Genomic DNA, 43,198 nt, shown 5'->3' with positions numbered 1-43,198 from the left:
TTAGGAAAAGGCAGGGGGAAAGAGATAAGCGCAGTCAGATCGTCGAGGCTTCCTGGAACGTAGCCCCATTGAAGGACTATTCCACCTAACCAGGATGGAAACGATACGTAGCCATTAGTGGTGAGACTTACAGAAAACCCGAGCCGCAATTTTTTGGGCGTGGCGATAGTGGTGTCATCAATGCCTGCATCCATTTGCGCAGAGGTGGCAACTTTGGCAGTGCCTTGGCTGGTCTCTGTGGCCTGGGATGCAAGAGAGGCAATTGCAGCGATATCGATGTTTCCCTGATTAATAGGGCTGTTCCATGCCTTGATACACCACATCACCGCCAAGTTACGGCCGCGAGTCTCAGTCGATGTTCGCACCGAACGCGAAGCATCAAAGTTAAGGCTTGCGCCCATCTGCACGGTCGAAGCGTCGTTAATTCCGGAAGCGGTTCTGTACGTGACGCCGAATGCGCCTGTTGCTGTCAGATTTCCCTCGCCTAGAAATTGATACGCTGCGGCGGGGTCTGCTGCAACATTGCCGACAATGTTCTGCAGGGTATCGCTCTGATAGCTACCAACCCCTCGCCCGGCATCCACCCCACGCCCATGATCCCACCCACGCAAAAACTCCCCACGAGTCTCCGGCAGCCGGAAGCTCCCAGCCCCCTCATCGCCCTTGTTAAAAGCCCCACCCAGAAACGCAGCTAAATCTGGGTAAACGGTCGCGCTTTTAACGCTGCCATCAATCTCCAGAAAACCAGGTGGAATTTCATTCACTGGAAACGCAAGTATTGCGCCCACTGGCAACGCCGAAGCCTTGGCAATCAACCCCTCAATCTCAGTTTTCGAATACGTCCCCTGCTTCAGGTAATCCATCACCCAAGCCCGAGTCGCCTTCACCACCGTGTCATCGATCAACAACGTCACAATCGACGCATTACTTGTCTCGAAAATCGAGCGGATATAAAACTCTTTCCCCGAGCCCGACGTTGCCAACACCGGCTTATACGATTCCGGGTACTTCACGATGGCATACAAGATCCCGGTGTCCGTCCATAGCCCGGCCTCCCGCACATACCAGCCACCCACATCCGAAGGAATGGTGACTTCGGCCATCAACCAACTGGCATTCTTCTCATCTTGAAACAGCGCATTCAGCGGCCCACGCCAGACTTCGCGCTTGAGTGCCTTGGCGCTGGCGTCCGGGTTGTACACCGCGCCATTGCCGTCACCGACGGAAATGTGTGCGAGTTTGATCGGTACGCCTGCGGCCTTGCAGGCGGTTTCGTAGGCGATCCCCGCGTCGGTGAGCAGGGTGTAATAGTCAGCCATTTAGTGCTCCTGTGGATAAAGGGTGGTGGTTTCGACGCTGTAGAGAGCAGCCGCCAAAAACGCGCGGCCCGTGGCTTCAACGCCGGCCAGCACGTTGGGGTAGATCGTGGTGAATTCGCCGCACAACGTGGCGGCGCCGATGCTGTGGCGGCCGGTGGCGCTAAGCCCTACGGAAATCGACAGGATGTCGCGCTCGCTTTTGGCGTCGGCCAGGCGGTGGTCGAGTCGGGCATCAACCGTTTCGCTGTAGGGCAATTCGGTCCAGGCCCGCACGGCAAAGCTATAGGGCACGCCCGGCGGTGTTTGCTCGTACCAGGCCCGCACGTCGGGGCTCAGTTGCAGGCCCTTGGCGGCGTTTTCCAAGGCCTGGCGCGTACCGGCCTGGCGCGCGGTGGGCCAGGCGAGTTTGACCGTCAGGCGTTTTTCGGCCTCGGGGGCGCTAGTGCTCCATTCGCTGACGGCGCGGTCCGCCGCGAGGTAGGGCAAGAACGCCGCAGGTGTGCGGTCTGGGTCCATCAACTCGGGAAACGGCGGCATGACGCGTTCAAGCAAGTGGCCGAAGCCCAGGTCCAGGGCCTTTTCCAGCGGTGAGCTGTTGGCGGGTAACAGACTTGTCTTGGGCTCACTCATAGCGTGCGCACCTCCACCTCGACACCCGTGCAGTACGGGGCCTGGAACGCCGAGCAGATAATCGGCGCCAGCGGTTCAAGGATTTGCAATTGCGCAGCGCCGGCACTGTGGATGGCGTAGTCGATCCAGCTCGGGTCCACCCGGCCCTCCAGGCGATGGCAGGAGTCCGCGTAGGTTTGCAGCAGCTGCTGCGCGGCCACTTGGGTCAGGCCCGAATCCGGACCTGCGTTGATCTTGGCCACCACGCGGATTTTGTAGTGCTGGATCTGCGCACTCTGGACGCTGACCAGATCGGTTTCGGGTCGTACATCGGGGCGTGCGAAATGTCGCCGCACACCGTCAAGCAAATCGGCAGATGCACGGCCGTCACCGTCCCTCGCAAGCACCGTGACCATCACCTCGCCAGGGGCGGAGCGGCGTCCGTTGCCATCCTTGACCTGGGCCGCGTAGCCGTCCGGAGCAAAGGTATAGCTGACGCTGACCACGCCAGGCGTTGCGCTTTGCACCTTGACCGACGGCCGCTCGCCCAGGGTGAACACCTCGCGGCGGTACTGCATGCGCGACCCCGCAGCCGGGGCGTGGGGGGCCAGGTAATAACGCAGGCGGGCGTCTTCGTCGCGCTCCAGAATCGGCGGTACCGGCGGGAAGGCGGCCGGGTCGCCGGGGTCAAGTACCTGGCGCTCCAGGCCCATATCCGCCAGGCGTGCATCCAGGTTGCTACCGGTGGCCCACCACGCCAGCATCTGCTTGATGCGCGCATTGTATTTGCGCTCGTGGGTTTGCAGGCGCACACAAAACGCCTCAAGGGCCAGGGTCAGCAGCTCACTTTCATTCTCCAGGCTGACCTTGAGTTTGGCCGCGCTGTGCGGCGCACGGGTGGCGACGTAATCGACGACAAATGCCTTGAACTCCGCCAGTAAAGGCTCGAACGCATCCACCGCGATAATCGCCGGCTCCGCCAGTTGGTTCTGGCCTGGGATCAGCATGCTCATGTCGCGACCTCGAAGGATTGTTGGCGGTTTTTCCAGGTGCCGGCAAAACGCAGCAACACACCGGCACCCTGGCGGGTGGCGACGATGACCTGGGGCTGAAAGTCGGTGATGCCGTTCTGCGCGTTGTAGAACGCTTGGGCGGCGTGGCTTTGGGCGAGGATCAAAAGGTCGTCGCCCAGGTTTTGACCGAGCAGTTGTGGGATCAGCGAGCCGTATAACGGACGCTTCTGGCGAGTACCCACGGGGGTGGTCAGCGCTCGGGTGGCACGCTGTACAAACTGCAGCCAGTCATCGACGGCTGCCCCGGTATTCCTATCGATTCCGATCATGGCAAATCCTTATGCGCTGCTGATCACACGGCCTTGGTGGTCCACCACCGGGCCGCTCAAATGCACCCCGGCGGCATCCAGCACAATGCCGGTGGCGCCAAGTTGCAGGGTGATGCTGTCTGCCGTGAGCACCAGCGTGGCCGTGCCGACAGTGACGTTTATCTGCTCACGAGAGCCGCAGGCGCTGGTCGGCCCGTTGCTCCAGTTGAGCGTGTGACTGACATCGTCATAGTCACTTTGAGTGCCGTCCTGATAGCGACGCCGGGTCAGCGAAGCCACGTTGGAAACCGACGGAAACTGACTGCTGTTGAGGCCGAACAAGGCAACGGACTGCGCGCCCCCTTCCCCGCCGCCATAGTTGAGCAGCAGGCATTGCTCGCCCACCGAGGGAATGCGGGTTTCAGTCTGTGCACCCGCACTGGGGTTGAAGAAACGGATGGCCGGGCTTAGCAAGTCGCCATGCCTGACCTTGCAGGTGGCGCTGGCAGCGTCGACCTCCTGGCATACACCGATCCGACAGAAACTCTCTGCACGTCGATACAGGTCTTCGAGCTGGGCTTCCATTTCTGCCAGGCGCTCGACAATCGGCCCCAGTTGCAGGCGTAGTAATGCGTCGAACATGGACTACTCCTGTAAAGGACGATATTGGTCCGGGTCGTTGATGTCCGAGACCTCCCAGGTGCGCGCAAACAGCGGCTGGCCTGTGGGGTCTTCGAGTAGTGGCGGGCCGATATAGAGGTTTTGGATGAAGGATACGGTCCAGGTGTCGTAGTCCGTTTCTGCGCTGGTCAGTACGCCAGGCGCCGCGACGATCGCGGTGGGCACGTCGCACTGATCCGGCGGCAAGCCCCAACGGTTGTCCACGGCCAGGTCCATCAGTTGGCTGGCAAGGTCGCAGGCGTCAAACGGCGCTGCCCCGCTGGCGACCAGGGCCTTGAGCGAGACTGACAAGGCATGTGCCTTGCGCCCTTCAAAGGACCGAGCGCCGGGGCCATTGCGCTCGATGCTGATAAGCACGCCGCTTTGAGCGCCAGCACCGGTAACGTCCTGGTAATTGCCTACATGCAATTGTGGGAAAGCACTCTTGAGCGCCTCCCCGATCGCAAAGGGCAGTTGGGAGGGTTTTTCGATAGGTGTCATGTTGTTGCGTCCTTGCAGCGGTTACTGCTGATCCGGGCGGTTGACGCCAATGCGCTTGGCCGCCCAACGTTCATAAAGGCCGATGGCGACATCCGCGCCGGCCATGGCCGTGAGGCAACCAATGGCGCCCGCGGTCCAGATCGACATGCCGGCGGCGTAGCACAGCATCAAGGCCGAGACCCCGCAGACCATGCACGCTCCGGACCGCAATGCCAGGCGCCGTATCAACGACCAACCGCGGGCACCTTCCTTGTCGGCGCGCCACATTTCGCCGCTGACCCCGCCGATCAAGGCCAATACGATCACCAGCCAGATAGGCATTTCCGCTAACGCTTGCTGCTCGTTTGTCATGTCACGCCTCCTGGCTGAGCAATGCCGGCAACGCGCCGGGGTTTAGGTACTTCCATGTGTAGGTAGGCATTCCAAAAAGCCCGGTTGTCCGGGCTTTTCAGTAATGATGTCCTCGATCTTTCGGCGCTACTGGCGCGGTACGGATCTTTCCTCGATGTTTTTCCGACCACGATCCCTGTCTGCCGGATAACTGCTTCTGGTGTTTTACGCTGCACACCCGGGTCAGTTGCCAACCCTCTGAACCGTTGAGGCCGGTTCATCGCTGCCTGTTTTTGTAACGCGGTAAAATTAAAGAGCGTCGGCATCCTTGCCGGTGTTACTTGGCGTCCTTGCCATCGCTCTGATGGCGTCCTTGCCAATGTTGCGTGCCTTCCCTGTCTTCCTTGGCAGCATCCTTGCCGCCTCCACCAGGCCTTGTTGGCTGGCTTGAGATGGAGAATATGCATGTATGCATATACAGTCAATGCACAAATGCATTTATTTTTACATACAAATGCGCAAGTGCATTTAAAGCCTTGAAGGTAAAGGGATTGCCAGTTTTTCACAGGCGAAAAAAAGCCCGCTCATTAGCGGGCTTTGTCTTACACAAGGAGGTTAACGGGCGTACATGCCCCACCAGAACACATGGCCAAGGATGCTGATCTGCTCATCCTGTATGTCCTGGAAGCTGTAGTCCTCGTCCGGATGCTCATCGCGATTAAAACTGCGCAGGCGAATCCCGGAAGGCAGGCGATAGAGCTGTTTGACCCGCAATTGGCCGTTGTGATTGATCGCATACAAATCGCCATCCACGATATCGCCAATGCCGCTCTTGCCCGCGTTCACCCCGACCGTCGCCCCATCACGCAGCACGGGCAACATGCTGTTACCCCGCACCGTCACGCACTTGGCCTGGTCGAACTGCACACCGTTATGCCGCAGGCTGCGTTTGCCGAACCGCAGGCTGGCCTTCTCGCTTTCCTCGATGACGAATCTTCCTGATCCAGCAGCCAATTCAACCTCGCGCAGAAAGGGGATCGACACCTCGTCATCATTCACGGGGGTGTCGTCGTCCCACAGGCTTATGTCCTTGAGTTCCGAATGCATCGGATCACGCGCATCTTCCCGCGAAACGCCCAGGGCCACGCGTCCGCGCAGCTGGTCGGTGCCGATGCCAAAGTACTCGGCGATGCGGGAGATGTGTTTATCCGACGGGTCAACGATCTTGCCGCTGAGGATCCGGGAGAGGGTGGATTGAGGCACGCCGGTACGCCGGTGAAGCTCCGTGGGGGAGATCCGGTCGCGGTCCAGTAGCTCTCTTAAGACGATAGAAACGTTGCGTTTTTGCATAACGCGGATAGTGCCGGGGGTTTAGAGCATTGGCAAATGCTATTTTGCATGGAATATGCATTATTAATGCATTTGCCATGCCCGTTACCGGGCCTGCGAACGTCCGACCTTGCGTGTTAACCTTGCCGCCATCGCAAAATCGCTGGGCCGAATGCCCCACCTTTGCCCCACTCCTTTCAACGAATTTGCTAACTATCTGATGAGTAAGAACACTTCCGACCTGTCCTCCCACACCCCGATTGTGTAGGGGTATGTGGTGGTTTTTTGGGGAAAGGCCCGTGGTTGTGGGCCTTAGCCCCTATATGCATCGAGTTGCAAAAATGCATAAATGGCATTGGATGGCATAGATTGGCGTATGGTTTGCCCCATTTTTGCCCCAATGATCGACGCTCGTAGCACCACAGTAACGATCCGCCCGATGATGGATTGACGTAGCCCGCCCCCCCCCGCAAGCTCTGCCTGCAATGCGCTGTGCGACAGCTTCAGTAGCAATTGGCAAGCAATCACCTCTTGATCAGCTCGCCTCTACGCCAGAGTTTACGGTCGCGTTAGGCAAGCCGCACGATGAACAATATAATTTTCCTTCAATCCGCTATCGCTAATAGCAAACTGTTCAGTAGAGGCCTTACAAGAGGTCCACGCTGAGACTTGGAGTTTTCTTCTAAACCCGTAGCGCGTCAAAAGACTGCATTGACTCTCAGCGAATAGGCATAGGTGCTGTACCGCTTTTAACGTCCTTTCAAGGGCGACCACAGACCTGAATGAACTGCAATAGCCTGCCTGCAAAAAGGCCTTTAGACTGGAAATCGCCAAACCAAAGTGGAGTCAAGGAACGATGGCAAAACCAACAGAAATACCTTTCCACAGCGCTCGCCATTTGCTGGACTATTTGTCCCCTCTAAACCCTACTTGGGATGCTGGAAGATTCATATTTAGAGGTCAGCCAAGTGATAAATACAAGCTGACACCATCGGTGTGCAGGCGTGGAACAGGTTCATTCGCCTATGGCTCACCAAGGAGGGTGTTTGATGCATCAACCGCTGGGCAAGTGGCCTTTGAGCTGGAGATATTGAGGCGATTTCTGATTGGCTGTGATCGCTCAGGGCTAAATGTTCCGGGTTACACCGAACAATTGAGCGGAACTCTTGCCGATGGTTGGGGTTCGTTCCAAAGCCCGCACATTCCTTGGCCATCTACTCAACTTTACGAAATCATGGCCGTAGCTCAACACTACGATGTGCCCACACGCCTCCTAGACTGGACTGAAAGAAGCTTTGTCGCCTGTTATTTCGCTGCCTCATCGGCAAACCTTGAGATTGATTGCAGGGAGATGCCGAGGCTGGCTATTTGGGCTCTTGACACTACTTCTGCAATACACTGGAAAACAGTGAAGGTGATTAGGACTCCAGGGGGAACGAGCAAAAATCAGGCGGCTCAGTCTGGTTTATTCACCACGCATGAGGTTAAAGGCTATAACCCAGACGACTTGTATCAGGTTGAAGCGCTAGAGGATGTTGAAGAGATTTACAGCACGACAGGAAGCCACACACCAATTGTCAAAATGACCTTGCCGGTTGAGGAAGCTCCCGCTTTACTAGATCTTTGCTCACGACTTGGCGTTGATGGATCAACACTCTTTCCCGGCTTCCATGGTGTGGCAAAAAGCGTAAAAGATTGGGCTAACATTGAGGTTGGCGTGAGGCCGTCTCAGTCACTCATTCAGGAGTACAATGAAGACGGCTATGATCCAGACTTCCATTAAACAGCAGTCGCCCGGTGTTCTTTCAAGGCATTCGTAGCAAAAAACTATTCGAGAACAACCATGGACAACAATAGCTACTGTGCTCTCTGCGAAAAACTAATTGACAGCTCCAACAATTCTCGCGAGCACATCATCCCCCACTCAATCGGTGGCCGACGCAAAATTCGATCGTTCATTTGTATCGATTGCAATAGCCGTTCGGGCGATAGCTGGGACGCAGAGATTTGGCAGCAGTTTTCACACATTGCAATGATGCATGGTGTTGATCGAGAACGAGGAGTTCCGCCCAATATCAAGATTCAGACTATCGACGGAGAAAGTTATCTCCTGCTTCCAGACGGCACCATGACAATCCCAAACTCCACTTACCGAACCGAGCCCGGTGAGAATGGCCAGAGAATAAAGATATCGGCAAGAGATAAACCAACCGCATACAAAATGGTCAAGCAGGTAGCTAGAAAGAATTCAAAGTTGGATGTGAATTCATTTTTGAGCGAAATGACAGCAACGGAGACACCCCTTGAGTCACCAGTGACCTTTTCTGTTCAATTTGGTGGAGAGCTAGCCGGCCGTTCAATGGTCAAAACTGCGGTTGCACTGGCAGCTGCTGCTGGAGTGAGTCCTACGTCCTGCGATATGGCGAATCAGTACTTGAAGGGCGCTGCCATAACGCCACCCTACGCTCATTTTTATTTGCGCGACTTAGTATCCAATCGACCTTCGACCCATGCTTTTAATTGTGTAAGCGTAGTCGGCCTTCCCGAGAGGAAAAAATTAATAGGCTACGTTGAATATTTTTCAATGTCACGGATCGTCATTATCCTGAGTGAGCACTATGATGGGCCCGATTTAAATATCACTTACGCGTTCAATCCCGCAAGCGCTACTGAACTCGAACTTAATGTAAACCTAAATCTATCCGACAATGAGCTAGAGCTAATACGGTCAAATGAAGCACTGACAGATGAAACTTATGCTGCTGCTCTCAATAAAGGATTCGATCTAATATATAAACGTAGTCAATTTCGATTGATAGAGCGAGAAGCTAGCAACGCTTTCGATCATGCATGTCAGTCAATGGGCATCACGAGTGACAGCATAATTCCGCCCGAACGCGCTCAAGAATTTTCCAACCTCGTTATCAATCAATTCATATCAAAAATCGCGCATTTAATCCGTCAATAGTTGCACCACACTCATCACCCGTCCAAGTTCACAACAAGGGTTCGGGCCCCGTCACTCACACCACTAGTTTCAATATCCTCCATCCTGTCCTGGCTCACCTACAATTGAAATAAATACTATCGCACCGGAGAAACTTGGCCCACTACAGCCTCCATTCGCTCATCCCAACCGCTATTTACAAGCTACCGCCCATAATTGATCAAGTTTAGTTGTATAGCTGTGACTCATCATCTCGCGGCGCATTGCCCAAGCTGGATTGTTAGGCACGCTGGCTGAACGCAGCGTTCCCATACCCCAACGACTATTGATCTCGTCTAGCACGGTCATCACTTGGGTTGACTCGGCAGGCTGAGAAGTAGCGAAAAGATCATCGGTGTACTCGCCAGGCTGACACAGGCTGAGCAGCATCACTTCGGCCTTACTGTATTTGAAGCCTGGCCGATAAATACGGTCGACCGCATCAACAGCCGCTTTTATCAGCAGTCGCACGTCGTCGGTGGGGTAGGGCATATCAACCACCACCCCATTGGCATACTTCGCCTCCTCTGGGTTGAACATGCCAGTGCGGATGCACACCCGCACCTTCTTGCACAGCGATCCCTGGGCGCGCAGCTTCTCAGAGGCACGCATCATGTAGGTGGCCACCGCCTCTTTGATAGGCGGCAGCTCCGTCAGCCGCTTGCCAAACATGCGGCTGCAGCAGATCTCCTGCTTTGGCGGATCCGGCTCATCCAGCTCCAGGCAAGGCGTGCCGCCCAACTCCCTGGCCGTCTTCTCGATCACAATGCTGAACTTCTTACGGAGTGTCCACGGGTCGGCCTTAGCCAGGTCCATGGCCGACTTGATACCCATGGCATCGAGGTGGAGTTTCATCTTGCGGCCTACGCCCCAAACTTCCGCCACGTCCGTATTGCGCAGCACCCAGTCACGCTTAACCGGATCAGTGATGTTGACCACCCCACCGGTTTGGGACTGCAGGCGCTTCGCGGTGTGGTTTGCAAGCTTCGCCAAGGTCTTTGTGTGAGCGATACCAACACCGACCGGGATGCCTGTGCAGCGAACCACCTGGGCGCGAATCTGCCGACCCAATGCATCCAACCCAGCGATACCAGTCAAGTCGGCAAACGCCTCATCGATGCTGTACACCTCGACTGCTGGCACCATCGCCTCGATCAGGCTCATCACGCGCTCGCTCATGTCGCCGTACAGCGCATAGTTGGAGGAGAACGGGACAATGCCGTGCTGCTTGAGCTTGTGCTTAATCTGGAAATACGGCTCACCCATTTTGATGAAGGGCTTCGCGTCGTAGCTACGGGCGATGACACAACCATCGTTGTTGCTCAGCACCACGATGGGCACCTTCGCCAGATCGGGCCGGAATACGCGCTCGCAGCTAGCGTAGAAGCTGTTGCAGTCGATCAGTGCGAAGGTCGGCTCTTGCTTAGACATGGCTGCGCACTGTGCTAGTGATCACACCCCAGATCGAAAGCTCGTCACCTTCAAGAACGTAGCGTGCCGGGAACTTGGGGTTTTCGGAAAGCAGCACCACCTCCTGGCCGCGCTTACATAGGCGCTTGCATACAGGCTCATTGTTCAGGAGTGCCACCACTACATGTCCATGTATAGCCTCAATGGCACGATCCACCACGGCGAGGTCTCCATCGAAGATCCCGACGCCTTGCATGCTTTCTCCGGTGATAGCTACCAGGTACACATGCGGCGCGCGGATGTTCAAAACTTCATCCAGCGAGATGTGCTGTTCGATGTGATCCGCTGCCGGCGACGGAAAGCCGGCGGGCACCTGGAACGAGCACAACGGCAGCTTCGCGCCGACTTCAGCGATAGGACCTAAAATGGTAAAGCTCATGACGGCGCCTTTTACATATACTGTACGAATGTACAGTTAACTTTGTAGGACGCTTGCGGTCAATTTTTCTGTGGGAAATTTCGACAAATGGAGGGCCGCGCATGTGCGGGCGATTTGTACAGTACGAAGGGATGGCGATCTTCATCGAAGAGCTAAACCCACAAATAGAACTATTCAGTGGGTACGACGCCGTGCCGATCAATCGCTACAACGTCGCTCCAACGACACGGGTGCAAGTGCTGCACACCGCAGAGAATGGCCTGCATATCGATGCAGTCAGATGGGGATGGGCGCCGTTCTGGGCCAAGGGCAAACGCCCTGACCCAATCAACGCCCGTGTGGAGACGGTCACCACCGGCAAATTCTTCAAGCAACTGTGGCCGAATGGCCGAGCCGTGGTGCCGAGCGAGGGGTGGTATGAGTGGGTCAAAAACCCCGACAATCCGAAGAAGAAACAGCCTTACTTCATTCGCCTGAAAAGCCAGAAACCTATGTTTTTCGGGGCACTCGCCCAAGTGAGCCCTGGCCTGGAGCCCCACGAAGGAGACGGTTTCGTGATAATCACCGCCGCCAGCGACCAAGGAATGGTGGATATCCATGATCGCAAGCCATTGGTGCTGACGCCTGAGCATGCCAGGGAGTGGCTGGATCCACGCCTTGCGCCAGAGCGCGCTCAAGAGATAGCGGCTGAGTGCTGCCAGCCAACCGAGGATTTTGAATGGTATGCCGTTGGTAGAGCGGTAGGGAGCGTGAAGCATCAGGGAGCCGAGCTACTGCTCCCGTTATCTTCAAAGGATGATTAGCCCTGCAAGTACTCCTCGAGCAGTTGAGCGGCCGCCGGGAAGCCTACCCAGGTTGCATTGTGATCAAGCCCACGGCCAGCCAGCACAACAGCCGCCAACTCGTTAAGGTCAATCTCTCCTCGCGAGGCTGCTGCAAGAAGCTGAGAGGGGAGGACATTCAAGTGGTGGGCAGCAGTTTCCATGGGGTTCATCCTTCGTTTGCGTGACCACAGTAACGCTCTACCATAAACACATAGCAAGCCATCAGATCGAATATAGCCACCATCAAAACAGCCCCCCTAGCGCGGCTGGCTCCCAGTTCATGATCACCAATTCCCCGCTGACATCGGCCCTTCCCTGCCGTTGGTTTGTAGTGCTGTAGCGAATATCGACCGTTTCAAAATGGAAGCCCTTAAAGACCTGCCGAATGTCCGGGTGATCATTGATGCTGACCATGACCTTGCCTTTGCAGCGACGCATAAAGTCGGCCATGCGCTCGTAATTCTCAAAGGGAAAATCCACACCATAACCAGCGGTCTGCCAGTAAGGCGGGTCCATGTAGTGGAACGTGTGCTCACGGTCATAGCGTTCGGCACACTCAAGCCAGCTCAGGTTTTCGACGTAGGTACCGGACAACCGCTGCCACGCAGCAGACAGGTTCTCCTCAATCCGCAGCAGGTTGATGGCCGGGCCAGTAGTCGCAGTACCAAACGTCTGCCCCGTAACCTTGCCGGCAAACGCATGGTGCTGCAGATAGAAAAAACGGGCTGCACGCTGAATATCGGTGAGGGTTTCCGGGCGGGTCATCTTCTGCCACTCGAACACCTGCCGAGAACTGAGCGCCCACTTGAACTGGCGCACGAATTCTTCCAGGTGGTTCTGTACTACGCGGTATAGCGTCACCAAGTCGCCGTTGATGTCGTTGAGGACTTCAACCGGCGCGGCCTGGGGACGCATGAAGTACAGCGCAGCTCCGCCGGCAAACACTTCGACGTAGCATTCGTGAGGTGGGAAGAGCGGGATAAGGCGGTCGGCCAGGCGGCGTTTGCCGCCCATCCAAGGGATGATGGGTGTGGACATATAAAAGCAAGACCTTTGCTGTATGAATAAACAGTGCTAGGCTCGCTCCGCTTTGTGCACGAAGCAGGAGCCTTGGCTGGACTTGCAGGGACGTTCTGCGGGGAAGGTGGCCGGGCTGGATGTTGACGCATCCTGCCCGGCCGCTCCTTTTACTTCGGTGTAGAGACTTCTTTTGCGTAGGCCTGACAGGCCCGCAGGGCGATCAATCCGTGGTCGCCGGCATCGGTGATTCCGATAATTCGTTGAGCATGCGCTGGGTCAAGTTGGGCTCTCGCGGGGCCATGAACCACGCGGCCGGTGGCGGTGGTGGTTGGCACTGAACAGCCGCTGGTGGTTTCGGTGGTGGCGAGAACGACTGACAGCCGCAGATCAGCAGTAGCCAGGCGATCACGCAGACGAGCCTGCTTGGTTTGCTCATCGGTCAATTCCTTGTGGTGGGTTTCATCGTTGCTCTGCAGACGCTGCTCCAGGGCCAGGCGTTTGTCCTGTTCGGCACGCTGCAGCGCAGCAGAGGCTTGGGATAGCTCGTTGAGCGTGTCCGCATGCACCCTGCCCTGGCGCTCCAGCTGTTGGCCGCAACGCCAGCCTTGAACGGTCCAGGCCAATGCGGCAGAGCCGAAGGCCAATATCACCAGCAGCAAAGCGACGGCAGCGATACGGAACTGCGCGGGGATCAGGTGGAGGAGACGCATAACACCGCCCTCGCCCTGGCCCACAGCTGCAGCCGATCTTCCAGGCCGTTGAGCCCGCCATTGATCCGGCGGGTGATGGTGTTGAACTGTTCCTGGTCCGCGAGCGCGTTCAACCCGTTCACGGACCAGAACCACGCCGCCGACTCTGCCGCCCATTGCGGCAGTTCCAGCAGCTCCGGCGTGCGCAGCAATCGTTCATCACCAAACAACGCCAAGCTGCAGCGCAGGTAGTTGTCATGCCCGGTGACCTGGATCAGCCCACGGCCGCGATAGCGTTGGCCGTCACCATCGGCGGCAGGCGTGTTCCCCAGTTTGGCAGCCAGCGGTCCGGTGTCGTACTTGCTGAGGTATTGATCGCCCCCCAGTTCACGCACGTACTGCAACTGGCCGGACTCGTGGCCGACCTGGGCAAGGAAGGCCGCCTGGCGCTTCGGTGTGTCGATCTTGCGCTTGGTCATGGCGGCGTTTAGCGCGGATACAAAAACGCCCGCTTGGCGGCGGGCGTTGGGCATGATGCGTTGGAGTTGTTGCTCGGTGATGGACATCGCTTTTTCCCAGGCAAAAAAAGACCGCTCAATGGCGGCGGGTGGTGAAGCAGGTACGGCCCGTTACAGCTCCAGGACTTTGACCTCTTTGGACTTCTTCTTTTTCTTTCCGGCCGCCTTGGCCTTACCCTTCTTCCCTGCGTTGCATTCCACGGTGGTGCTCCAGCCAGACTGGGTGAACACCTGTTCAACCGAGTCGACCAGGAACTCGCCGTCCAAGCCGTCCTTGAAGCCCTGCGCATTGATCTGCCGCTCGGTAAACAGATCTGTACGCCCGACCATCTCCAGCCGAACCTCAGCAGTCGAGCGGTTAAACGCGGCGAGGCGGGCCTTGGCGGCCTGCTCGGCGGCGGATTTGTTCGGGTGGATATGCCGGTCGGTATGAACGGGCGGCAGCCCTGCAGGCGCATCGTCGTTGTCCAGGGTCAGGTTAACCAGCTCGCCGGTTTTCTTGTCCTGGTACTTGGCCTTGACGGCTTTCTGTGTGGTGCGGTCAGTGAAACGGAATTGCCAGCGGCTGACGTCACTGCGGCGGATGGTGATCGCTGGCAGATTCTTGCCACTGGCGGTCTGCCCGCTTTGGCGTGGCAGCACCAACAGTTTTCCGTCGGCGACCTTGGCCGTGCAGTCGTGATCCTTGGCGAGCCGGGTGATGAAGTTGAAGTCCGATTCGCTTAACTGATCCGCCCGAGGCACCACCGTGGCGACGGGGCATTCAGGCTTCCAGCCGTTGCGAGCGGCAATGTCGCTGACGATCTTGGACAGCGGCACATTCTCCCAACTGCCACTGCGGGTCGTTTTGCCGCTGCCGCGCATGTCGCTGGCTTTGCCACGAATGACCAGGGTGTCCGGCGGGCCAGAGACTTCGATGTCATCGACCGTATAGCGGCCCAGGCGGGCCAGCGCTTTGCTGTCGTAGCCCAGGTAGATCTGTATCGCTGCCCCTTTTTTGGGGAGGGATACGGCACCGTCACGGTCGTCGATGCGCAGTTCGAACTCGTCCGATTCCATGCCGGGCTTGTCGAGGGTGCGCAGCAACAGCAAACGGTCATTGATCAGCGCTGTGATGTCAGCGCCATCAGCGACGATCCGAAAGATTGGCTTCAAAAGTAAACCTCCAAAAACAACAAAGCCCCGCACGATGGCAGGGCTTGAAGGGGTGTTGCGAGTGAGGATGTCAGTCCTCGACGATTAAACGATTGTCACTGATCTCAACGTAACTTTGGCAAACAGGGCAGTCGATCCCTTCAACCTTGGGCTCAATCAACAGCGTCTGGGTACACACAGGGCAATCCCCAACCCTCTGCTTTTCCCTGAGGCCGAAGGTTTTCCACACCATCGCCAGGAACACGCCGGCAGCCATGACCCAACCGACAATCGGAATGAATGCCAAAAGAATGCAAGCGATCAGACCGAAGATAAACCAGTTTGACCGATAGCTAAGCTCGCCCCAAAAACTCCGTTTGACCAGCCGAATTTCGCTGACTCTTTCCATAGAAGACTCCACGCATGCAAATAAGCAAGGGAGTCTATCAGCGCGCCGATTTTATGGGCAACGAGCTATCAGTCCCACAGCTGCACCTGCTCATCTAAAGGCTCAGGCAGATCAGGAAAGGTGATCAGCAACCCCGTGCGCAACGGTTGCGGTTCATCCGCTAGCAAGCGATTGGCCGCCAACACAGCCTCGACCGTGCCATTCAAATGCCCGTAATGCTGGTAACACAAGGTATCCAGCAGGTCGCCATCAGACGTTCTGCATATCATCACCATAACGCGTGAACTCCAAACTAAAGGATTGCTTACGCGGAATTCCGCCAGCCAGCAACGCGCCCTGCTCCTCCTCCAGGTTGCGTAAGCACCAGGTGCCCAAGACAAAACCGTAGCCGGTGGTCAGGTTCAGCGGCAGCAACTGCCCACCGATGGAACGCAGCGTATCCAGTTGCTTGAGCCCGCCTTTGAACGTGGGAAAGATCGCACCCTTGAGGCTGAGTTTTTCCTCCCCCATCCCCACAGCCTGCTGTGCTGGCCGACGACTGAGGCGCTCTTGCGAGGCCCAGCGAAACTCCGTCTGCCGGCGCAGCTCGTCGAACGCCGCAGTGTCCAGGTTGAAGTAGAACGGCTGGGCATTGGTTTGCAGCGGTCGCAGGATCAGCAAGTGCGGGAACGGCTTGACCGCTTCCGCCAGGGGGGTTGCATTCGGCGCCAGGGCGCTAGTGGGCAAGATATTCGCCAGGCTTGGGCTGACCTTGCCAGCCATTTGGTTAATGGCGGTGCTGGCCCGGACGGCCTGTTCCTTCAAGGTGCCCAGGCGCTCATCAATCGCCGTGATCGCACGCGTTGCTTTGCTGTAAGTCGACAGTACTTCACCGACCTTAGACTGCGCCGCGCTAATCCCGCGCATCACCCGCTGCAGCTTTTCGCCGACACCTGGTGGCACACCGGGGATGCTGGACAGCTCATCAGCCGCCCCGGTGATTTCGCCAATGGCGCCGTTCACCGGCCCGATCATGCCGTCGATGCTGTGCCGGCCCGCCTCCCCGGCCTGGACCAGGGATTTGAAGCCGGATTGCAGTTGCTCCATGTAAGCCATGACAACTCCTTAAACGTGTGGGGCATCGAACAGATTGCGCCGCCCTTGCTCCCGGCTGAATTCCTCAAATAGCTGACGCATGTGCGGCATCATTTCCTGCGCCAGTTGCCGTGGATCCTTGACGTCGCCCTGCACCGTTACATCCACAGTCGGGGAAAACTGCCATTGTTGGTCAATTCGCGGGGGATCTGCCTTCGCAGCGGCGCCGGCACTGAGCAATGCAGGTACTGTCGCCGCTGATGGAGCCGTCGCCAGCGAACGAGCGACATCTCCCATCAGTGGGCCAGTCGCCGGTGTCGGCGCATATTTCGCAAGCATTGACGTGCCTGGCCCGCTGGGCTTCTGCAGCAGCAACGGCGAGGGCTGAGCCAAGCGTTCTACCGGTGTTTCCGGCCCACCAAACGCAGCCTTGCCCACCGCACTGCCCAGCTCACCGCCGCCCCAACTACCGAGGAAGCCGCCGATCAGCCCACCGACAACGGTGCCGATCACAGGTACCACCGAACCAATCGCGGCACCAGCTGCAGCACCGGCCAGCGTACCGGCCAAGGTTCCGGCTGCGTTGCCGTAGCCTTCGGCTTTTTCATCGCGGGTCGTGGCATTCTGGTAAGTATCAGCCGCTATCAGGCCAGCCTCGATCAACGCCAACGGCGCTGTACCTTTGGCAAACCCAACACCCTTACCAGCCATGGTTTGCGGGGAGAATTTGCTGGCGACCACTTCGACTGGAGGAGCAGACACAGGACTGGAAGTCGGGGCCTTCGAGCCCCGACCACGCTTACCCTTGCCACGCCGTCGCTTACCATCACCACCGTCGAGCCCGCCGGCACCGCTTGACGGGTTGGTGACAAACACCCGCTGGATCACATTCGGGTTGCCCATCAGCGAGCCACGGGCAACGTTCATCAGTCCCTTGCCGATCTTGATCGCATTGATAGCAGCGCCCAGGCCGACCACACCAGCTGCCAACACCGTGGCCCCGCTGATCACCGTTGGAAACCTTCCAGCCAACTCCCCAAGCCCGTATGCCAACTTCGCTAGTCCATCTGCCGCAATGTCCGTCAGCGGCCGCACGGCATCACCGATACGCGTCATCGACGATTCAATGCCGGCAGTTGCGGTCGCCCACTTGCTGTTGGACGTCTCCCGCGCCTTCGCCGCGTCCGCCTCGATCTTGGCCTTGCCATCCGTGGCTTCAATGGTCGACATGTCGGCCTTGATCTTGTCGCCGTATTTGATCTGCGCGAGCAGGCCGGCACTGGCGCTCTGGTCGCTGACGATGTTCGCCAGCCCTGCCGCTTCGGTCAGGGCGATCATGGCCTGCGCTTCCTCTGCGCTGCCGTCCACCGAACCTTTGATCTTGGCCTTGAGTGCCTCGATTTTCTTGGCCTTGGCCGGGTCCTGTCGTTTGATCAACTGCTCGCTGAGCATGATGAACGCATCGACCGGGTTGGCCGCCTTGCCGCTTTTTGTCGCGGCGAGGATTGAGCCGGCCAGGTCGTACCCTTCCTTGGCAAACCGTTCCTGGCTGGTGTTGCTGATCACCGCGTTGAGCAAGTTGTTCATGTTGGTGGCCGCAGCAGCCGCATCCTGGGTTTGCGAGAACTGGGACTGCAGGCTGGCACCGAGGAAGCGCACCGCCTCGGGGCCTTCCATGCCCAGGCGCTTGATGTTGCCAAGCATGGCCGGTAAGTACTTGGCCATCTCTTTGGGCCCGAACGCGCCGATGTCGCCAGCCGCTGCCACTTGTCCCAGCATCGCCGCCATGTCGCCCTGCTTTACCCCCGCTTCCTTGAAGGAATTGATCAGGGTCGCGATGGTGTCGGGCTCCATGCCCTGGCCGTCGATCAGGTCGGCAATCTGCCCGGCGTAGGACGTTGCCACATCCCAATCAACACCCTTTTCGATTAGGGCGCCGACCGACTGCGCGAGCAGTTGCTGGCTCATGCCCTTCTCTGCCGCGACCTTGCTGATGCTCGCCGCCAGTTCGGCCTCATCGCCGGTACCGGCGGTGTGTGCCCACAGCGACATCTGGCGGATCTGCGCCTGGTAATCGCCGGAGACTTTGGTCGGAATCGCCAGCGATGCGGTGAGCGCCGCTGCTTTGCCGAGGGAGCTTTTCATTCCCTCTTTGCCCTGCTGGATCTGGGTGTGGCCCAGCGCCTTGAGTTCAGCGCCCCGCGCTACCTGGCCGAGGGCCTGGTATTCCTTGCGCAGTTTGCCGACCTCAATGCCCTGCTCTTTCAAGCTTTTGAGATTACCTTCCAGCTTTTTCAGCAGGTCACCGGCCGAGGCGGCGCCGGTGTCGTGGGCCTTTTTCCATTCGTCACGCAGGCGGATGGTGTCGCCGATGGTGCTCTGCAGCACGCGGGCCTTGGTGCCGGTTTCGCCAAGCTTCTTGATGCGGCCTTCAACATCCTTGAAGGCGGCGCCGACCGTGGAGCTGACGACGCCGCCGATGACCAGGCCGAGCGCCAGGTTATTTGCCATGGGATTACTCCGGGCCGGGATGCGGGGCTCAGTCCGTGAGCCACCAGATCATCGTGGAAAAGGGCATGGTCTCGATTTCGCCCGCTGCAAAAGAGAACTCCGCAGCCAAGCGTTTCGCGACCTTCTTCTGCAGTTCGGCGCTAAACCCCGTCGTCCTGCACCAGGCGAAAATAAGCGGCCTGCAACCGCTGGTAGTCCGTCAGTTTGAGCCCCTCCAGATCCTTGGTGCCGGCTTCCGAGAGGGAGGCGAACAGGTGCATCTCGCGCAGTTCGTCATCGCCGCCGCTGGTGGCATTGGCGGCACGCACTTCGCGTACGGTGGGAGAGCGAAGTGTCAGACGGTCAACCATGACGCCGTTGATCTCGCTCGACCGAGACAGCGTAATAGCGGCGCTCTCGGCGGTGACGGTCAGCCAGGTAGGCAGTTTTTTCAGTGTGCTCATGATGAACGGCTTCCTTACATACCCAGGTCGCGGCGGACGCTGGCGAGTTGATCGACACCGTTGATAACCCGGACGCAGTTGATTGGATCGATTTCGAACATTACCCGGCCCGCGACCTCTAGCTTGTAGTAGCTGCAGGCCACGGCGTACTTGAACTCGGCAGCTTCACCGGCCTTCCAATCGCCAGGATCTACCTCTTTGAGCATGCCTCGGACAGTGGCGACAACACCCGTGGTCGCGCCTTTCTGGCCCTTGAAGGAACCACGGAACACTGCGTTGAACGCAGTCTGATCGGCCAGGCCGTAAAACTTCATGGCCTCAGGGCGCACACCTTTACCGGCGAAACTGGCCTCAAGTTTCTCCATGCCCTGATCCATCTCCACCGGGGCATCCATGCCCCCTGCGCGATGCACCTCGGTTTTCAGGGTCATCTTAGGCAGCGTGAAGCTGGTGATATCCCCGGCAAAACTGACGCCGTCGATATGGGCGTTCATGTTGTAAAGCGTTTGCGGAACCATCAGGCGTTCTCCTTAGGTGTTGGTGTCGAGCACTTCGGTCAGCCACTGGTTGGTGACCTCGACCCGGAAGTTGGGGTTTTCTGCCGGCGGCACATCGGTAAAGCGGATGTTCCAGTAAACCTTGCCCTGTTCCAGTTGGCTGGCCGTGTTCAACGTGGGGTCGGCGAACACTTCGAAGTTGATCACCGCACCCTGGTTTTTCAGGTCACGCATGAACGCGCCGAGCCCCTCGGTCACGTCGCTCACGTAGGTCTTGGTGATCGAGCGGTCGACCGCCCATTTGTGGCCGTAGAGGATCGCGTCCATGACGATGTCCATGGTCCGCACGCGGGTGACAAACGCCCACTTCGGATCGCTGGAACAGGTGCGGTTGCCCCACAGGCGGTAGCCGTCATCACGAATGATGGTGGTGATCTGCGCGTTGTTGAGCAGGTTGGCCCGGCAGGTTTCATCACCGTCCAAAAACTCGATGGGGCGACCGGTACCGGTGACACCCACGAACTCCTTGTTCGATGGTGAGGCCCAGAAGCCGTACTCCGAATCGGTCCAGGCGAAGAGCCCGGCGACCCAGGCCGAACACGGCGCATCGACGGTGGCACTTTTCCCGGTGTCCCAGTACTGCACGCCAGGGTCGACCAGAAACACGCGCTTGCTGCCGAAGTTTTCGCGGTACTCCATCACCGCTTCGTCGGTGGTGTTGGGGCCGTCGATGATTGCCATGGCGCGCAGTTTGTCGCTCAGGGCCACCAGTGCCGTGGCAGCCGGCAAAGTCGCGGTGTGTTTGGGCGCGGCCAGCAAACGCGGCTGAGCGTTGAAACGGCTTTTGCCATCGAGCAACGCCTGCATGCCGGTACGCGTGCCGTTTGCCAGCACGCCGCCGATAATGGCCGAGGTCTGGGCGGCGGCGTCTTCCACCTTCGCCACACCGCAAGCGACGATCACCGCTTTGGAACGCACGTAGATGGCCTGGACCGCCTTGGTGATGGCCGCGTCAGCGCCCCAGGCGGCGATGGCTTCGCTTTCGCGGGTGATCAACAGCAGTTGGTTGGGCAACGCACTGGCGTCGGGGCCGGGGGTAAAGGTGTCGCAAAGACCGATGATGGACGACGACGGCACAGCGATAGGTCGCGCGCCGGTGTCGACATTGGTCACGGTAACGCCGTGAAAGAATCCACTCATGATTGAACTCCAGAAACGAGAAAGCCCCGCGTAAGCGAGGCCGTGGGATGTTCGTGGTACGCAAAAGAAAACGCCCCGTCAGTGCGGGGCGTTATTCGGTTTGATCGACGATCCAGGCTGGAGCTATGGGGCGATGATCGGTGTCCGGAAAGTATGGCGATTGCGGCCAGTCGCGTAGGGCTTGAATGTACACAAGCAGGTCGCTGTACTGCTCCGAACTCAGCGTGGTTGCTCCCCCAATTTCAAGCTGATCCCGATGACGATCACGAAGGCCTATTGCCGCTAACATGACCTGGTCGCGCCAGTTGCGCTCCTTCGCCGACAGATCGGGGCCAACCGGGACTGGGATATCACCAAGCGTGGGCCGGCCACTGTCATCCAGATATATCAGGCGCCCCTCACGTAGCCCATTCAGCAATGCCACATGCTCGGCAGAGGTGATTTCAGTGGCATCCGAAGGCACATTGTTTCCGCTGATTTGGCTGCTGAAAAAGCCGCCAGCTACTGCGCTATAGAACAATTTCATAGGGTTAACGTCCCAGCAAAAAGAGCTTAGGGGCCACGGCGTAACTCGAGTTATTCATGGCCTGCATATATACGCGGCAGCTCGAAAGCCCTGGCGCACCTGTCGTTTGAAAGCTCGAATTGGCAGCAGTGTTGTCAGCTTCGATGTGGGTCGACACATGGTGAATCCACACACTTTCAGTGAGCGAAATTGGGTATGCAATTGCCTGGGAACCCTCAACGCTGACCGCAACGCCGGTATTCCATAAAAAGATGAACCCACCAAGCCAGGACGGAAAAGCGATGCAGCCAGCTGGCCCGGTCATGATCAAGAAACCACCACGCAGTTTCTTAGGTGTGACAAAAACTGCGTCATCAGTTCCGGCGTTTACCTGGGCCTGAGTGCCAACCTTTGCCGTCCCCTGATTAGCCTCAGTAGCGGACGCGACAAGCGAGTTAACCTGCGTTTTGGTATAGGCATCAGAGATGCCATAGCCACCCAGCGTCGTCGCTTTGTCAGCCTTTAAGTTCAGCGCCGCATCCATTTGTGCGCTGGTATAGGCATCGTTAATTCCATACGCCCCAAGCGTAGTCGGATTGGAACCCGCCAGGATGCGCCCGTTCTTATCGACCGTTACCTTGGTGTAAGCACCCGCACTGACGCCCGTGCGCCCCACCGCCATTTCAAAGGCCAGCGCAGTGGTGCCTAGTACAATCGGCGCATCAGTCACCAACTGCCATACACTGTCGCCATTGTCTGTGCCCTTCTCGACGTGCACGAACAAACCCGGTGTCACTTCAATACTGGCGTCGGCATCTTGCGCTCGCACCCAGGCGCCGCTGGCAGCCACGTAGATGCCGTTGGCTTTACCCTGGACCTGATTTTTTACCAGCACCCGATTGCCCTCAACCACAGGCACGCCATCAATGGTCTGCGGTCCATTGAGTGCAATCGCCGTAGTGGTCGCCGCCACAACAGAATGCTTGAAGTCCTGCTTGTTCATCGCCTCGGTGATTGCGAGATCCACGTATTCACGGGTTGCCAGCACCACCGCTGGATCAATCTTCAACACGATATTGGCGATGCTGGAGACGATGAAATTCATCCGCACAATCTGCGTGCGGCCTGACCCCTGATCCAGCGCCGGCTTGAAGCTTGGCGCACAGTTGGAAACGGCAACCAGGTCACCGTCCGAGTCGTACAAACCGATCTCGCGGATCCACCAGCCACCGATATCCGCCGGGATCACCTGCTCCGCGATGATCACCGCCGCGTTCACTGGGTCAACGCGCAGTTGATTCAGGGGCGCTCGGCGTTGCTCGTTGATCAGCTTGGTCTGGGTCGCACTGGGGATCGGGTCGGTGCCGTTGGCATCGCCAACGCCCAACGCGGTGAGATTCCAGGGAATGCCCAACGCATTGGCATTTGCCAGCTTCGCGGCCCCCACGTTGGTGAGGATCGCCATAAATTGCGAGTTGCGATCAATCATGGGTAAACGTCCAGAGTGTCTATGCTGTGTTCGCGCCCGACCGTGCTGATGTAGCCCGTGACTTCAATGTCACGCTGAACCGGTGGGTACACGTCGATTACATCGCCTTCGTAGAGGGCGACTCCGATGTTTATGAGGCCTTGGGTTTCCAGGCTGATTGCCAGCCCGGTAAGCGGCCGGCTGACGGGCTTGGCGTCATCGATCAGACGCTCGAGCTCCAGGTACATCTCTTCCGTGATGCCGGTGTCCAGCACGCCCACCTTCAAGGCGAAGGTGCCTGGCACGCCAAGCGGCACGGTCTGCCACCACTCGATAACCTCGATCAGGTAACCCAGCGGCTCGACCACACGGCGCAAGGCGCCGATGGTGCCCTTGTGCGCGTGCACGTAGAACGCGGAGCGGATGGCCGAGCGCTTGACCGCTTCCGACCATTTGTTGTCCCAGCGGTCGACCGACCAGGCCCAGGCCAGCCACGGCAGCAGATGCGCCGGGCAGGTGTCGGGGTTGTACAGCGTGCGTAACGGGATCTCGGTCTTTTCAGCCAAGGCGGCCTCGATGGCGCGCTCCAGCTGCGTGCTGTTCAGGGGGAGCAAGCTGGTCATGTCGAGCCCCCGAGGACAACGCTAAAGCCCGTGCAATACGCCGCCTGGGCTTTAGTGGGTTTCAGGTCGACCCAGTCACGCAGCTCGACCCGGCCGACACCGCTGATATGCAGCTGGGCATCGACCCCGGATTGAGCAACCTCCAGGGCCAGACGCTTGCGTGGATTGATCCAGGCCGCGAGGCGCTTGGTGGCTTCGGCGAGGATCGCATCGTTTTCCGGGCCGGCGCCTTGCATGTGCAGCACGGCATCGATCCGGTAGTTGAGGATCTCGGCGCTCTGCACAGTGAGGCGGTCGCCCACCGGGCGGATATCATCGTCGCTGAGCTTGGCGTACACCGCGTCAAGTAGCGCCTGATCGGCCTGGCCGCTGCCGTTCAGACTTAGCACGGTCACCTCCACGACTGCCGGCGAAGGGCTTTCGGCCGTCGCATCCGCCACCAGCGCCGAAGCGTTGCGCGCATGGAAGATGTAGCTGTTACGCGGCCCGGCAGTGGTCAGTCCTTCGTACACCAGTTGGATGCGTTCACGCAGGGCGTCGTCCGATTCCTTGACCTCCTCAACCGGCGGCACTGCCAGCAGGTTGGCCGGCTGAATGACCAAACGCTGCAGTTTGACGTTGCCCGCGAGCTGGTCGAGGTCTTCTTTTTCGGCGTAAGCCAGCATCAGCGCCTTGGCCGCGTCGTTGACCCGCGCCCGGTTCTGCATCTTGCCGTACGCCCCCAGCTCCACCAGCTTGACCACCGGGTCGCTCTCCAGGGCTGCCGACCAGTTGTCGCCCATGTACTCGCGAAAGGCTGCCATGCCTTCCTCGTACAGTGCCTCGTAGTCCAAGGACTCCAGCACCTGCGGCGCCGGCAATGCCGATAAATCCACCGTGCTCATGCCGACACCTCCAGCAACAGGCGTTCGCCCAGGTATTCACCGGTTAATTTGAAGTCGATGCGACCGCCGACGACGGCAACGACCTGCACCTGTTCGAGCTTTAGCCGCGGCTCCCAGCGCCCCAGCGAGTGGGCCACCTCGGCCTGCACCGCGCTCTTCCAGCCAGCGTTAACCGGCAGGTCGACAAAGCGCCGGACCTGGCTACCATATCCAGGCCGCATCCGTCGGCTGCCCAAAGGCGTGCTGAGGATGTCCCCAATGGACTGCCGGAGATGGTCGAGCCCGGACAGCGGTTGGCCGGTGCGGCGATCCATTCCGATCATCGGGGTTACTCCTGTACCAGTTCCGCGTGGGCCTTGAGGAAGGCGAGCTGCTCGTCGGTGGTGGCCGTCACGCGGGCCTTGGTCACGGCCAAGGTGCTGCCATCGGGCAGGATCAGGGTGCGCGAAGTGAAGAGCGTGTCGCGGAAAACGCGGCCAGGCTGTGCATCGTCCTGGCTGTCGGGTTTGGTCTTGCTCATCAACGGATGCTCCTAAAACGAAAAACCCGCACAAGGCGGGTTGGGATCAGTGTTTGTGGTTCGGCGTGTTGCCACCGACATCGATGACCTGACCGGCACTGTTGATGTCGCCGGTCGTGTTCAACGTGCCGTTGATGAGGGTTGCGCCGTCGATGGTGACGGCACCCACCAAGTTGATCTTGCCCGACACCAATCGCATGCTATCCGGAGTCATCTCCAGCGTTGTCGCGCCGACCTTGACCATGACGGTGCCCGCCGGCAAATCGATGGTGTAGCTGTGGGCCTGCCAGTCGTAGACCAGCGAACCACCGTCATCGAAACGCCAAACCTCAACGTGGTCGCGGTTGTCGGGCTGGGCACCGGCATTGCCGTACAGACCGGGAATGAAGGTGCCCATCGCAGGCTCGCCACTGGGGCTGATCAATCCGCCCTGCTCGCCCATGCTCGGCACCCGCCAATGACGCGCCTTGCCAGCGGCCAGGCTGTGCCAACGCACCCAGGCACTGACCCAGTCGCCCGACTTCACACGCACCATGGCGGTGGACAGATCCACCGCCACTACAACGCAGGGCATCACCGTCGAAGCGATCATTCTGTCGTGCTGGGCAACGGCGTAGCTCATTGCAGATCTCCCGGTTTGATCGGGCCAATGCCTGGCCCAAGGTCGATGACCAGTGAGCCCGGTGGTTCATCCGGCCACGGCCATTCCTCGGCGCCCAGGTAAACCGTCTGATCCCACTCCACCAACCAGACGAAGTAGCCGTCCAGTTCGGGCTTGGTCCAGTCCTGGGTGGAGCGCACGAACTCGGCGCAGCCGACCTCCAGGCCCCAGCTCTGCGCCCGTAGCAGTACCGCCAATTGGGACGCCAGCTGCACAGCCTGCCGTTGCGGGTCGGTGCTGATCGAATCGACGATGATCCGCGCCTCGAACTTGCAAGTCAGTGAGGTTTCACCGGTACCGAGATCCTGCGCGGGTTCCATCTCGGCCATTTCCAGCAGCACCACCGGCGTGGGAATGGTGGTGTCTGCGGACAGGTCCGGCCAGAACGACACGCCCTGAATCCCCGGCAAATGCTCCTGCAGGTGTTGCTCGATGGCCTCATACAAAAGGTCGAGGCTGAAAGGTTGATCAGACACGGGCGGTCCCCTTGAGGTACTTCTGCAGTTCAAAGTTGAGTTCTTGCTTGAGGATCTCCAGCAAGCGCTCATCGGCCTGTTTGACCCAGTTGTCGAAGTGCGGCCGCACCTGGTCAAGCGAGACCTTGGCTTTCGCCAGCGGGAAGCGGTTGTCGCTTTCCGCGATGAAGCCAGAGCTGCGACGGCCCTGCGTGCTGCCGGGGTAATCCGCCGCGTTGAAGTGCTTGCTCGACGTGCGGATCCAGATATCGGGACTGCCGCCATACACCTGCTTGAAGAACGCGCCCTGGTAACGCCGCCCCGCCACCGAAACACCGGCACGGGTTTGCCGTGCCTTGCCGATCCGGCTGGCCTCGATGGCGTTGACCCCAAACCACAACTTGCCGCGCATCGCCCCGCCGCTGACCGGGTAAGCCCGTAAGCGTTGCCGGACGGCGCCGATGGCGATGCGTTCCTGTTTGCCCACGGCACGGGCGATATGGGTACGCAGCCAACCCAACGTCTTGTTGATCGCTCGACGTTGAGCCGCAGCAGCGGCCTTGGGCACCAGCGCGCCGAACTCGCGCAAGGCCTGGGAATGCACCGCAGATGGCTGGATGTTGAGCATCCCGCTGTCGCGAGTTTGATGGACGTAGCTGCCGACGCTCATGGTCGCTTCCTTAAGATCAGAGTAACCAGGCCATTGCCGTTAGGCTCCAGCTGCAACAGGTCGTAATCACCGCCGCCATCCAAAGCCGGCAGGTCAACGGTGACCCGCAGACCTTTGCGCAGGCCGTCCGAATCCTTCACGCGGATCTCGAAGCGTGGCTCGCGCAGACCGGTGTGGACCTTGCCGAATTGCGGTTGCTTCCAGGGCGCGGAGAACATGCCCAGCACCGGTGTGTCGCGGCCTTCGATCTCGGCACTGTCACCCAAGGTTTCGAACACCACATCGTCGAGGTCGTCGATCAGATCGCGGAATGCCACGATCAGAGTTCCAGCAGGATCTGCGCCAGTGGCCGCGTGCACAGGTGCAGCGGGTTGGACTGGGCTTCACCGGCCACGCCCTTGTTGAACGGCAGCGGTTCGATCTTGCTGTAGTACGGGATGCCCTGGGTGTTGACCGTTTCCATGTAGTCGGCCGGTGCGAAGGACGAGATATACAGGTCCGGCACGCCTTCGGGGATCAGCAACGCTTTGTCGTCGTGGACGAACGAAATACCCGCCACCTTGCCGCGATAGCGCTCCCAGACGATCCCGCCAAACTCAAAGCTTTCACGGGCATCGCCACGCAGAGCTGCTGCTTGCATGGTGTTGAGGTAGGTCTCTTTGACCGACTTGTGGACGATCAGCTTGTTCCAGAAGTTCTTGCCACAAAAGGCGCGGGAGCCGCTGCTGGTGATACTGCCCAGCGCCTCCTCCTGCATGTCGAGGGCTTCGCCGGCGCGGACACGCAGTTCAGTGTCGGGATTGCCCAAGCCCATTGGCAGCTTCTTGCGAGTGACGCCAAACGTCTTGTAGATATCCAGCAGCGAGGTCTTGCCATCCGCGTCCAGGATCTGCCCGTTCAAGGCGCCCATGCGTTGGAATTCGTGAGTGGCATCCAACTGGCGGCGGGCCTTTGCCAAGCGCTTGTTAACCACATCCTGCACGGACTGCAACTCAGTGCGCGTGCCGAAGGCGCGAATACCCTGGATCTCATCAGCCTTGATGGTGAAGCGTTCCGGCAGGTGCACAGTGTTGAAAGGAATCAGCGTACGTTTGGTCGCGCCGACCACCAGACCCGAGGTGCCGCGCTCGCCTGCTGGCACCAGGACCAGGGTGTCGCCGTCCTTCTCGATCTGCACGGTGATCGTGCTGATGCCTTCCTCACGGAACAGGCCCAGGCTGCTGATGCGGCCCGGCAGGTATTCCTGGTCATTGATGGCAGCGGTCAGCGAGGAGACGCTGAACGCATCGTCTTCAAAAATGGCGATATCGGCCATGGGGGTACTCTCCAGAAACGAAAAATCCCGCACTCGGCGGGATGGATAAACAGGGGTGATCGTTTTAACGGACGATCAGGAAATGGGCGGCCAGGGCCTTCTCGGCAGCGGGGTCGAGGCCGGTCAGATGGGCCTCGCTAACCTCAGCCAATCGCACCACGGCACGACCGCGACGAACCACATCCGACTCACCCAGCGGCCCGTAGAGGATTGCGATGGCGTTTTCGGTGCCGTCCTCGGCGAGAGGGTTGTACGGGGCGAATTCACTGCTGAGCGTGACCAGCCCCAGAATCTGACCTGGCTCCAGAGCCGGCCCTGCCGCGACGTCGATTGCTTCGCGGGAAATGTTGCCAGCGCCTTCGGACAGCAGGAACTCGCCCGCGTGCATCGATTCAATTTTCATGGTCTTGCTCCTTTCGAGGTTCCGTTCTGAGCCGCCTGACGGCTGGACCAGATGGCGTGGGTGTCGACCTGTTTGGCCTTGATGGTTTTGTCTGGGTCATTGTCCAGCGGCAGGCTGTTGTTGATTTCAAAGCCACCACCGCTGCCCACCAGTTTGTCGAACAGGCGGGCACGCACTGCGGCTTCATCCAGCCCGGCCGTGATGAATTCGCCGGTCAGCTCTGGAAGGCGTGCGGCAACACAGAGGCCGTGGAGCGCTTTCGCATTGGTCAGTGCTGCCTGGATCACCGCTTCGCTTTCGAGCTTGGTAGCGGCTAGCAGCGGCTCCACCAGGTTGCTAATGCCTGCCGCAGCGCAACCCTGCGTGACCATCAGTGCCAGCTTGGCCGCATCCAGCACCGGGGCCGGATCGGGTTCCGGTGGCTCGACTTCCGGGTCTTCGTCCAACTGGGCGAGCAGTTCAGGCGGGGCATGCTGGAAACGTTGCAACACGCTGCCTTGGCCGAGGCAGGCTTTGACCTTGAGGCCGTCGCCCACCTCGTCGGCCAGGCCCAGCGTCACCGCCTCGTTGGCCGTGAGCCAGGTCTCGGCGTCGACCATGCGCCGCAGCTCGGCCTCGTCGATATCCGGCGCTTTGGATTTGTACGCCGCGATGATCGCTTCCAGGGTCTGGTCCAGCGCGTCGGCAACCTTGCGCAAGTCATCCGCATCCCCCGCTGCGTACGTCCACGGGTTGTGAATCATCAGCATGGCGTTGGCCGCGATCACCACCCGGTGTGCGCCACACACCGCGACACTGGCCGCGCTGGCAGCCAGGGCATCAATGCGCCCGGTGCAGCGCTCGCCCAGCCGGGACAGCGCGTTGTGGATCGCCAGGCCGTCGAACAACTCGCCGCCGATGCTGTTGAATGCCGCGATCACCGGCGACACGCCGTCATCCATTGCGCGCAGATCCTGCACAAACTGATTGGCAGTAACGCCCCAGGCGCCGATCTCGCCGTAGACGAAGATCTCGATGCTGCGCTGCTCGGCTTCGCCGCTGGCCTGGAAGGTGTACCAGCTCTTGTCGGCGACCTTGACCTGCTTGCCCGCCTTGTCATAAACGCGGGGCTTCGTCTTTTTGCTCATGGTAGTTCCTTGTCATCAATCGTCTCGATGGCTTCAAGAGTCGAGTAGTTAAGGCCGAGGTCCGTGGCTCTGGCGAGGTCAGCGGCGTTTTCAGAGTCGATGGTTTCCGCGTCGTAACCGTTACGCAGGCACATCTCACTGCGCGAGCCGAAGCCCGCCTGCACTTCCATCCGCCGCGCCTGTACGTCCTGCACCGGCTGGATATAGGCCCAGCCTTGCGGCACCCAGCGTGTGCGCAGGTATTCACGGCGGCGTTGCGCGTAGTCCGGTAGCACCAACGCACCGGACAACACCGCCATATCCATCCAGGCCGCGCGCACGGGACGACACAGCTGATGCACATACACGCCGAATTGCAGTTGCTCCAGGCGACGCCGGAACTCGTTGAGTACCACCCGCAGCGCCCGGTCGTTAACCTCCCGCATGTCGCCGGTGAGGATCTCGTAAGGCGTGCCCGAACCCGCCGCCGCAGCCATCAGTTGCTGACGCATGAAGTCTGGGTAGTTGTTGCCGGCGTCCGGTGGCTTGGAGAACTCCACCTCTTCGCCTGGCCCCAGCTCCTGCATGGTGCCGGGCTCCAGGGCGACCATTGGCGTGAAGCCATCACGGTCGGTGGTCAGTAGCTGCCCGGTGACAGGATCGCGTGGCGTTTGCCCGCTGTCCGGCGCCGGGCGCTTGATGAAGCCAGCGAACAGGTTCGCTACTTCCTGACGAAACAGCACCGCGTCATCGTAGTTGTCCAGGCTGCGCAGGCGCTTCAATACAGGCGCCAAACGCGGTACACCGCGCAGCTGCCCCGGCTCCATCGGTTCAAAGATATGCAGAACCTGCGCCGCCGGCACACGCACCAACTGGTTGTAACCGGCATTCAGCGACGAGGCGTCGCGTGGGTGCGACAGGTACATCCAATAGGCCACACGCTTGCCTGCCGGGTTGAACTCGATCCCGGCGCGGATCACATTGCCATTTTTGGCCGGTTCGAACTTATCGTGCGGGACAAACTCAGGGGCCAGCGCCTGCAATTGCAGCGGCACCGCCAAACCTTCGCTCGGGCTGCGTGGCCGCAACCGCACAAAACACTCACCGGCCGTTTCAACGGTGCGCGCCACCAGGGCCTGCATGCCGTAGAAGTCGGTCAGCTCATCGGCGTCGGCCTCATCCACCCAGTCGTCCCACAGCTGCTGCTTCAACTTGCGCAGTGCCGCATTGTCCGTGGTAGGTCTGGGCGTGATGCCGGTGCCGATCAGGTTGCTGACGCGCTTGTCGATGACGTTGAAGGCGTACGGGTCATTGCGCACCGCCGCCCGCGAACGCGCCCGCAGGTTGCGCAGGGCCGGGGTGTTGATGCTGTTGATGCCGTTGTCGGTGGCTTCCCAACTGGCCGAACGCCGGCCCTCCCCGGCGCCTTCGTAACTGGCCTTGATGTTCGACGGCAGCAAGAATCCATTACGGGTGAGCGTCGGATAATGTCGAGCCATTAGATTCCCTTGCCTCCGTGGGTGAGCCGAACCACGCGAGAGCGCGGCCCGGCGGCTTGGCTCAGTGAGGTGCGGATCTCGTCACGGGCCTTGAGCAGTTCGTCGATGGAGCGGTATTCCACGGTGCGGTCGGTGTAGCGCACGGTCTTTTCACCGCGTGCAATGGCGCGCTCGATGGCTTCGAGGTGCTTCGGGGTAAACGACATATCAGCGTCTCTTCAAGTAACCGCTGGTGGAGCTGCGGCGTTGTGGGGGTGCGGCGGGTCGCGGTTGGGCGACGGGGGCAGCAGCTGGTGGTGCAGCAGGAAGCGCCTGACGTGCCACGACCGGTGCCGGTGTTTCATCAACATCCACACGCTCGCCCTGCACAGGCTTGACGCCCAATGCATCGTCGAACAACCCGGACTGCGCCAGCGCTTGCCGTACCCGCTCCCAGTCATGTTCCTGGTAGCGGTTGATGCCGAGGTAATGCGCCATCGCCAAGCAGTACACCATCAGGTCGAGCGCCTCGTTGCGTTCAGCCTTGCCCTTGACCCACTCGATGCGTTTGTAGCCTTTGACGTATCGGGCGACCTTGCGCTCGGCCACGCACTGGGCGAAGAACTCGTCCGGCAGGTCGTTGGCAAAGTGCAGCGCGCCGGGGCCGTCCTCGAAGGCGTAGCGGTTGTAGATCCAGTCCTTCGCGGTGTCGGTGCCGACAAACCACAGCTCGGCGCCGCCGCGTTCGGTCTGGCCCTTCCAGGTCACGTCGACCATCGACGGCCGCTGAGCGATCACCGGTCTGCCGGGCTTGCTCGCGCCCTTGATGGCGAAGATGCTGCGCCAGCGCCGCACGCGGCAAAACTGGTAGACCTCGTCGGTGTGGTGACCACCGGAGTCGACACCCGTCGCCAGGATCGCCAAGGCCACACCGCACGGATGCCGGTAGCGAACCTTGAGCTTTTCGTCCAACACCGCCCAGGTGCGTTCATCCGCAGGGTCGCCCCAGATCACCTGGTGGTCGACTACCCAACGCTCCATGCCGACGCCGAAGCCCATCACCATCAGCTCCAGGCGGTTGGCCTGGACGTCGACGGCGCCGGTCAGCATCAGCACGCCCACCGGCATACTGCCAAGGGTGTAGGTCGCCAGCCGTGCCCGAGCGATCAACACCTCGGCCTTGGTTTGCTCTTGCGCGCTGTCCCAAACCTTGGCGAGACGGGTGTTATAGAACACCTGCATCAGACCCATGTCGCCCTTGGCCTGGGCCTTCTTGGCCTCCTCGAACTCCTCGGCCAGCGAGGCCCAGTCCTTCCAGCCAATCGGCGAGTACAGCGCGTTGAGGTGAAAGCCCACCGTCTTGCCGTCGCCGCTGCCATGGGCACGCCATTCGCCACGGGCGAGCATGTCGCTCTTGTGGTGTTCCTCGATCAGCACGTCGCACTCAGGCGCGGCGCACTGGTAGTGCACCGTGCTGTAGTCCTTGCTGTAGAGCAGCCGCTCCCACTCCAGCACCTGCATATGGCCGCAGGTCGGGCATGGCACGTAGTAGTAACGCTGGTCGCTGGACTCGAACAAGTCCGCGATCCGCGAGGCGCCCTTGATCGTCGGCGAGCTGGAGAAGTAGATCTTCGCGTTGCGGCCAAAGTTGGTTGCCCGCGTTTCTGCCAGCACGATGGGGTCACCTTCCTGGCCCACATCGTTTTCCCAGCGGTCGACCTCATCGCCGTAGATATAGCGTGCCGACAGCTCGGACAAGTTCGCCGCCGAGCCTGCCGTGGTCACGTACAGCGAGCCTCCCTCGAACTCCTTGGTGTCCATGGTGTTGCGGGCATCCCGCGAGCGGCTTGCTGCGACACGCTTTGCCAGTTCCGGAGTGGCCTTGATGGTCTTGCTGATCCGCCCGGAAACCCGCTTGGACAGGCCCAGGCTCGGCAGCAGCGCTAGGATGTTGGACGGCGCCATGTGGATCAGGCCGCCCATCCAGTTCAAGGCGATCTGGGTCTTCATCAGCTGCGAAGCCACCATGGTGATGACCCGCCGGCAAGGATGCGCCGGTGACAGGCAGCGCATGGGTTCGCGAGCGTAGGGCGTGCGGTCCGTGCGGTACTGACCGGGCTCAGGGGCACCCGTGTCTCGCGGGATGCGCATGTACTCGTCGGCCCACTCGTCGATCCAGAGGTCTGGGTCAGGACGTAGCCCACGGAAATACGACTCACGGTACGCACGGTCACCGTCAGGGAATTCCGTGTTCATAGTCAGCTCGCTGTCATCGCTCGTTCAAGGTCGGACGAGGACATGCGCTCAGCCTCTTCCAGTGATTTACGGAGTGTCGCCGTCAGGTGTTTTTCGATGTCCCAGGGGTCGGTCATGACAGCCAGCTTGTGGGACAGCTGAGGCAGCAGGCCGAACAGCTGATCGCGCAGATGGCGCCCCGCGTTGTAGGCCCCTAGCTCCACAGCATCCCTGGCAACCAGCGAGCCCTGTGCCTTGTGCAACTCGATCTCGGCCAGTTGCGCCAGGTTGTGTTCGCGCATGGCGCGAGCCTTCTGGAAGTCGTGGCCCTTACCGGAGATTGGCTGCTGCGGCGCAGCCGTGTTAGTCGGCTCGACCAGGGGGGACAGTTGGCTGTAAACGTCACGCTGGAGCCGATCTTGCTGGTGGCGAGCCGCGACAGCGGCCTTGCTCGGGTCGGCGGTTTCGAGGATCAGCGCTTCGGTTGCCAGCACGTCGACCATCTTGCCGTCCGGCGACAGCACCAGGCGGTTGTTGCCTTTGAGCCAGGTGATGTAACTCGGCGTCCTGCCGATGCGAACCGCGAAAGCGCTTTTAGACAGGAACAGTGGATCCGTCATAAGCCCTCCTTTTCAACGGCTTTTCAATGGAAACCTTTCAATTTCAATGGATTGAATTTCAGTAAGCTGGCAGCCCACCCGCTAACGCTTTCCCGCGGGTTTCATGCCCCGTGCCCCTCGAATTTCGCCAGGGTCCCCGGCGACCTTTGGGTGCTTCATTTTGGTGCAAGTCACGTATTCCGTGGCCTCCAGCCCATCACGCCCGACCATTGCCCGAGGGTGGCACGTCGCACACGCCCAACCGCTTGGCGGCCCAGCGTTCGTACAGGCCGATGGCGACATCGGCGCCGGCCATCGCGGTAAGGCAGCCGATGCTCCCCGCCGCCAGGACCGACATGCCCGAGGCGTGCAACAACATCATGGTGGAAAGCCCGCAGACCACGCAGGCCCCGGACCGCAGCAGCAAGCGGCGCACCAAGGACCAGCCGCTCACCCCTGCCTTGTCGGCCCGCCATGCCTCGCCCGAAATCCCGCCGACCAGGGACAGTACGATCACCATCCAGATCGGCATCTCAATAAGCGCTTGCTGCTCGTTCGTCATCGCCCTACCCCATAAACGCAAAAACCCGGCGCAATGGCCGGGTTCAGTGTGGTGGTGTGTCCCGCTGCTTGCGGTCGCACCTATCGAAGATGGGTACTTTTTACAGGTGGAATATCATGGCAGCAAGCAGGTTTTAATGCCATGGCGCAATACAGGTGCAATACAGGTATGACGCAGGTGCAACGCAGGGACAACGCATTCAATCGGCTATCGCTTCTGGTGCCCTGTCTGACCTGTCCCACTATTCTGGATCGAAGTAGGACAGCTACAGGCGCCTGAATACGGGGCTCTGCCCCACTGTCCTACCTTTTTTAATATTCTCTTGTGTATAGAGAGAAAGTTAAAAGCACGCGTGCGCGCCATGGGCGCGAATACGTGCCCGCTATGCTCATGTGTGCGTGGGGCGGGTGAAGGTTGGACAGTAGGACAGGTCAACAACGGCGCGGCCTGCGCCTGTCCAACTGCGCTGAATGGCAGTCGGACAAGGGCAGACAGTAGGACAGAGGCACGCGCAGTGATGCCAAGGGTCATGCAGCCTTCCCCATCAGCATGCCGTCGATTGAGACGTGGGCTTCGTGGAGGCGCCGGTAATAGGTCGGCGCACTGCAACCGCAATACAGCATCTTCTGCGAGAGGAAGCTTTCGTGGTTGCAGTAGTGCTCGCGCACGATGACGGACAGCTGCGGCGGCAAGTGCTTGTTGACGATCAGCTCGATATCGGCCGACTCATCAAGCAACACCCGACTGCCACGAGTGCCACGTATCAACTCGCCCTTGCACTCCATCAGCATGGCGATCATGTTGCCGCCGCTTGGTCCGCCTGCATTTTCCGGCACCGGCGAGTGCAGATCCTGCGCCCATAGTTTGAGCATCTCGTCGATTCGCTTAATCATCGAAGCATGGCTCCTCGATCACCGCCTGCTGCAATGCCGACGTGCGCCCCCATGTCGCGGGTTTCTGGTAGGACCAAGGCCGCACCCCACTCTTTGCCAACGCGGGCATGCGCTTTTTCCGCCAACCCAGCCGGTGCATGATCGCGCCGACACGCATCTGCTCAGGTTTGCCCCAATGGCCGAAGTCCAGCTTGAGCGCCTGCGTCAGGATCTCGTTGCCCGTGGCGGTTTCACCGAGCTGCGACTCCTCCAACCAGCTCAGGATTGGTCCCTCCCATTCGTCCACCACGAAGCGTTCGTCCTGGGCCTCAGCAAACATCCAGGACTCATCCTTGGTCACCCACCAGATATCACCCGCGTCAAAACAGAACAGCGCCTCGGCCCATAGCTGGTCGCGGATCTCGCGCAGTTGCTCCAGGTCGACCTTGTTACAGAACACCGGCCAGTAACGGCGGTTGCCCGTAGCGTCCTTGAGGTACTCCTCTTGGTTGGTGGTGCCCACGAAAACACACTGGCGTGGCACGTCGTTCGTTCTGCGGCCGTAGCTCTCGCGGTAGGTGTCGGTGGACGCGGAGAAGAACTGCTTGGCCTTGGTACTTTCGGCCTTGTTGAAGCTGTCCAACTCGCCCAGCTCGACAATCCACTTGCCGCGAATCGCCTGAAAGCTGTCCTTGTCGCCGAGGGCAAAAGGCGTGTCCATGAACCACTCGCCGCCGAGGACGCCCATCGCCGTGGACTTACCGGCGCCCTGCCCGCCTTCGAGGATCATCACCGAGTCGGCCTTGCAGCCTGGACGCATCACCCGTGAGACCGCAGAGATCAGCCAGCGCTTGCCGACCTTGGCCGAGTACTCGCTGGCATTGACGCCCAGCACGTCTGTTAGCCACGTTTCGATACGGGGCACGCGGTCCCATTCCAGCTTCTCCAGGTACTCGCGCACCGGGTGGAAGGCGTGGTCGTGGGCAACCACGCTGACCGCCTCGATCACATGGGAGGCTTTGACCCGCAGGTTGTACTGCTGCGCGAGCCACTTCATCACTCGCATGTCATCGATGTCGGCCCAATCGCCGGCACCGCCACCGAAGGGCGCAGACCGCAGCTTGACGATCTTGGAGCTGAACACGCTGTAACCGATGACACCGGCCCAGCGTTCGTCGTTGCCCAGGATCAACTCGACGTTTTGCATGTGCGCGATCAGTGAGCCGTTTTCGGTGCGTGCGAGTTGGTCTTTCCAACCACCAGCTGCAGGAGGCTTGACCACTGCCAGCACCTGACGGCGGACGGCCTCCAAACCCTCGGCGACGTGCAGGTCGTTGAAGTCGGTCCACTTGATCTCGCGCTCGCCGGAGAACACCGGGGCGACCACTTGACCGCCGACGACCAGCGCTGCGTTGGCAGCCTTCTCTTCGCCTGGGTTCCAGGCGTCACCGTTGGGGCGTTTGGTCTTCCAGTCGTCATCGCGGCAGATGATCAGGGGGCAGCCGGGGAAGCGTTCGCGCATAGCCTTGGAGACCGGCAGCAGGTTGCCCGCATCGAAGGCGATGGCGACGGTGAGCGAAGTCGCCATGTGCAGGCTTGCGCCCGTGGCGTAGCCCTCACACACCAGCACCGGCTCGCCGGGTTCAGGGTGCGGGCCGATCAGGTGGAAGGCGCCCTCTTTCGACATGCCGTAGGGCCAGTAGGCCTTGTCACGCCCGGTGTCCTCTTGCTTGGCTGGGAAGATCACCTGCAGGCCGACGATCTGGTCGCGCACGTTGCACATGGGCACTAAAAAAGCGCCGGTACGGGGCGCATAGCGAACCTTGAAGCCAACGATCTGCTTTCGATCCAGGTACGCGCTCTTGCCCTTTTCGGGCATGCGCTTGAACAGTCCCGCAGCACGGTTGGCCGCACGGCGTGATGCGTTGGCCGCGATCTCGGCGGCTCTGCGCTTGGCGTCCTCCTGCCGAGCGCGCATGACTTCACGCTCTTCGGGGCTCATGCGCCCGGCCTTGACCTTGATCTTTTGGGTATCGCCGGAGCGCCAGTCACCGAAGCTGCCGAAGATCAGCGTCTCGTTTTTTTCGGTGCGATGTTCGTGGATGACGTACCAGCCGTTTTTTTCCTTGCCCTTGTCCTGGGTGGTTTTGCAGCGGGTGAGTTTGCTGAAGGTCAGGGGTTGGGTGGGTTCGAGGCCGTAGTCGGCGAACTGATTCAATACCTCATCGAGCATGGCGGGCCTTCCTGGCTTCGTCGATGGTTTGGCAAGTCACACACTGTGTGCAGCCAGGGATAGCAACGCGGCGCTCCAATGGGATTGGCGTCTCACACCCTTCACAGAACATAAATGAATGCGGGGCAATGGCCGGTTTATTGGCATTGCGTGCGGCAAGCGCCTGATCCAGACGCTCTTGCACCAGGTCATTTGCAAAGTCAGCGATATCAGCCACGGTCCGTCCCCCGAGTTGTCTGGTTGACGTATTTGGCGCGATTGAACATCCCCAGCAGCCCCTGAATGCCGCGAAACACCTGCAGGCGAATCTCGGCCAGTTCCTGATCACTCACAACACCGTCGCCAATGCTCTTGGCCCAGGTATCAGCCAAGTCAGCCACCTGCCGGAAGTACGAGGCAATCCCGGTGGTAAGCGTTTCGGGCATATCGCTGGTATAGGTTTCCGCCAGCTCCTGCCAAGTCGTGTCGCCGACCAAGGCATGTACCGCATCGAGAATACGGCGATCCTTGGTCAGCTCCAGGATCTCGCCGAACTCTTGGATGTTGACGGTGTGTGAGGGATGGGTGGGAGACAACTTGTGCTGCAACGTAGTGGCGTTTCGACCGGTTGTGGCGGCGATTGCTGCGGCACCGCCCGGATAGTCCCGTGCGGCGTGGTACAGAGCTAATTCGAGCGTCAGAACTTCCCTTTGCGCTCGGTCAACACAGCTTAAAGCTACTCGGCTCATGGCATTAATCCTACAAAGTTGCCAGTGCCCCGCGACATGCAGTGGTGATACATTTGCCGCGTGGCTTGAAAGGGCCCAAACGCCGGCCAGATCTTAGGGATCGCAACCGGCACCGTGCCGAGGCGAACAATCCGTTGTTCACCTCTGGCGCAACAGCTGCCTAATCTGTGGTGGAAAAGGCAGCAACCCAAGACATCCGTGTCTTGGCAGCGCGATAAAGGGAGGTGGTTTGCATGTGGTGTGCCCTCCTACCTTCGTCGCGACCCGACAGCACTGTGGTGGTGTGTGCCGGGAGGAACTGGGCGGCCCTTGGGTCGCCTTTTTTCTATGCCGCTTTTTGAATATCCGACTCGGGAGGAAAAACATCATCAAGCGTGCAAGTAGCGCCAAGTTGGTTCAACGCGGCTGTAATCGCACGGCACTCGCTCAGACCTGGCATCCGGTGGCCAGACTCGTAGTTACTTAGCCGAGCCTGGGTCCACCCAAGGACCTCCCGAAGATCCCGCTGTTTGATCTGCGCCTCCTTACGGATGCAGCCGATTCGGTTCATGTACTCAGCTCCTTTTGACTACGCACACTCTAAACACGGTTCGTGATTATTTCAACACGATAAGTGAGAAAAAAACATTTCATTACGTGATAAAAAATCACCATGGATACTTTAGGTTCCCGCATTCAGCGGATCAGAAAACAGAAACGACTCAGCCAAAAGAAGCTTGCTCAGGCTTGTGGCTGGGAATCTCAATCTCGTATCGGTAACTATGAGAGTGATCTCAGAAAACCGAGCATTCCGGATCTTCAATTGATCGCCCCTGCCCTGGGAGTCTCGCTATCAGATTTGCTGGAGGGCATTGAAGGCAGCCAGCTTGTGGCATCGCAAGAAGGGCCGACTGAAAATGAGCCGGTGCTGTGGGGCTCTGAAAGCCACACCACCCTTCATGCCGGCGCCATGAAGGAAGGAGTAGTACCCGTGGTTGGATCCGCAAAACTGGGCGCTGACGGCTACTTTGAGGCTTTGGACTTCCCCACCGGCCACGGCGACGGCTATCTGCATATCTATAGCGATGACCCCAATGCCTACGGGCTTCGCGTGATGGGTGACAGCATGCATCCGCGCATAAAAAACGGGGAATATGTACTCATTGAACCCAATAAAAACTACGTCACTGGCGATGAAGTCATGGTGCAAACCCTTGACGGCCGATCAATGATCAAAGAGTTCATCTACCTGCGCGACGGCATCTTCCGCTTTGATAGCGTGAATCGTGATCACAGCCCTCTACACCTTGATCAAAACGACGTTTCCAAGGTTCATCTGGTAGGCGGAATACTGAAATCATCACGCTTCACGCATGAGTAATACAAAATAATCACATAACGTGTTGACACGAGAAACACACTGCGTGATATTTGCCTCACTCTTCCACCACAGAGCGAGGCAACACCATGCACACCACAGCCACCCTGCACGTCCACCCGGCCGCTGCTAACCCCTCCCGCATCTTCGAAATTCGCCGCCTGGCACAAGACTGCGGCTGCGCTTTCATCGCGTCCAAACCCAAGCTGAAACAGCGCACCGCGCCTGCCCCATTCGACCCAAACGGCGGAGGGCAAGCGGCATGAGCAAGTACAAACTCGACAACCGCACCCTGGCGCTGCTCAAGGCCCAGGTCAGCCTGACCGAAACCTTTAACCACCATCTGCGCGCCGACACGCAGCGCGAGGCTCTGGCCTTCCGCCTGAACGTCGAGCGCCGCAAAATCGACACGCACTTCACCGTTGAACTGGGCAGCGAACGCCACACGCTGACCTTGACCAACAGCAAGAAGATGCATCTCAAGCTTGCGGACTTCATTGAAGATATCGTCAATGGGCCAACCACCCCTGCCGATCCATCCTCTCTGCCGCACGCAGACCGCCGCTACGGTGTGTTCGAGACCGAACACAAGCAGCAGGTATTCGACCTGGTTCAAACCGGCGGCGCCCTGAGTCTTGATATGGGCTTCGAGCAACCGATCAACCTGGCAATCCATCGCAGCAAAACCCGCGCTGGCATCACCACCATCATGAGCATCGGCGTCAGCAAGCCGCGCACCAAGTGCTTCACGGTGTACGGCAGTGACGTGGAGATCTACTCCATGGTCGCCGAGTCCATCACCCACCTGGCTGCCGTGGCGACACCCGCCGCGCACGCAGCCTAGGAGGCCGAGATGGAACGTAGCCTGGAAAAAGCCGCCAAGTACTTTGGCCTCACACGCCCAAAGCTGATCGCGCTCATGCGTCAAAAGGGCCTGCTCAACGACCGCAACCTACCTGCCTTCCCGGTACGTGATCGCGAGTACCTACGAGTCAAGGACAGCAACTGGTATCACGAGACCGCAGGCATGCAGTACAGCCAGTCGACCAAGGTCCGACAAGCTGGCATCCGCTGGCTCGCCGAACAGTTGGGGCTCGAACTGCCAGCCATACCGGTAGACAACCGTGACGTGGCCTAGGGAGTACGCCCGCCAGATCGTCGCCATGCGCACACGCGAGGAGCGCAACGCCGCGCTCCTCGAAGTGCCGGAGCATCTGCGGGAGCTGACCAAACGCCATTGCCTGAATGCCTGGAACCACCCACAGAGGAGGAAAAACCATGAACAACGCACTGATTGATCAACAGATCCTCGAACTGCTGCGCATCCCCGCCAATCGGCGAACCCCGGATGACATCGCTAAAGCAATCAATGGAATTGCAGCTGCTGCCCAATTGGAAACAGCCCCACTGTGCCCGATCCAACACGAGGTGCTCAAACTCCAGGCAATCGTGGAGTTCCTTGCCGAGGACATGCGAGCGGAGGAACACAGCGTGACTCTTGAACTATCGCCCACGGGTGACGATTGGAGAGCACCTCTCTCCACGCTTATCAAACTGGGCCCCGGTTCGCACTTGATTGGGTTTGGCAAAACGGCGGAAGAAGTCCTCAGAAACTTACGTAAACCGAGCTGGGACAAGGTGTCCGCATGAAAGACACCGGCCAAACCCCACTCCGCCTGCAGTTGCCCCCGGACGCATCCACCGTCGAGATGCTGCACCAGCTCTTTGGCGATGTGCTGATCCCCCTGGAAAAGCTGCGCGTGCATTACTTCAAGAACCTCAATGAAAAGACCTTCACCGAGGCGGTTAACAGCGGTCGCATTCAACTGCCGGTGATCACCCTAGACCACAGCGTCAAGGCATTGCGGTACGCACACATCAAACACGTCGCTGCACTGATCGACGCCCGTGCCTACAAGGCCGACGAAGAAATGCCACGGCCACAAAACGATTCGACCGAGCAAGTCCAGTAACCCAGACGGCTGCCACCACCAGCCAACAAAACAACCAGGAGCACACCACATGACTGCAATTCAAATCTGCGCACTGATCGGCATTTTTACCGGCCTCGCGATCCTCTACTGGGTCGGCTACAAGGGCGGCCTTACCGATGGCCGGGCAGAGGGCATCGAGGAAGGAAAGTGCATTCAACAGTCGGACCATTCGGAGGCGATCCGTAATCTGAACCTCTCGCTCGAACATGCCAGGGAGAGCCACAAGTCTCTTTACCAGCATTACACCCGAGCCTTGGCAGCGGCGAAACTCGGCGAGACTGATCGCCTCCTCCTTTTGGCAATTGCCGAGAAACTCAAGCTGGCCGCAGATACATTCCGTGCGGTCAACTCCAAAAGCCAAGCCACTCAAGCCCTGGCTCTACGTGACAAAGCCATCAGCATGGCGGCACTTCTGGAAGCAATCGCACAGGAGAAAGCAGCATGAATCGCGCCATCCCCATGCTGCGCCTGACACCCCAAGCCGCCGGCACTCTGCAACAGCAGCACACCAAGGCGACCCAGGAATTACGCGCACTGACCCGGTACAACAAAGAACTCGACCGCCAGTTGAAAGCGCTGATCGGCCACGACGCACTACGCCAACTGCACAAGGCAACTGACAAGGCCCTGCTGCTGGCCGATCTCGTGAGGGAAGCCGCATGAACTGGATCCTCACCTCCACCGGCAAGCGCTTCGACCTGTTCGAGCCAGACGCCGACATGATCGACCCACGGGACATCTCGCACTCGTTGGCCCAACTGTGCCGCTTCAATGGCCATACCCGCGAGTTCTATAGCGTTGCGCAACACAGCTGCATCGTCGCCGAGCTTGTGCCAGACGAACACAAGCTCGCGGCATTGCTACACGATGCCACCGAGGCGTACCTGGGCGATATGACGCGGCCGCTCAAGCAGTGGATGCCCACGTATCAGGGTTTCGAGGATGTGCTCTGGCAGCGGGTGTGCGAGCGGTTTGACCTGGCCCTCGTACTACCCGATTGCGTGCACCAGGCCGACCTGGTTGCGCTGGCGACCGAACGCCGCGACCTCATGCCAACCAATCCGGCTATCTGGAATTGCTTGGTCGGTATCGAACCCATGGTTGAAAACATCCGCCCATGGCCTGCCGCCGAAGCTCGACTCACCTACCACCAGCGCCTGATGGACCAACTCGCTATCGAACACCGGAGGAAAGCGGCATGAAGAACCACCAGGACAACACCAGCGCCCTGCCCGCTTTGCTCCGCGCTGCAGGTGGCGTCGATACGCTAGAAACAAACAGTCTCTGCTGCGCAGCAGCAGGCATTA

At 59.5% G+C, this 43,198-nt stretch carries 58 protein-coding genes (1 of these 58 running past the window's edge); 13 read left to right on the top strand and 45 right to left on the bottom strand.

The features are described 5' to 3' along the window. The 8 genes from DYL59_RS02355 to DYL59_RS02320 form a co-directional block, all read right to left on the bottom strand. A partial coding sequence (locus DYL59_RS02355) for a phage tail-collar fiber domain-containing protein (protein WP_238340590.1) occupies positions 1-1,319 on the bottom strand: 1,319 nt, incomplete at its 3' end. Next, positions 1,320-1,949, bottom strand: coding sequence for a phage tail protein I (locus tag DYL59_RS02350; RefSeq protein WP_135287715.1), 630 nt, complete (start codon positions 1,947-1,949; stop codon positions 1,320-1,322). Further along, positions 1,946-2,941: a baseplate J/gp47 family protein gene (locus tag DYL59_RS02345; protein ID WP_135287714.1), complete on the bottom strand. Its 996-nt coding sequence runs from the start codon at positions 2,939-2,941 to the stop codon at positions 1,946-1,948. Before DYL59_RS02345 ends, DYL59_RS02350 begins: the two co-directional genes overlap by 4 nt. Further along, the gene (locus DYL59_RS02340; RefSeq protein WP_135287713.1) at positions 2,938-3,270 is read right to left on the bottom strand and encodes a phage baseplate protein; all 333 of its coding nucleotides are present in this window, start codon (positions 3,268-3,270) and stop codon (positions 2,938-2,940) included. Before DYL59_RS02340 ends, DYL59_RS02345 begins: the two co-directional genes overlap by 4 nt. A gap of 9 nt (positions 3,271-3,279) precedes the next feature. Continuing rightward, positions 3,280-3,891 (bottom strand): phage baseplate assembly protein V, encoded by a 612-nt coding sequence (locus DYL59_RS02335; protein WP_135287712.1) that lies wholly within the window; start codon positions 3,889-3,891, stop codon positions 3,280-3,282. Between the two features lie 3 nt (positions 3,892-3,894). Next, entirely contained in the window at positions 3,895-4,410 is a 516-nt protein-coding gene (locus tag DYL59_RS02330) for a hypothetical protein (RefSeq protein ID WP_135287711.1), read from the bottom strand. A 21-nt stretch (positions 4,411-4,431) separates the two neighbouring features. After that, positions 4,432-4,761 carry a phage holin family protein gene (locus DYL59_RS02325; protein ID WP_135287710.1) on the bottom strand — a complete coding sequence of 110 codons (330 nt, stop codon included), beginning with the start codon at positions 4,759-4,761 and terminating at the stop codon, positions 4,432-4,434. A gap of 594 nt (positions 4,762-5,355) precedes the next feature. Further along, positions 5,356-6,090 (bottom strand): LexA family transcriptional regulator, encoded by a 735-nt coding sequence (locus DYL59_RS02320; RefSeq protein ID WP_135287709.1) that lies wholly within the window; start codon positions 6,088-6,090, stop codon positions 5,356-5,358. A gap of 835 nt (positions 6,091-6,925) precedes the next feature. Between DYL59_RS02320 and DYL59_RS02315 the strand changes: the two genes are divergently transcribed. Together DYL59_RS02315 and DYL59_RS02310 are read left to right on the top strand one after the other, a co-directional pair. Further along, the gene (locus tag DYL59_RS02315) at positions 6,926-7,852 is read left to right on the top strand and encodes an FRG domain-containing protein (protein WP_238340589.1); all 927 of its coding nucleotides are present in this window, start codon (positions 6,926-6,928) and stop codon (positions 7,850-7,852) included. Positions 7,853-7,912: 60 nt separating this feature from the next. Beyond that, positions 7,913-9,037, top strand: a complete 1,125-nt coding sequence (locus tag DYL59_RS02310) for an HNH endonuclease (RefSeq protein WP_135287708.1) — start codon at positions 7,913-7,915, stop codon at positions 9,035-9,037. 171 nt (positions 9,038-9,208) lie between these two features. On the opposite strand, the gene umuC is transcribed toward DYL59_RS02310, so the two are convergent. Both umuC and DYL59_RS02300 read right to left on the bottom strand, forming a co-directional pair. Then, complete coding sequence (umuC, locus tag DYL59_RS02305) at positions 9,209-10,486, bottom strand: translesion error-prone DNA polymerase V subunit UmuC (protein WP_135287707.1); 1,278 nt, start codon at positions 10,484-10,486, stop codon at positions 9,209-9,211. After that, positions 10,479-10,904, bottom strand: a complete 426-nt coding sequence (locus tag DYL59_RS02300) for a LexA family protein (protein WP_135287706.1) — start codon at positions 10,902-10,904, stop codon at positions 10,479-10,481. Before DYL59_RS02300 ends, umuC begins: the two co-directional genes overlap by 8 nt. Before the next feature lie 101 nt (positions 10,905-11,005). Here DYL59_RS02300 and DYL59_RS02295 point away from each other — a divergent pair, with 101 nt between their 5' ends. Further along, on the top strand, positions 11,006-11,707 hold the full coding sequence (locus tag DYL59_RS02295; protein WP_135287705.1) for an SOS response-associated peptidase family protein: 702 nt from the start codon (positions 11,006-11,008) through the stop codon (positions 11,705-11,707). Here the strand turns inward: DYL59_RS02295 and DYL59_RS02290 are convergent. From DYL59_RS02290 to DYL59_RS02120, 35 genes are all read right to left on the bottom strand, one after another. Further along, positions 11,704-11,889 (bottom strand): hypothetical protein, encoded by a 186-nt coding sequence (locus DYL59_RS02290; protein WP_135287704.1) that lies wholly within the window; start codon positions 11,887-11,889, stop codon positions 11,704-11,706. The two genes, DYL59_RS02295 and DYL59_RS02290, sit on opposite strands and share 4 nt — an antisense overlap. Before the next feature lie 82 nt (positions 11,890-11,971). Next, the gene (locus DYL59_RS02285; protein WP_135287703.1) at positions 11,972-12,766 is read right to left on the bottom strand and encodes a DNA adenine methylase; all 795 of its coding nucleotides are present in this window, start codon (positions 12,764-12,766) and stop codon (positions 11,972-11,974) included. A gap of 149 nt (positions 12,767-12,915) precedes the next feature. After that, positions 12,916-13,458 (bottom strand): lysis system spanin subunit, encoded by a 543-nt coding sequence (locus DYL59_RS02280; protein ID WP_135287702.1) that lies wholly within the window; start codon positions 13,456-13,458, stop codon positions 12,916-12,918. Continuing rightward, positions 13,440-14,003 carry a glycoside hydrolase family 19 protein gene (locus DYL59_RS02275; protein WP_135287701.1) on the bottom strand — a complete coding sequence of 188 codons (564 nt, stop codon included), beginning with the start codon at positions 14,001-14,003 and terminating at the stop codon, positions 13,440-13,442. Before DYL59_RS02275 ends, DYL59_RS02280 begins: the two co-directional genes overlap by 19 nt. A gap of 63 nt (positions 14,004-14,066) precedes the next feature. Next, positions 14,067-15,110 carry a phage late control D family protein gene (locus DYL59_RS02270; protein ID WP_135287700.1) on the bottom strand — a complete coding sequence of 348 codons (1,044 nt, stop codon included), beginning with the start codon at positions 15,108-15,110 and terminating at the stop codon, positions 14,067-14,069. 70 nt (positions 15,111-15,180) lie between these two features. Next, entirely contained in the window at positions 15,181-15,498 is a 318-nt protein-coding gene (locus DYL59_RS02265; RefSeq protein ID WP_135287699.1) for a hypothetical protein, read from the bottom strand. A 68-nt stretch (positions 15,499-15,566) separates the two neighbouring features. Continuing rightward, entirely contained in the window at positions 15,567-15,773 is a 207-nt protein-coding gene (locus DYL59_RS02260; RefSeq protein ID WP_135287698.1) for a tail protein X, read from the bottom strand. Next, the gene (locus tag DYL59_RS02255) at positions 15,748-16,593 is read right to left on the bottom strand and encodes a phage tail protein (RefSeq protein ID WP_135287697.1); all 846 of its coding nucleotides are present in this window, start codon (positions 16,591-16,593) and stop codon (positions 15,748-15,750) included. The genes DYL59_RS02260 and DYL59_RS02255 overlap by 26 nt, the downstream gene beginning before the upstream one ends. A gap of 9 nt (positions 16,594-16,602) precedes the next feature. Further along, entirely contained in the window at positions 16,603-19,083 is a 2,481-nt protein-coding gene (locus DYL59_RS02250; RefSeq protein ID WP_135287696.1) for a phage tail tape measure protein, read from the bottom strand. Between the two features lie 140 nt (positions 19,084-19,223). Further along, a complete protein-coding gene (locus DYL59_RS02245) occupies positions 19,224-19,526 on the bottom strand; it encodes a phage tail assembly protein (protein WP_135287695.1) in 303 nt (100 codons plus the stop codon). 14 nt (positions 19,527-19,540) lie between these two features. Next, entirely contained in the window at positions 19,541-20,044 is a 504-nt protein-coding gene (locus tag DYL59_RS02240) for a phage major tail tube protein (RefSeq protein ID WP_135287694.1), read from the bottom strand. A 12-nt stretch (positions 20,045-20,056) separates the two neighbouring features. Further along, complete coding sequence (locus DYL59_RS02235) at positions 20,057-21,223, bottom strand: phage tail sheath subtilisin-like domain-containing protein (protein WP_135287693.1); 1,167 nt, start codon at positions 21,221-21,223, stop codon at positions 20,057-20,059. A gap of 91 nt (positions 21,224-21,314) precedes the next feature. Then, positions 21,315-21,749 (bottom strand): phage tail assembly chaperone, encoded by a 435-nt coding sequence (locus DYL59_RS02230; protein WP_135287692.1) that lies wholly within the window; start codon positions 21,747-21,749, stop codon positions 21,315-21,317. Positions 21,750-21,753: 4 nt separating this feature from the next. Next, positions 21,754-23,217, bottom strand: a complete 1,464-nt coding sequence (locus DYL59_RS02225; RefSeq protein ID WP_135287691.1) for a phage tail protein — start codon at positions 23,215-23,217, stop codon at positions 21,754-21,756. After that, complete coding sequence (locus tag DYL59_RS02220) at positions 23,214-23,819, bottom strand: phage tail protein I (RefSeq protein ID WP_135287690.1); 606 nt, start codon at positions 23,817-23,819, stop codon at positions 23,214-23,216. Before DYL59_RS02220 ends, DYL59_RS02225 begins: the two co-directional genes overlap by 4 nt. Then, the gene (locus DYL59_RS02215) at positions 23,816-24,703 is read right to left on the bottom strand and encodes a baseplate assembly protein (RefSeq protein ID WP_135287689.1); all 888 of its coding nucleotides are present in this window, start codon (positions 24,701-24,703) and stop codon (positions 23,816-23,818) included. The genes DYL59_RS02220 and DYL59_RS02215 overlap by 4 nt, the downstream gene beginning before the upstream one ends. Continuing rightward, a complete protein-coding gene (locus DYL59_RS02210) occupies positions 24,700-25,026 on the bottom strand; it encodes a GPW/gp25 family protein (protein ID WP_135287688.1) in 327 nt (108 codons plus the stop codon). Before DYL59_RS02210 ends, DYL59_RS02215 begins: the two co-directional genes overlap by 4 nt. A gap of 5 nt (positions 25,027-25,031) precedes the next feature. Beyond that, on the bottom strand, positions 25,032-25,223 hold the full coding sequence (locus tag DYL59_RS02205; RefSeq protein ID WP_135287687.1) for a hypothetical protein: 192 nt from the start codon (positions 25,221-25,223) through the stop codon (positions 25,032-25,034). 46 nt (positions 25,224-25,269) lie between these two features. Then, positions 25,270-25,845 (bottom strand): phage baseplate assembly protein V, encoded by a 576-nt coding sequence (locus DYL59_RS02200; protein WP_135287686.1) that lies wholly within the window; start codon positions 25,843-25,845, stop codon positions 25,270-25,272. Next, entirely contained in the window at positions 25,842-26,360 is a 519-nt protein-coding gene (locus DYL59_RS02195; protein ID WP_135287685.1) for a hypothetical protein, read from the bottom strand. Before DYL59_RS02195 ends, DYL59_RS02200 begins: the two co-directional genes overlap by 4 nt. Beyond that, the gene (locus DYL59_RS02190) at positions 26,353-27,009 is read right to left on the bottom strand and encodes a hypothetical protein (RefSeq protein ID WP_122722554.1); all 657 of its coding nucleotides are present in this window, start codon (positions 27,007-27,009) and stop codon (positions 26,353-26,355) included. Before DYL59_RS02190 ends, DYL59_RS02195 begins: the two co-directional genes overlap by 8 nt. Next, on the bottom strand, positions 27,006-27,326 hold the full coding sequence (locus DYL59_RS02185; RefSeq protein WP_135287684.1) for a head-tail joining protein: 321 nt from the start codon (positions 27,324-27,326) through the stop codon (positions 27,006-27,008). The genes DYL59_RS02190 and DYL59_RS02185 overlap by 4 nt, the downstream gene beginning before the upstream one ends. Positions 27,327-27,328: 2 nt before the next feature. After that, complete coding sequence (locus tag DYL59_RS02180; RefSeq protein WP_135287683.1) at positions 27,329-28,324, bottom strand: major capsid protein; 996 nt, start codon at positions 28,322-28,324, stop codon at positions 27,329-27,331. Between the two features lie 64 nt (positions 28,325-28,388). Continuing rightward, positions 28,389-28,727, bottom strand: a complete 339-nt coding sequence (locus DYL59_RS02175) for a head decoration protein (protein ID WP_135287682.1) — start codon at positions 28,725-28,727, stop codon at positions 28,389-28,391. Then, positions 28,724-29,854 carry a head maturation protease, ClpP-related gene (locus DYL59_RS02170; RefSeq protein ID WP_135287681.1) on the bottom strand — a complete coding sequence of 377 codons (1,131 nt, stop codon included), beginning with the start codon at positions 29,852-29,854 and terminating at the stop codon, positions 28,724-28,726. Before DYL59_RS02170 ends, DYL59_RS02175 begins: the two co-directional genes overlap by 4 nt. Next, positions 29,851-31,332: a phage portal protein gene (locus DYL59_RS02165; protein WP_135287680.1), complete on the bottom strand. Its 1,482-nt coding sequence runs from the start codon at positions 31,330-31,332 to the stop codon at positions 29,851-29,853. The genes DYL59_RS02170 and DYL59_RS02165 overlap by 4 nt, the downstream gene beginning before the upstream one ends. Further along, complete coding sequence (locus DYL59_RS02160; RefSeq protein ID WP_135287679.1) at positions 31,332-31,538, bottom strand: phage head-tail joining protein; 207 nt, start codon at positions 31,536-31,538, stop codon at positions 31,332-31,334. Before DYL59_RS02160 ends, DYL59_RS02165 begins: the two co-directional genes overlap by 1 nt. Before the next feature lies 1 nt (position 31,539). Beyond that, positions 31,540-33,567, bottom strand: a complete 2,028-nt coding sequence (locus tag DYL59_RS02155; protein WP_135287678.1) for a phage terminase large subunit family protein — start codon at positions 33,565-33,567, stop codon at positions 31,540-31,542. 2 nt (positions 33,568-33,569) lie between these two features. After that, positions 33,570-34,166, bottom strand: a complete 597-nt coding sequence (locus tag DYL59_RS02150; protein ID WP_135287677.1) for a terminase small subunit — start codon at positions 34,164-34,166, stop codon at positions 33,570-33,572. A 196-nt stretch (positions 34,167-34,362) separates the two neighbouring features. Continuing rightward, positions 34,363-34,707 (bottom strand): phage holin family protein, encoded by a 345-nt coding sequence (locus tag DYL59_RS02145; RefSeq protein WP_135287676.1) that lies wholly within the window; start codon positions 34,705-34,707, stop codon positions 34,363-34,365. A gap of 527 nt (positions 34,708-35,234) precedes the next feature. Next, positions 35,235-35,600 (bottom strand): PA0613 family protein, encoded by a 366-nt coding sequence (locus DYL59_RS02140; RefSeq protein ID WP_135287675.1) that lies wholly within the window; start codon positions 35,598-35,600, stop codon positions 35,235-35,237. After that, entirely contained in the window at positions 35,593-37,812 is a 2,220-nt protein-coding gene (locus DYL59_RS02135) for a VapE domain-containing protein (protein WP_135287674.1), read from the bottom strand. Before DYL59_RS02135 ends, DYL59_RS02140 begins: the two co-directional genes overlap by 8 nt. Next, positions 37,802-38,029 (bottom strand): TraR/DksA family transcriptional regulator, encoded by a 228-nt coding sequence (locus tag DYL59_RS02130; protein WP_135287673.1) that lies wholly within the window; start codon positions 38,027-38,029, stop codon positions 37,802-37,804. The genes DYL59_RS02135 and DYL59_RS02130 overlap by 11 nt, the downstream gene beginning before the upstream one ends. Beyond that, positions 38,022-38,540 (bottom strand): phage regulatory CII family protein, encoded by a 519-nt coding sequence (locus DYL59_RS02125; RefSeq protein WP_167496643.1) that lies wholly within the window; start codon positions 38,538-38,540, stop codon positions 38,022-38,024. Before DYL59_RS02125 ends, DYL59_RS02130 begins: the two co-directional genes overlap by 8 nt. A 325-nt stretch (positions 38,541-38,865) precedes the next feature. Beyond that, complete coding sequence (locus tag DYL59_RS02120) at positions 38,866-39,090, bottom strand: helix-turn-helix transcriptional regulator (RefSeq protein WP_135287671.1); 225 nt, start codon at positions 39,088-39,090, stop codon at positions 38,866-38,868. Between the two features lie 102 nt (positions 39,091-39,192). On the opposite strand from DYL59_RS02120, the gene DYL59_RS02115 reads away from it, so the two are divergent. From DYL59_RS02115 to DYL59_RS02075, 10 genes are all read left to right on the top strand, one after another. Next, positions 39,193-39,900 carry an XRE family transcriptional regulator gene (locus tag DYL59_RS02115; RefSeq protein ID WP_135287670.1) on the top strand — a complete coding sequence of 236 codons (708 nt, stop codon included), beginning with the start codon at positions 39,193-39,195 and terminating at the stop codon, positions 39,898-39,900. A gap of 259 nt (positions 39,901-40,159) precedes the next feature. After that, positions 40,160-40,741: a hypothetical protein gene (locus DYL59_RS02110; protein ID WP_135287669.1), complete on the top strand. Its 582-nt coding sequence runs from the start codon at positions 40,160-40,162 to the stop codon at positions 40,739-40,741. A gap of 9 nt (positions 40,742-40,750) precedes the next feature. Then, on the top strand, positions 40,751-41,035 hold the full coding sequence (locus DYL59_RS02105) for a phage antirepressor KilAC domain-containing protein (RefSeq protein ID WP_135287668.1): 285 nt from the start codon (positions 40,751-40,753) through the stop codon (positions 41,033-41,035). Next, positions 41,022-41,195, top strand: a complete 174-nt coding sequence (locus DYL59_RS31320) for a hypothetical protein (protein WP_167496636.1) — start codon at positions 41,022-41,024, stop codon at positions 41,193-41,195. Before DYL59_RS02105 ends, DYL59_RS31320 begins: the two co-directional genes overlap by 14 nt. After that, a complete protein-coding gene (locus tag DYL59_RS02100; protein WP_135287667.1) occupies positions 41,176-41,547 on the top strand; it encodes a hypothetical protein in 372 nt (123 codons plus the stop codon). The genes DYL59_RS31320 and DYL59_RS02100 overlap by 20 nt, the downstream gene beginning before the upstream one ends. Beyond that, a complete protein-coding gene (locus DYL59_RS02095; protein ID WP_135287666.1) occupies positions 41,544-41,870 on the top strand; it encodes a pyocin activator PrtN family protein in 327 nt (108 codons plus the stop codon). The genes DYL59_RS02100 and DYL59_RS02095 overlap by 4 nt, the downstream gene beginning before the upstream one ends. Positions 41,871-41,919: 49 nt before the next feature. Then, positions 41,920-42,336, top strand: coding sequence for a hypothetical protein (locus tag DYL59_RS02090; protein WP_135287665.1), 417 nt, complete (start codon positions 41,920-41,922; stop codon positions 42,334-42,336). Next, positions 42,333-42,554, top strand: a complete 222-nt coding sequence (locus DYL59_RS02085) for a hypothetical protein (protein ID WP_135287664.1) — start codon at positions 42,333-42,335, stop codon at positions 42,552-42,554. Before DYL59_RS02090 ends, DYL59_RS02085 begins: the two co-directional genes overlap by 4 nt. Further along, on the top strand, positions 42,551-43,093 hold the full coding sequence (locus DYL59_RS02080) for a phosphohydrolase (protein WP_135287663.1): 543 nt from the start codon (positions 42,551-42,553) through the stop codon (positions 43,091-43,093). The genes DYL59_RS02085 and DYL59_RS02080 overlap by 4 nt, the downstream gene beginning before the upstream one ends. Next, a protein-coding gene (locus tag DYL59_RS02075; protein ID WP_135287662.1) for a hypothetical protein crosses the window boundary here: on the top strand, positions 43,090-43,198 show its beginning. The gene runs 176 nt beyond the window's last position; 109 of the gene's 285 nt are visible here — the first part of the coding sequence; its start codon is at positions 43,090-43,092; the stop codon falls past the right edge of the window. Before DYL59_RS02080 ends, DYL59_RS02075 begins: the two co-directional genes overlap by 4 nt.

The organism is Pseudomonas kairouanensis (genome assembly GCF_004682055.1).
Lineage (GTDB): Bacteria > Pseudomonadota > Gammaproteobacteria > Pseudomonadales > Pseudomonadaceae > Aquipseudomonas > Aquipseudomonas kairouanensis.
Note: the sequence above shows the minus strand (reverse complement) of the source record. Positions and strands in the feature narration are given on the sequence as shown.

Excerpts from the sequence above, each read along its gene's own strand:
- DYL59_RS02350 (WP_135287715.1), bottom strand. The coding sequence starts at position 1,949 with ATGAGTGAGCCCAAGACAAGTCTGTTACCCGCCAACAGCTCACCGCTG.
- DYL59_RS02345 (WP_135287714.1), bottom strand. The coding sequence starts at position 2,941 with ATGAGCATGCTGATCCCAGGCCAGAACCAACTGGCGGAGCCGGCGATT.
- DYL59_RS02340 (WP_135287713.1), bottom strand. The coding sequence starts at position 3,270 with ATGATCGGAATCGATAGGAATACCGGGGCAGCCGTCGATGACTGGCTG.
- DYL59_RS02335 (WP_135287712.1), bottom strand. The coding sequence starts at position 3,891 with ATGTTCGACGCATTACTACGCCTGCAACTGGGGCCGATTGTCGAGCGC.
- DYL59_RS02330 (WP_135287711.1), bottom strand. The coding sequence starts at position 4,410 with ATGACACCTATCGAAAAACCCTCCCAACTGCCCTTTGCGATCGGGGAG.
- DYL59_RS02325 (WP_135287710.1), bottom strand. The coding sequence starts at position 4,761 with ATGACAAACGAGCAGCAAGCGTTAGCGGAAATGCCTATCTGGCTGGTG.
- DYL59_RS02320 (WP_135287709.1), bottom strand. The coding sequence starts at position 6,090 with ATGCAAAAACGCAACGTTTCTATCGTCTTAAGAGAGCTACTGGACCGC.
- DYL59_RS02315 (WP_238340589.1), top strand. The coding sequence starts at position 6,926 with ATGGCAAAACCAACAGAAATACCTTTCCACAGCGCTCGCCATTTGCTG.
- DYL59_RS02310 (WP_135287708.1), top strand. The coding sequence starts at position 7,913 with ATGGACAACAATAGCTACTGTGCTCTCTGCGAAAAACTAATTGACAGC.
- umuC (WP_135287707.1), bottom strand. The coding sequence starts at position 10,486 with ATGTCTAAGCAAGAGCCGACCTTCGCACTGATCGACTGCAACAGCTTC.
- DYL59_RS02300 (WP_135287706.1), bottom strand. The coding sequence starts at position 10,904 with ATGAGCTTTACCATTTTAGGTCCTATCGCTGAAGTCGGCGCGAAGCTG.
- DYL59_RS02295 (WP_135287705.1), top strand. The coding sequence starts at position 11,006 with ATGTGCGGGCGATTTGTACAGTACGAAGGGATGGCGATCTTCATCGAA.
- DYL59_RS02290 (WP_135287704.1), bottom strand. The coding sequence starts at position 11,889 with ATGGAAACTGCTGCCCACCACTTGAATGTCCTCCCCTCTCAGCTTCTT.
- DYL59_RS02285 (WP_135287703.1), bottom strand. The coding sequence starts at position 12,766 with ATGTCCACACCCATCATCCCTTGGATGGGCGGCAAACGCCGCCTGGCC.
- DYL59_RS02280 (WP_135287702.1), bottom strand. The coding sequence starts at position 13,458 with ATGCGTCTCCTCCACCTGATCCCCGCGCAGTTCCGTATCGCTGCCGTC.
- DYL59_RS02275 (WP_135287701.1), bottom strand. The coding sequence starts at position 14,003 with ATGTCCATCACCGAGCAACAACTCCAACGCATCATGCCCAACGCCCGC.
- DYL59_RS02265 (WP_135287699.1), bottom strand. The coding sequence starts at position 15,498 with ATGGAAAGAGTCAGCGAAATTCGGCTGGTCAAACGGAGTTTTTGGGGC.
- DYL59_RS02260 (WP_135287698.1), bottom strand. The coding sequence starts at position 15,773 with ATGGTGATGATATGCAGAACGTCTGATGGCGACCTGCTGGATACCTTG.
- DYL59_RS02255 (WP_135287697.1), bottom strand. The coding sequence starts at position 16,593 with ATGGCTTACATGGAGCAACTGCAATCCGGCTTCAAATCCCTGGTCCAG.
- DYL59_RS02250 (WP_135287696.1), bottom strand. The coding sequence starts at position 19,083 with ATGGCAAATAACCTGGCGCTCGGCCTGGTCATCGGCGGCGTCGTCAGC.
- DYL59_RS02245 (WP_135287695.1), bottom strand. The coding sequence starts at position 19,526 with ATGAGCACACTGAAAAAACTGCCTACCTGGCTGACCGTCACCGCCGAG.
- DYL59_RS02240 (WP_135287694.1), bottom strand. The coding sequence starts at position 20,044 with ATGGTTCCGCAAACGCTTTACAACATGAACGCCCATATCGACGGCGTC.
- DYL59_RS02235 (WP_135287693.1), bottom strand. The coding sequence starts at position 21,223 with ATGAGTGGATTCTTTCACGGCGTTACCGTGACCAATGTCGACACCGGC.
- DYL59_RS02230 (WP_135287692.1), bottom strand. The coding sequence starts at position 21,749 with ATGAAATTGTTCTATAGCGCAGTAGCTGGCGGCTTTTTCAGCAGCCAA.
- DYL59_RS02225 (WP_135287691.1), bottom strand. The coding sequence starts at position 23,217 with ATGATTGATCGCAACTCGCAATTTATGGCGATCCTCACCAACGTGGGG.
- DYL59_RS02220 (WP_135287690.1), bottom strand. The coding sequence starts at position 23,819 with ATGACCAGCTTGCTCCCCCTGAACAGCACGCAGCTGGAGCGCGCCATC.
- DYL59_RS02215 (WP_135287689.1), bottom strand. The coding sequence starts at position 24,703 with ATGAGCACGGTGGATTTATCGGCATTGCCGGCGCCGCAGGTGCTGGAG.
- DYL59_RS02210 (WP_135287688.1), bottom strand. The coding sequence starts at position 25,026 with ATGATCGGAATGGATCGCCGCACCGGCCAACCGCTGTCCGGGCTCGAC.
- DYL59_RS02205 (WP_135287687.1), bottom strand. The coding sequence starts at position 25,223 with ATGAGCAAGACCAAACCCGACAGCCAGGACGATGCACAGCCTGGCCGC.
- DYL59_RS02200 (WP_135287686.1), bottom strand. The coding sequence starts at position 25,845 with ATGAGCTACGCCGTTGCCCAGCACGACAGAATGATCGCTTCGACGGTG.
- DYL59_RS02190 (WP_122722554.1), bottom strand. The coding sequence starts at position 27,009 with ATGAGCGTCGGCAGCTACGTCCATCAAACTCGCGACAGCGGGATGCTC.
- DYL59_RS02180 (WP_135287683.1), bottom strand. The coding sequence starts at position 28,324 with ATGGCCGATATCGCCATTTTTGAAGACGATGCGTTCAGCGTCTCCTCG.
- DYL59_RS02175 (WP_135287682.1), bottom strand. The coding sequence starts at position 28,727 with ATGAAAATTGAATCGATGCACGCGGGCGAGTTCCTGCTGTCCGAAGGC.
- DYL59_RS02170 (WP_135287681.1), bottom strand. The coding sequence starts at position 29,854 with ATGAGCAAAAAGACGAAGCCCCGCGTTTATGACAAGGCGGGCAAGCAG.
- DYL59_RS02165 (WP_135287680.1), bottom strand. The coding sequence starts at position 31,332 with ATGGCTCGACATTATCCGACGCTCACCCGTAATGGATTCTTGCTGCCG.
- DYL59_RS02160 (WP_135287679.1), bottom strand. The coding sequence starts at position 31,538 with ATGTCGTTTACCCCGAAGCACCTCGAAGCCATCGAGCGCGCCATTGCA.
- DYL59_RS02155 (WP_135287678.1), bottom strand. The coding sequence starts at position 33,567 with ATGAACACGGAATTCCCTGACGGTGACCGTGCGTACCGTGAGTCGTAT.
- DYL59_RS02150 (WP_135287677.1), bottom strand. The coding sequence starts at position 34,166 with ATGACGGATCCACTGTTCCTGTCTAAAAGCGCTTTCGCGGTTCGCATC.
- DYL59_RS02145 (WP_135287676.1), bottom strand. The coding sequence starts at position 34,707 with ATGACGAACGAGCAGCAAGCGCTTATTGAGATGCCGATCTGGATGGTG.
- DYL59_RS02140 (WP_135287675.1), bottom strand. The coding sequence starts at position 35,600 with ATGATTAAGCGAATCGACGAGATGCTCAAACTATGGGCGCAGGATCTG.
- DYL59_RS02135 (WP_135287674.1), bottom strand. The coding sequence starts at position 37,812 with ATGCTCGATGAGGTATTGAATCAGTTCGCCGACTACGGCCTCGAACCC.
- DYL59_RS02125 (WP_167496643.1), bottom strand. The coding sequence starts at position 38,540 with ATGAGCCGAGTAGCTTTAAGCTGTGTTGACCGAGCGCAAAGGGAAGTT.
- DYL59_RS02120 (WP_135287671.1), bottom strand. The coding sequence starts at position 39,090 with ATGAACCGAATCGGCTGCATCCGTAAGGAGGCGCAGATCAAACAGCGG.
- DYL59_RS02115 (WP_135287670.1), top strand. The coding sequence starts at position 39,193 with ATGGATACTTTAGGTTCCCGCATTCAGCGGATCAGAAAACAGAAACGA.
- DYL59_RS02110 (WP_135287669.1), top strand. The coding sequence starts at position 40,160 with ATGAGCAAGTACAAACTCGACAACCGCACCCTGGCGCTGCTCAAGGCC.
- DYL59_RS02105 (WP_135287668.1), top strand. The coding sequence starts at position 40,751 with ATGGAACGTAGCCTGGAAAAAGCCGCCAAGTACTTTGGCCTCACACGC.
- DYL59_RS02100 (WP_135287667.1), top strand. The coding sequence starts at position 41,176 with ATGAACAACGCACTGATTGATCAACAGATCCTCGAACTGCTGCGCATC.
- DYL59_RS02095 (WP_135287666.1), top strand. The coding sequence starts at position 41,544 with ATGAAAGACACCGGCCAAACCCCACTCCGCCTGCAGTTGCCCCCGGAC.
- DYL59_RS02090 (WP_135287665.1), top strand. The coding sequence starts at position 41,920 with ATGACTGCAATTCAAATCTGCGCACTGATCGGCATTTTTACCGGCCTC.
- DYL59_RS02085 (WP_135287664.1), top strand. The coding sequence starts at position 42,333 with ATGAATCGCGCCATCCCCATGCTGCGCCTGACACCCCAAGCCGCCGGC.
- DYL59_RS02080 (WP_135287663.1), top strand. The coding sequence starts at position 42,551 with ATGAACTGGATCCTCACCTCCACCGGCAAGCGCTTCGACCTGTTCGAG.